The organism is Streptomyces sp. NPDC024555 (genome assembly GCF_055559335.1).
The window spans coordinates 513,841-569,545 of record NZ_JBVHKV010000001.1 but is presented as its reverse complement, the minus strand read 5'-3'; the positions used below and the strand labels follow the sequence as shown (position 1 = coordinate 569,545).

General features: G+C 72.2%; 53 protein-coding genes and 1 tRNA gene (2 of these 54 running past the window's edge). 31 read left to right on the top strand and 23 right to left on the bottom strand.

Translation table 11 applies throughout. The features are described 5' to 3' along the window. The 8 genes from ACZ4FH_RS02350 to ACZ4FH_RS02315 all read right to left on the bottom strand — a co-directional run. Positions 1 to 310: the beginning of a hypothetical protein gene (locus tag ACZ4FH_RS02350; protein ID WP_467301681.1), read on the bottom strand. The gene continues 1,328 nt to the left of window position 1, outside the view; 310 of the gene's 1,638 nt are visible here — the first part of the coding sequence; the start codon lies at positions 308 to 310; its stop codon lies off the left edge, out of view. A 404-nt stretch (positions 311 to 714) separates the two neighbouring features. Beyond that, entirely contained in the window at positions 715 to 1,728 is a 1,014-nt protein-coding gene (locus ACZ4FH_RS02345) for a hypothetical protein (RefSeq protein ID WP_467301680.1), read from the bottom strand. Between the two features lie 930 nt (positions 1,729 to 2,658). Further along, on the bottom strand, positions 2,659 to 3,408 hold the full coding sequence (locus ACZ4FH_RS02340; protein ID WP_467301679.1) for a type I-E CRISPR-associated protein Cas6/Cse3/CasE: 750 nt from the start codon (positions 3,406 to 3,408) through the stop codon (positions 2,659 to 2,661). Then, positions 3,405 to 4,334: a type I-E CRISPR-associated protein Cas5/CasD gene (gene cas5e, locus ACZ4FH_RS02335; protein WP_467301678.1), complete on the bottom strand. Its 930-nt coding sequence runs from the start codon at positions 4,332 to 4,334 to the stop codon at positions 3,405 to 3,407. The genes ACZ4FH_RS02340 and cas5e overlap by 4 nt, the downstream gene beginning before the upstream one ends. Continuing rightward, entirely contained in the window at positions 4,331 to 5,713 is a 1,383-nt protein-coding gene (locus ACZ4FH_RS02330) for a type I-E CRISPR-associated protein Cas7/Cse4/CasC (protein ID WP_467301677.1), read from the bottom strand. Before ACZ4FH_RS02330 ends, cas5e begins: the two co-directional genes overlap by 4 nt. Then, the gene (gene casB / locus ACZ4FH_RS02325; RefSeq protein WP_467301676.1) at positions 5,710 to 6,294 is read right to left on the bottom strand and encodes a type I-E CRISPR-associated protein Cse2/CasB; all 585 of its coding nucleotides are present in this window, start codon (positions 6,292 to 6,294) and stop codon (positions 5,710 to 5,712) included. The genes ACZ4FH_RS02330 and casB overlap by 4 nt, the downstream gene beginning before the upstream one ends. Further along, positions 6,287 to 7,897: a type I-E CRISPR-associated protein Cse1/CasA gene (locus tag ACZ4FH_RS02320; protein ID WP_467301737.1), complete on the bottom strand. Its 1,611-nt coding sequence runs from the start codon at positions 7,895 to 7,897 to the stop codon at positions 6,287 to 6,289. Before ACZ4FH_RS02320 ends, casB begins: the two co-directional genes overlap by 8 nt. A gap of 270 nt (positions 7,898 to 8,167) precedes the next feature. Then, on the bottom strand, positions 8,168 to 8,305 hold the full coding sequence (locus ACZ4FH_RS02315) for a hypothetical protein (RefSeq protein ID WP_467301675.1): 138 nt from the start codon (positions 8,303 to 8,305) through the stop codon (positions 8,168 to 8,170). A 215-nt stretch (positions 8,306 to 8,520) separates the two neighbouring features. Between ACZ4FH_RS02315 and ACZ4FH_RS02310 the strand changes: the two genes are divergently transcribed. The 6 genes from ACZ4FH_RS02310 (at position 8,521) to ACZ4FH_RS02285 (ending at position 17,301) form a co-directional block, all read left to right on the top strand. Further along, positions 8,521 to 12,405, top strand: a complete 3,885-nt coding sequence (locus ACZ4FH_RS02310; RefSeq protein ID WP_467301674.1) for a helix-turn-helix domain-containing protein — start codon at positions 8,521 to 8,523, stop codon at positions 12,403 to 12,405. Positions 12,406 to 12,681: 276 nt separating this feature from the next. Beyond that, positions 12,682 to 14,712: a TerD family protein gene (locus ACZ4FH_RS02305; protein WP_467301673.1), complete on the top strand. Its 2,031-nt coding sequence runs from the start codon at positions 12,682 to 12,684 to the stop codon at positions 14,710 to 14,712. 152 nt (positions 14,713 to 14,864) lie between these two features. Then, positions 14,865 to 15,278 carry a YciI family protein gene (locus tag ACZ4FH_RS02300; protein WP_467301672.1) on the top strand — a complete coding sequence of 138 codons (414 nt, stop codon included), beginning with the start codon at positions 14,865 to 14,867 and terminating at the stop codon, positions 15,276 to 15,278. Positions 15,279 to 15,401: 123 nt separating this feature from the next. Continuing rightward, positions 15,402 to 16,022, top strand: coding sequence for an HhH-GPD-type base excision DNA repair protein (locus ACZ4FH_RS02295; RefSeq protein WP_467301671.1), 621 nt, complete (start codon positions 15,402 to 15,404; stop codon positions 16,020 to 16,022). A 242-nt stretch (positions 16,023 to 16,264) separates the two neighbouring features. Then, positions 16,265 to 16,561 carry a type II toxin-antitoxin system VapB family antitoxin gene (locus tag ACZ4FH_RS02290; protein WP_383631910.1) on the top strand — a complete coding sequence of 99 codons (297 nt, stop codon included), beginning with the start codon at positions 16,265 to 16,267 and terminating at the stop codon, positions 16,559 to 16,561. Positions 16,562 to 16,704: 143 nt separating this feature from the next. After that, positions 16,705 to 17,301, top strand: a complete 597-nt coding sequence (locus ACZ4FH_RS02285; protein ID WP_467301736.1) for a LytR C-terminal domain-containing protein — start codon at positions 16,705 to 16,707, stop codon at positions 17,299 to 17,301. Between the two features lie 74 nt (positions 17,302 to 17,375). Here the strand turns inward: ACZ4FH_RS02285 and upp are convergent, their stop codons facing one another. Continuing rightward, positions 17,376 to 18,011 carry a uracil phosphoribosyltransferase gene (gene upp / locus ACZ4FH_RS02280; protein ID WP_467301670.1) on the bottom strand — a complete coding sequence of 212 codons (636 nt, stop codon included), beginning with the start codon at positions 18,009 to 18,011 and terminating at the stop codon, positions 17,376 to 17,378. Between the two features lie 103 nt (positions 18,012 to 18,114). Here upp and ACZ4FH_RS02275 point away from each other — a divergent pair, with 103 nt between their 5' ends. The 9 genes from ACZ4FH_RS02275 (at position 18,115) to ACZ4FH_RS02235 (ending at position 23,894) form a co-directional block, all read left to right on the top strand. Beyond that, positions 18,115 to 18,387: a hypothetical protein gene (locus tag ACZ4FH_RS02275; RefSeq protein ID WP_467301669.1), complete on the top strand. Its 273-nt coding sequence runs from the start codon at positions 18,115 to 18,117 to the stop codon at positions 18,385 to 18,387. 257 nt (positions 18,388 to 18,644) lie between these two features. After that, positions 18,645 to 19,190 carry a tRNA adenosine deaminase-associated protein gene (locus tag ACZ4FH_RS02270; protein WP_467301668.1) on the top strand — a complete coding sequence of 182 codons (546 nt, stop codon included), beginning with the start codon at positions 18,645 to 18,647 and terminating at the stop codon, positions 19,188 to 19,190. 47 nt (positions 19,191 to 19,237) lie between these two features. Beyond that, positions 19,238 to 19,741 (top strand): tRNA adenosine(34) deaminase TadA, encoded by a 504-nt coding sequence (tadA, locus tag ACZ4FH_RS02265; protein ID WP_467301667.1) that lies wholly within the window; start codon positions 19,238 to 19,240, stop codon positions 19,739 to 19,741. 100 nt (positions 19,742 to 19,841) lie between these two features. Then, positions 19,842 to 19,929, top strand: a tRNA-Ser gene (locus tag ACZ4FH_RS02260). 403 nt (positions 19,930 to 20,332) lie between these two features. Then, complete coding sequence (locus ACZ4FH_RS02255; RefSeq protein ID WP_383631896.1) at positions 20,333 to 20,497, top strand: hypothetical protein; 165 nt, start codon at positions 20,333 to 20,335, stop codon at positions 20,495 to 20,497. 10 nt (positions 20,498 to 20,507) lie between these two features. After that, entirely contained in the window at positions 20,508 to 20,801 is a 294-nt protein-coding gene (locus ACZ4FH_RS02250; RefSeq protein ID WP_383631893.1) for a Dabb family protein, read from the top strand. Positions 20,802 to 20,992: 191 nt separating this feature from the next. After that, complete coding sequence (locus ACZ4FH_RS02245) at positions 20,993 to 21,841, top strand: RNA polymerase sigma factor SigF (protein ID WP_383631890.1); 849 nt, start codon at positions 20,993 to 20,995, stop codon at positions 21,839 to 21,841. A gap of 234 nt (positions 21,842 to 22,075) precedes the next feature. After that, positions 22,076 to 22,942, top strand: a complete 867-nt coding sequence (locus tag ACZ4FH_RS02240; RefSeq protein ID WP_467301666.1) for an RNA polymerase sigma factor SigF — start codon at positions 22,076 to 22,078, stop codon at positions 22,940 to 22,942. Between the two features lie 637 nt (positions 22,943 to 23,579). Then, a complete protein-coding gene (locus tag ACZ4FH_RS02235; RefSeq protein WP_467301665.1) occupies positions 23,580 to 23,894 on the top strand; it encodes a hypothetical protein in 315 nt (104 codons plus the stop codon). 25 nt (positions 23,895 to 23,919) lie between these two features. Here the strand turns inward: ACZ4FH_RS02235 and ACZ4FH_RS02230 are convergent, their stop codons facing one another. Next, positions 23,920 to 24,135 (bottom strand): hypothetical protein, encoded by a 216-nt coding sequence (locus tag ACZ4FH_RS02230; protein WP_383631882.1) that lies wholly within the window; start codon positions 24,133 to 24,135, stop codon positions 23,920 to 23,922. Positions 24,136 to 24,439: 304 nt separating this feature from the next. Here ACZ4FH_RS02230 and ACZ4FH_RS02225 point away from each other — a divergent pair, with 304 nt between their 5' ends. The 5 genes from ACZ4FH_RS02225 (at position 24,440) to ACZ4FH_RS02205 (ending at position 30,149) form a co-directional block, all read left to right on the top strand. Beyond that, positions 24,440 to 24,958, top strand: a complete 519-nt coding sequence (locus tag ACZ4FH_RS02225; protein WP_383631879.1) for a MarR family winged helix-turn-helix transcriptional regulator — start codon at positions 24,440 to 24,442, stop codon at positions 24,956 to 24,958. Positions 24,959 to 25,059: 101 nt separating this feature from the next. Beyond that, positions 25,060 to 27,489 carry an MFS transporter gene (locus ACZ4FH_RS02220; RefSeq protein ID WP_467301664.1) on the top strand — a complete coding sequence of 810 codons (2,430 nt, stop codon included), beginning with the start codon at positions 25,060 to 25,062 and terminating at the stop codon, positions 27,487 to 27,489. 317 nt (positions 27,490 to 27,806) lie between these two features. Further along, entirely contained in the window at positions 27,807 to 28,625 is an 819-nt protein-coding gene (locus tag ACZ4FH_RS02215) for a YceI family protein (protein ID WP_467301663.1), read from the top strand. An 88-nt stretch (positions 28,626 to 28,713) separates the two neighbouring features. Then, a complete protein-coding gene (locus ACZ4FH_RS02210) occupies positions 28,714 to 29,184 on the top strand; it encodes a PPOX class F420-dependent oxidoreductase (protein WP_467301662.1) in 471 nt (156 codons plus the stop codon). A gap of 5 nt (positions 29,185 to 29,189) precedes the next feature. Beyond that, positions 29,190 to 30,149, top strand: coding sequence for an NAD(P)-dependent oxidoreductase (locus ACZ4FH_RS02205; protein ID WP_467301661.1), 960 nt, complete (start codon positions 29,190 to 29,192; stop codon positions 30,147 to 30,149). A 22-nt stretch (positions 30,150 to 30,171) separates the two neighbouring features. On the opposite strand, the gene ACZ4FH_RS02200 is transcribed toward ACZ4FH_RS02205, so the two are convergent. Then, on the bottom strand, positions 30,172 to 30,936 hold the full coding sequence (locus tag ACZ4FH_RS02200) for a TetR/AcrR family transcriptional regulator (protein WP_467301660.1): 765 nt from the start codon (positions 30,934 to 30,936) through the stop codon (positions 30,172 to 30,174). A 223-nt stretch (positions 30,937 to 31,159) separates the two neighbouring features. On the opposite strand from ACZ4FH_RS02200, the gene ACZ4FH_RS02195 reads away from it, so the two are divergent. Beyond that, on the top strand, positions 31,160 to 32,023 hold the full coding sequence (locus ACZ4FH_RS02195) for an endonuclease/exonuclease/phosphatase family protein (protein ID WP_467301659.1): 864 nt from the start codon (positions 31,160 to 31,162) through the stop codon (positions 32,021 to 32,023). Between the two features lie 19 nt (positions 32,024 to 32,042). On the opposite strand, the gene ACZ4FH_RS02190 is transcribed toward ACZ4FH_RS02195, so the two are convergent. Then, positions 32,043 to 34,220, bottom strand: a complete 2,178-nt coding sequence (locus ACZ4FH_RS02190; RefSeq protein WP_467301658.1) for an ArnT family glycosyltransferase — start codon at positions 34,218 to 34,220, stop codon at positions 32,043 to 32,045. After that, positions 34,217 to 35,611, bottom strand: coding sequence for a bifunctional glycosyltransferase family 2/GtrA family protein (locus ACZ4FH_RS02185; RefSeq protein ID WP_467301657.1), 1,395 nt, complete (start codon positions 35,609 to 35,611; stop codon positions 34,217 to 34,219). Before ACZ4FH_RS02185 ends, ACZ4FH_RS02190 begins: the two co-directional genes overlap by 4 nt. A 237-nt stretch (positions 35,612 to 35,848) precedes the next feature. Between ACZ4FH_RS02185 and ACZ4FH_RS02180 the strand changes: the two genes are divergently transcribed. The 3 genes from ACZ4FH_RS02180 to ACZ4FH_RS02170 all read left to right on the top strand — a co-directional run bounded on the left by ACZ4FH_RS02180 (position 35,849) and on the right by ACZ4FH_RS02170 (position 37,766). Then, positions 35,849 to 36,379 (top strand): hypothetical protein, encoded by a 531-nt coding sequence (locus ACZ4FH_RS02180; protein WP_467301656.1) that lies wholly within the window; start codon positions 35,849 to 35,851, stop codon positions 36,377 to 36,379. A 146-nt stretch (positions 36,380 to 36,525) separates the two neighbouring features. Beyond that, positions 36,526 to 37,104, top strand: a complete 579-nt coding sequence (locus ACZ4FH_RS02175; protein ID WP_467301655.1) for a SigE family RNA polymerase sigma factor — start codon at positions 36,526 to 36,528, stop codon at positions 37,102 to 37,104. Continuing rightward, positions 37,101 to 37,766, top strand: a complete 666-nt coding sequence (locus tag ACZ4FH_RS02170; RefSeq protein WP_467301654.1) for a hypothetical protein — start codon at positions 37,101 to 37,103, stop codon at positions 37,764 to 37,766. Before ACZ4FH_RS02175 ends, ACZ4FH_RS02170 begins: the two co-directional genes overlap by 4 nt. An 82-nt stretch (positions 37,767 to 37,848) precedes the next feature. Here ACZ4FH_RS02170 and ACZ4FH_RS02165 read toward each other — a convergent pair whose 3' ends face one another. The 4 genes from ACZ4FH_RS02165 to ACZ4FH_RS02150 all read right to left on the bottom strand — a co-directional run bounded on the left by ACZ4FH_RS02165 (position 37,849) and on the right by ACZ4FH_RS02150 (position 39,635). Continuing rightward, complete coding sequence (locus ACZ4FH_RS02165) at positions 37,849 to 38,463, bottom strand: hypothetical protein (protein WP_467301653.1); 615 nt, start codon at positions 38,461 to 38,463, stop codon at positions 37,849 to 37,851. 101 nt (positions 38,464 to 38,564) lie between these two features. Then, positions 38,565 to 38,996, bottom strand: a complete 432-nt coding sequence (locus ACZ4FH_RS02160; RefSeq protein ID WP_467301652.1) for a DUF4240 domain-containing protein — start codon at positions 38,994 to 38,996, stop codon at positions 38,565 to 38,567. Between the two features lie 46 nt (positions 38,997 to 39,042). After that, complete coding sequence (locus ACZ4FH_RS02155; protein WP_467301651.1) at positions 39,043 to 39,399, bottom strand: DUF7848 domain-containing protein; 357 nt, start codon at positions 39,397 to 39,399, stop codon at positions 39,043 to 39,045. Beyond that, complete coding sequence (locus ACZ4FH_RS02150; protein ID WP_467301650.1) at positions 39,396 to 39,635, bottom strand: hypothetical protein; 240 nt, start codon at positions 39,633 to 39,635, stop codon at positions 39,396 to 39,398. The genes ACZ4FH_RS02155 and ACZ4FH_RS02150 overlap by 4 nt, the downstream gene beginning before the upstream one ends. A gap of 131 nt (positions 39,636 to 39,766) precedes the next feature. Between ACZ4FH_RS02150 and ACZ4FH_RS02145 the strand changes: the two genes are divergently transcribed. The 3 genes from ACZ4FH_RS02145 (at position 39,767) to ACZ4FH_RS02135 (ending at position 41,375) form a co-directional block, all read left to right on the top strand. Next, positions 39,767 to 40,618 (top strand): helix-turn-helix domain-containing protein, encoded by an 852-nt coding sequence (locus tag ACZ4FH_RS02145; protein WP_467301649.1) that lies wholly within the window; start codon positions 39,767 to 39,769, stop codon positions 40,616 to 40,618. Then, entirely contained in the window at positions 40,602 to 40,820 is a 219-nt protein-coding gene (locus tag ACZ4FH_RS02140) for a DUF397 domain-containing protein (protein WP_467301648.1), read from the top strand. Before ACZ4FH_RS02145 ends, ACZ4FH_RS02140 begins: the two co-directional genes overlap by 17 nt. A 117-nt stretch (positions 40,821 to 40,937) precedes the next feature. Continuing rightward, entirely contained in the window at positions 40,938 to 41,375 is a 438-nt protein-coding gene (locus ACZ4FH_RS02135; RefSeq protein ID WP_467301647.1) for an NUDIX hydrolase, read from the top strand. 57 nt (positions 41,376 to 41,432) lie between these two features. On the opposite strand, the gene ACZ4FH_RS02130 is transcribed toward ACZ4FH_RS02135, so the two are convergent. The 6 genes from ACZ4FH_RS02130 to ACZ4FH_RS02105 form a co-directional block, all read right to left on the bottom strand. Next, positions 41,433 to 43,037, bottom strand: a complete 1,605-nt coding sequence (locus ACZ4FH_RS02130; RefSeq protein WP_467301735.1) for a HAMP domain-containing sensor histidine kinase — start codon at positions 43,035 to 43,037, stop codon at positions 41,433 to 41,435. 13 nt (positions 43,038 to 43,050) lie between these two features. Then, positions 43,051 to 43,791, bottom strand: a complete 741-nt coding sequence (locus ACZ4FH_RS02125) for a response regulator transcription factor (protein ID WP_467301646.1) — start codon at positions 43,789 to 43,791, stop codon at positions 43,051 to 43,053. Positions 43,792 to 43,882: 91 nt separating this feature from the next. Further along, positions 43,883 to 44,758, bottom strand: a complete 876-nt coding sequence (locus ACZ4FH_RS02120; RefSeq protein ID WP_467301645.1) for an amidohydrolase family protein — start codon at positions 44,756 to 44,758, stop codon at positions 43,883 to 43,885. Positions 44,759 to 44,794: 36 nt separating this feature from the next. Beyond that, complete coding sequence (locus tag ACZ4FH_RS02115; RefSeq protein WP_467301644.1) at positions 44,795 to 45,673, bottom strand: DUF2797 domain-containing protein; 879 nt, start codon at positions 45,671 to 45,673, stop codon at positions 44,795 to 44,797. A 132-nt stretch (positions 45,674 to 45,805) separates the two neighbouring features. Further along, positions 45,806 to 46,750: an AIR synthase-related protein gene (locus tag ACZ4FH_RS02110; RefSeq protein WP_467301643.1), complete on the bottom strand. Its 945-nt coding sequence runs from the start codon at positions 46,748 to 46,750 to the stop codon at positions 45,806 to 45,808. 41 nt (positions 46,751 to 46,791) lie between these two features. Beyond that, a complete protein-coding gene (locus tag ACZ4FH_RS02105) occupies positions 46,792 to 48,393 on the bottom strand; it encodes an MFS transporter (RefSeq protein ID WP_467301642.1) in 1,602 nt (533 codons plus the stop codon). Positions 48,394 to 48,699: 306 nt separating this feature from the next. Here ACZ4FH_RS02105 and ACZ4FH_RS02100 point away from each other — a divergent pair, with 306 nt between their 5' ends. The 4 genes in view from ACZ4FH_RS02100 to ACZ4FH_RS02085 are tightly spaced (at most 35 nt apart) and all read left to right on the top strand, a layout consistent with a single transcriptional unit that may run on beyond the window. Beyond that, positions 48,700 to 49,734 carry an AfsA-related hotdog domain-containing protein gene (locus ACZ4FH_RS02100; RefSeq protein WP_467301641.1) on the top strand — a complete coding sequence of 345 codons (1,035 nt, stop codon included), beginning with the start codon at positions 48,700 to 48,702 and terminating at the stop codon, positions 49,732 to 49,734. Positions 49,735 to 49,747: 13 nt separating this feature from the next. Further along, on the top strand, positions 49,748 to 52,183 hold the full coding sequence (locus ACZ4FH_RS02095; RefSeq protein ID WP_467301734.1) for an AfsR/SARP family transcriptional regulator: 2,436 nt from the start codon (positions 49,748 to 49,750) through the stop codon (positions 52,181 to 52,183). Between the two features lie 35 nt (positions 52,184 to 52,218). Continuing rightward, positions 52,219 to 54,546 (top strand): ATP-binding protein, encoded by a 2,328-nt coding sequence (locus ACZ4FH_RS02090; RefSeq protein WP_467301640.1) that lies wholly within the window; start codon positions 52,219 to 52,221, stop codon positions 54,544 to 54,546. Beyond that, positions 54,537 to 55,705 carry the 5' portion of an AMP-binding protein gene (locus ACZ4FH_RS02085; RefSeq protein WP_467301639.1) on the top strand. The gene runs 526 nt beyond the window's last position, so only the first 1,169 of its 1,695 coding nucleotides appear in the window; its start codon is at positions 54,537 to 54,539; its stop codon lies off the right edge, out of view. The genes ACZ4FH_RS02090 and ACZ4FH_RS02085 overlap by 10 nt, the downstream gene beginning before the upstream one ends.

Sequence of the window (55,705 nt, the reverse complement as noted above, 5' to 3'; positions counted from 1 at the left end):
CGTTGGCGAACTCGAACTCATTCCGAAATTTCGCAGGCCAAACCGTTCCTAGAAAGAGAAGATCCAGTGGGTCCATCTCCTGGTGCCAGTCCGGGGCAGACCCCTCCTGCTGGGCATATCCCAACCCCCCGTACCCGAACGCATAGGCACCAGCCAGGCTGAGTTTCCCCGGCGCATTCAAGCGCAACAGCCTCTCTAGAGCCGCTTCGCCGAGTGCGTGCGGTTCACCACCATGTGCGCTTTCGATCGAGGGGGCCGACGCCCCACTCCGTACTCGCTGATTCTGCTTCTTCCTCGAAGCCTTTCCCATTCTCTCCTCCTGCACCCAAGGGTGACGCATCGCGCCAGGCTCAACACGTCATTTCCTGGAAACCCTGGTCAACGAGCTGCGATTGCTTGATCGCAGCGGACCCGGCGGAGCAGCAGGGGCTGACTCCGCCACGAGGCAGGCACGGCAGCGGTACGAGTCCGCCCCAGGCAAGGAGTCGGCGCGGCGGTTGCAGTTCTGGCCGCATTCATCGCTCTACCACACCGCACTGAAGGCTTGGAAAGCAACTGGTTTGGGGGAAGCGCCTAGGTTTGACGGCGAACAAACCTGGCCAGGCCATGGGAAGCGAGGCCAACACACATCTTCGACATCACCGCCGTTTACCGATCCTGATCAAAATTCGGCGAGAGAGTTTCGAACGCCTCGCAGAGCTTTATCCCCAATAGCTATTCTCCCGCCTCGACATGACCTCTACCACCATTTGCGTGAAACGCTCCATTCTCCACATCGTCGGGGTGTAGAACCAGATCAGGAATGTTAAGCATCTGCATAAGGGACGAGACTGCCACCACCCTCTGCCCTCCCACCCACATCACACGAAATGGACTGGCGTCGTTCCGAGACCTCCGAGAAGCCTGCGCCTCTGATAGCCCTACGACTTTCACGGCCTTCTTGTATGCGAGGCGCTGTGGAAGCAATTCCGAAAAGCGGTAATAGATATTCTTGCCGTCAACCCATGAACGACCCACTTGAGCAGGCGTGATGACCGGGGATTTAGCTAGACGCTGCCCACCCTCTCGGATCTTTTTGTGGAATTCCTTCACATGACCCATGGCATTCATCCGATACAGCAGCGCTCCGACTCGCTCGCCGCGGATCCTTTCATTAGCATCCGGATTCAGCATCGAGCCCGATTCGATGATTGACGACGCACGTACTACGCCTCCGCCACCCTGGGAAACTTCTGGATTCCAATAGCCTACATCTTCGACACATCTCTCTTCAGATGAAGACTCCACCAGAGCGCGGGCGCAGTTAAAAGCATGCTTCATCATGCCATCAAGCAACTTGTTCGAGGTTTCACCCGCCGGCGCCTCACTCCATCTCTTAAGCAGACCTTCCACCATCGCCGATTTAACATCGGAAATTTCATAATGCCACGTCCTGGCGAGGTCCCGGGCCCAGCCGTCAAGATTGCTCGCAACCAAATCCAGAGCAATCAGAAGCCACTTCTCCCGCTCTTTTTCGTCGCCCTCTTTTGCCAGAGTGACAATCGACTCCCACGTGCGCATACTTGATTTTGTTCTCCCGCGACCCAGACGAACCCGATCGCGAAGTTCCCGATACGTCAGATGCCTTTTTACCGTACACATTTCGACATTACCGATGTGTGCACAGACGGGCCCTTCACCAAAGTTGCGCAGGGACTGTTCAGCGATGGCAGCAAAAATATTGGACATCAATATCCTCTCGCAACCAATCGAGTCCCGAGAAGATTACTATGAGATCTTCCGATACTCATTTCGATCGTACGGGTTAGCCCGATCGAATGAATTTAGTTTGAATGCTGCGTATATGGGCACCTCTCAGCGCCGAGGCTTCGTACACGGCTATTTCTTGATTGAGGAGGGCCAGTTCCCGTGCTGGCCCTTTACGGACACTGGCCCCTCAGGTTGTGGTCGTCGGTGGCTCTTCGTGTGGCTAGGCATGGCGAACCGTGGCGATTGGTCGAGCTCGGGCTGTCTGCTTCGGCGTGCGCTGTAAGTTGCCAGGGGTTCGGCTGTGTCTCGCCCTGGCGCCCCGCTCGCCTTGGGTCGGGGTCCGGCGCGGTCGGTGTTCCGATCTCGTCGGGAGTGATCAAGAGACAGGAGCCGGAACGATGGGGCGACCGAAGGGGAGGACGCGGTGCCGACGCCGACGGAGGAACTGGGTCGAGTTGGCGGTCGTGGCCCTCGGTGCGGTCACTGCCATCACGGGGTGTGTCGAGCGGTTCGTGCACTGAATCGCTGATGTGGCCCCGGCCGGTGTGGACGGGCTTGAGTGAGCCCGGCCGCGTAGCAGTCGGCCGGGCTCACTCGGTCCCGCGCGCGAGGCCTGGCTCCGGTGGACGCCGGAGTCGGGCCTTCGTGGCTCGCGCGGAAGTCTCGAAGCAACCTGCTGGCGATGTTACAGCCGACCCATCCGCCCCCGTGGCCCACCAGCCACGTTTCTGCAGGTCAGATGGGTGGCGCGACAGCATGGCACGGCATGGCGGAGGCCAGCGGATCCAGCGGGACCACGGAAGTTTCCGCAGGTGGGCGCGGGTGTGCGGGTGGCGGGAAAGTGCGGCGTGGGGTAGCGAAGGGTGGCGAAGGGTACGCCCGCTCTGTGCGGCCGGGTGCCGGGACAGTTCAGCGCACGAGAATCAGGCCACAGCTGTAGGCCCGCGCATGACCGACACCCTGATGGAGAGCGGCGACGAAGGCTTGGGGATCAGTCACCGTGAACGTGCCCTTGATCTCGGCACGAGCGATGCGCAGGCCCTTGTGCGGGGCCGGGCTGGAGACATTCGGCAGCATGCGCAGGGCAAGCGTCTCGTGGTCGGCATCGGCACCGAGACGTACCACGCCGGTGGTCGAGAGCGTGGGTTCACCGAGGGGTTGGAGACGGTCGGTGAACCACTTCTTGACGTACTCGGGCCGAGTGTGGGGTACGCGGGCTCCTCGGGTCTTGGGGGGTGAGCCGGGCACCGGCGGAAGGTTCCGCATCGGGTTGACGACGGTGCGGAACGCGACGCGGTCGCCCACGCGGAACGTACGGTCCACGGTCAAAGTCTCGGGCCGTTCCGCCCATGCCTTCCAAGGCACCCCGCTCCAGTCGGACGGAACGGAGGACTGGACGACCACGCTGAGGCACGCCTTCCTGAGGTCGACCGCCCAGGTGGACAGGATGCCCATCTGGGCTCGCGGGTCGGGACTGCCGTCGTCCACCCAGCCGGGGAATCCGCGCATCACGGTGCGGTGCATGTCCTGAGCGTCGATGAGTGATCTGGCGACGAAGGGGTGCCGGGCGTCGAAGGCCAGCAGGCTCTGCGTGGCAACGAACCGGGCTGCGCCGTCCGGACCGGAGGGCGCGTGCGAAGAGGCTGCTGTCGGATTCACAGGATGATGTCCCATCCACGGGCATTCGGGCTGATGGTGATACGCCGACGGGTTTCCCAGCGAAGGCTGTGAACAGCGCCGTCCGCGTCGAACCGCACCGGTTGGTCCTGCACGGAAGCTGTTCGGGGCAGCGTCCGCGCGTACGCCGTACCGTCCCCGTGTGAGGTGCGCGGGCTCTCGAACCAGGCCCACCGCCGTACGCCCCCCGTCAGCGCGGAGGTCCGGCTCTCTCCCTCAACAAAGGCGTCCGGAAGCAGGGCATACTCCTCGAACGCTTCCTGCAGACTCCCCGGGACGACTCCCAGGGCGAGGTCACCCGAAGGCGGACACGCCTTGCGTCCGAGCCAGAGGAGGCGTCTGGGGTGTTCCAGGGCGTAGCCGATCCGCTCCAGGAGAGCGGAGTCCGGAGATTCCAGGCCGACGAGGAAAGCCGCGTCGGAAAGGTACCAGCGCTCGGTGACGAGGGCGTGCCTGCGGATTTCCTTGGAGACAAGGGATCCGGACACCGGGTCGGTGGCCACGTACTTAGGCGAGCCGTACCAAGCGGCCAGCTCTGTCCGGCCGAAGGAACCCGGCTCTGTGGCATCCTCCCTGTCCGGCCCGGTCGCCCTGGTGGCCCTCTGATGGTCGGTGAGGAGGTCCCTCGGACGCAGGGGGTAGGTCCCTCCGCCCACGGTGTGGTAGTCCCTGAGAGGAGTGCCGGGGCGGTCGGCCCGCACGCCGAAGAGCACGTCTGCGAGCTCCCCGAGCGGTTCGTCACGGTCGAGTCCGAGAGCTGCGGCGCAGAGACCGATCACACCCGACTTCGTCGGTCGGCTGTGGGTGTCCCGATGGGCGAACCGACCGTTGAGACCCCAGGACTGCAGGGGCCCCGCCAGTCTCATGAGTAGAACGTGGTGGTCGGAGGCCACGGGGTGGCCGGTCACCCGGTGAGCTCCTCGGCCCGAACCACCATCGACACCGATTCCGGCAGGTCCAGTTCGGCGAGGAGCGCGTCGATCTCCGGATCGTAGGTGAGTACCCTCGCCGCACCCAGGTCCTCGCGACGCTCGCTGACGAACGTGTGGTGTCGCAGCAGCCTGCGTACGGCGGCCGGCCCTGCAGGCCCCTCACCGCCGACCGGCAGTGGCCCCTCATCCACCGGGCGCTGAAACGCGGAGGCATAGTTGTACGGGCGCTCACCATCGAAGGCCAGAACGAGCCCCGGCAGTGAACCGGTGGACGCGGTGGAATTCTTCTTCGCCTCCGGGAACGCCTCGACAAAGGAGTTCACGAACTCCTTCTCCGCGTCCGCCGCGATCTGCTCCGCCTCGTCCGACGCCATCCCCGCCGCCCGCAGATTGGTGCGCAATTGCACACGGTCGAGGACGGCGTGCCGGTAGAACGTGCCGGAGATCAGGGACTGGTAGCCGGTCATGCCGGCTCCCGCGTCGTCGGCACGGTCGAGGAAATCGAGCGCGTTGCGTTTGCGGTCGAGCTTCGCGTCGTCTGCCGCGGCGTAGAAGTCCTCGATCTGTTCGGACTCGTGAACGGTGAAGGCGTGGCCGGTCTGAACGGCCCCGTCGACGTTGGGGGAATCGGGGATCTCGGCGAGAAAGCGACCGTACAGGGCGATGTCCACGGCGTCCCGGGGCGCCAGCGCCAGCAGCACGGCATCGCGCGTGGCCCGGGGCAGCGGAGGCGGGGGAACAGCTCGGGCGGCAGGGGTGTCCGCCCCACTCCTCGACTCCGCGTCGGCGTCGGCGGGCGTCGGCCCTGACTTCTTCCGGGCTGCGGCACGGGCCTTCTTCTGCGCCTCGACACGGGCCCGCTCCCGGGCCTGGGCGTCCAGGTACTGGTCCCGCCACTCCTCGACCTCTACCGCCTGTCCGGCGATGTGCTCCGCGATCCTGGAGGCCGCGTCGGAAGGCGCGAACACGAGCACCTTCGTCAAGTTGGCCACGGTCTTCTTCTGCACATCACCGAACTTGAGGCCGCACGCCTCCATGACCGCCCGCGTCGTGGCCAGGGCCCGCTCGGCCTCCCAGCCATATGCCGATTCGAGTTCGCTGCCGGCCAGCAGCGCCCATTCCCTGGTGCGTACGCCCATGCTCCGTCCACCCAGGGCTCCGCGACCGGTGTTGGCCCGGTTCCGGGCGTGGACCCGCTCGGCCCGCCTGCGGGCCTGGCTGGTGATCATGTGGCGCTCCACCCCGCCGAAGACGAGGGTCTTGGGCTGGCCGTTCTCGTCCCGGACGGGGAGGACGGCCGCCAGGGTCTCGATGAGATGGAGGGAGAGGAACTGCTTCCCTGAAGGCTCGGTCACGAGGGGATGTCCTTCCGCGTTTCTGTCACGTTCGCTGCTTTCCAGCCGTGCGTCGGTGGCGTGTGGAACTCGACCGACCAGCGATAGGCGACGCGGGCCGTGCGGTCGTTCCACGTGATGAGATCCTCGGTCAGATCGGTCCAGGACGGTGGGGCCTGCTCACAGGACCGCAGCCGGACGACCGCGTGCTGAAGATGTCGCCAGGGGATGCGTCGGCTGGCGACCACCCGGTCAAGCAGTCGTTGCGCACCCGGATTGTCCGGCCCGCGCCCCGTACCGTCCCCGATCCGACGCGCGGCCGCACCGAGGCTGCCCTTCCCGTACGAAGGAATGGAGCGTCCCTGGTGGTAGACCGCGAACAGAAAGGCGACCTGTTCGAAGAGGTCACGGTGCCCGTCCCCGCCGTGCCAGCCGGCACGGATATGGGCGCCGGTACGGATCCTCGCCCGGCGCAGCTCGGCCAGGGCCCCGTACTCACGGTTGCGCACCAGGCCGACCAGCCAATCGGTGAGCGCTTCGCCGTCGTGCGTGAACCCGTTCGGTTCCTGGTCCGTCCAGGACGGACCCTCGTCGTCATTCATCCGAGATCTCTCCTCGCAGTTCGGCAGGCGCGCGGCTGCCGGTGACGGCCTTCTCGAAGAAGGCCACGGCGGCCGCACGCGCCTGGTGGTTGAGGTCGGAGGGCGGCAGGGTGTCGAGACGTTGCAGCATCTGTATCTGAGCGGTCGAGGCCAGCTCCGCCGCGTACGCGATCAACGGATCCGATACCGGGTCATCGGCTTCGGGTCCGGCCATGACGACCTCGTCGAGCAGTTCGTAGAAGGGCTCCTCCGCTGACGGCCAGAAGGCCCACCTGGCGTCCAGCCTGGCCACCTGGCCCGCTTCGTCCGCCGCGCGCATGGCCGGAAATGCCTTCTCGGCGGCCAGCGTGGCTGCCGTCTTCAGCGCCCACGCCAGATACTCGGCGATCTCGGAACCCCGGCGGGACGCCTTGTAGAGGTGCCGCGCCATGAGCGGCGCGTAGGGATAGGCGCCATGTGTCCACGCGACCGGCAGGGACTTGTTCGCGAGCAGCCCCACGGCCCACAGCTGATACGGGGCGCCCGGCCCCTCCCTCTGGTGCCGAAGCATGCCCAGCCGCGCGTAGAGCCCGCGCTCGGCGTCCTTGACCGCCCCGTAAAGGGCGTGCGCGTCCTGCCAGAGCGCCCGGCTGGGCGACGGCCACAGAGGCTTCAGGCTGCCGCTGGTACCGCTGAACACCGCGTCCTGCAGGTGGATCTCGGGATCGAGCGCCAGGAGCTCACCCGCCCCAATGAGGACCCGGTCGACGGTGATCTCCCCCTGTGGACCACATGCCTGCCGCAGCAGCACGGAACGCCCCAGAGAGCTGTGGAGGTCGGCGGGCCCCTCCGGCACACGCGGCTGGGTCGCACTGCGGAACGTACGTCGTTCCACGCCTCCCGCCATGGTCCAGGACGTGTTGAAGGTACCTTTCGGGCCCCCGGCGGGGTAGAGGTTCAGACGCAGCGTCTCGCCGAGCGTGCCACCCAGCGCGACGACGCGGATCCTGCCGGTGAGCCTGCCGCCGGCCAGGTTGGTCACCTTGGGTCCCAGCCTCGTTCCCGACATCCGGGCCCGCCCGTACGGCCCGTAGACATGCTGTGTGAGCAGTGCCCGGAACGCATCGGCCGCCGGAAGAGGATTGCCCAGTTCCAGGTGGTGGTGGTCGAAGTGCTGGCTGTAGTCACCGGCGTGCTCGATGACCAGTTGGGCCGTGCCGGTGCCGCTCTCGTCGAAGTCGGGCCCGAGATCGCTGTTCTGGCCCAGCGGCGTACACGGATGGAACAGGTCCCAGGCATCGTCCGGCTGGTGTGCCAGCCAGTCGGCGACGGGCGCGAGGGCGTGTCCGTGAACGATCCAGTCGCGCCAGTCGTCGTCCGAGGACGGACAGGTCCCGGAGGCGAAGCAGAGAGCCAGCAGGTACTCGATGAGCGCCACGCCCTCCCCCGGCGATGTCCAGTCGATCGCCGCCAGTTCATCGGCCTGTGCGAACAGTGCACACAGGGAGTGGCATGCGGAGTATCCACCGGCCGTCACCGTCGGGACGCATGGCTGAAACCGGGGGTCCCAGCGCAGTGGGCGGGGTTGGGGCGCGGAAGAGGAAGGCGATAAGTGTGCGGACATTCTCTCCGTCATCAATCAGGCTTCCGTTATACGTGTGGGTGGTTGGACGGAAGGTGCGCTCTCCGGGTTGCAACCCCCGCCTTCGCGGGGCGGCTCGGGCCACGCCCTTGAGCCGGTCATCGGGCTATTCCCGCACCACGCGGGTACCTCCGGTCCCACGACTCCGAGCCCTGGTGACCTCATGCACAACGATCAATCACGAGCCGAGTCAGGGACAAGCCCTTGAGTACGTCATGTTGGAGCAGAAGCCGCGCACTGGAGGGCGCGCCGTCACCGGGCACGCCGGCGCATGAGGATGCCGAGGGTCGCGCGGGCGTCCTTGCGCCGCTCCGGAGCGGCCGCCAGGACGGAGACCAGCGCGACCACGAGCAGGACCATCGAGTAGAGGAGTCCGGCTCCGGCGCTCACAAGCACGGTGTAATGGAACAGTTGGGGAATCACGGGTACGGCCATCCTTCTGTCGGAGCCGGGTAGCGGCTGCTTCGGCGATGGCTCCACAGTCGAGGAAGGCCACGGTGTGCGGCGAACAACGTGGCGGGTCGCGACGCCATTTGCCCAGGTGGGAACCGCGATATCGACACGGGGCACAACGAGTTCCCGACCGTTCCGGAGGAGGGGGCGTCATGTCCGAGACAGAGAGTACGAACCAGCACCGGCTGGCGGTGCGGCTGAAGGGCTTGCGGCAGGCTTCAGGGCTGTCCACGAGGGAACTGGAGCGCCGCCTTGGGATCAGCCACTCCACGTTCCGGAGGTGGTGTGAGGGGCATCCGCCGAAGCACGGCGCCGAGGACGGCTTCTGGGCTCTGGTGCGTCTACTGCGGACCACTGCCGGCACGACGTCACCGAGCGAGGCCGAGCTGGCGGTCCTCCTGACCGGGGCCCGGACGGAGGCGCGGCAAAGCCGGGGCAAGCGATCTACCAGGGCGTGGCAGACGATGGAGGTGCCCAGCCGTCTCATCCAAGTGCACGAGCAGGCCCCGCAACCCGGATCGTACGGAGCGCAGAACCGGGCCGGGGAGCGCGCGGCCATGAACGCGTTCGTCGCCGACAGGAGCCGGGAGGCGCCTCGCTACCTGTGCTGGCAGGCAGACGGGCCGGTGGGGAAGACCGCTCTGCTCGCGGACTACGTGCGGCGACGGCCGCCGAGGGACGTCGACGTCCTCACCTACTTCGTCACGGCTGACCCTGGCGATCCACCCGACGGCCGGGAACGGTTCGAGAAGGAGCTGAACCGTCAGATCTGCGCGTTCCTGGGAGCGGAACCAGCTGACAGCCCGGTTCCTGTACGTGAGTGGAAGCACCGGTTCGCGCGGGCTGCCGAGAAGAGCGCGGCCCATGGGCGGATGCTGCTGCTCGTGGTGGACGGACTCGACGACGACCCGGCCTGGTCCTCCGCCAGGGGCGGCGGCATGTCGGCGTGCGGAAGCATCGCGGCGCTCCTCCCCGCCCCGCCACCGCCCGCGATGCGGGTCATCGTGTCCGTCCGGCGGCGAACCCGGTTACCCGACGATCTGCCGACGCGGCACCCGCTGCGACACAGGGCTCAGACACGGACGCTCCTCCCCGTCCCCGGAGTCCCCCCGCTGCGAGTACCTCCGCCGGACCTCACCTCTCTGGGACGCACCGTCGCCGGTCTGCTCGCCACGTCGCACGGCGGGCTGCGCGCCGCGGACCTGGCGCAGCTGACGAGTCTGCCCGAAGAGCACATCGAACGCCTGGTGAACGGTCCGGCAGGACGGGCGCTCGCCCTGGACGATCCGGTGCTCGGGACGTACGCCCTGGCCGAGCCCGACCTCGTCCGCGCGGTTCGCGAGAGCGCGGGGAAGGACAGTCTCGGCCGGCACACCCGCGCACTCGACGCCTGGGTGCTGCGGTGGCGCGAGGCGGGGTGGCCGCCGGACACACCGCCCCACCCCTTGGCGCTCCGACTGGGCGTGCTCACGGACGCCGCCCAACGCGTCGACTACATCCTCGACATGGCCCGACTGCGCCGGCTCACGCATGGCTCCGGTCCCGCTGCGGCGATCTCCCAACTCGACGCGCTGGACGAGGAGATTGCGCACGAGCAGCGATTCACGGCCGACGGTCTGGCCGCGCTGGTGCCGCGCGCCGCCGCGCGGCACCAGCTGCGAGAGAAACTCAGGGAAGTACCCGACGGAGCGCCGCCCCTCCTCGCGCGGCTGGGTGACGCGGCACGCGCACGCGGGCTCGCGCGTTCCGCTCCGACGCCGTCCACGTGCGCCGTCCACCTGGCGGAGATCGCGGTCGAATCGGCGTACGCCGGGCGGGAGGACGTGGACACCCTCGTCGCCGAGGCCGTCGGGCAGCTGGCATGCGACCGCACGGACCCGTTGCCGGACGCCCCGGCCGCTTCCTCCTCTGCGTACGCACGGATCCTGGGCGCCGCACGCGTACTGGCGGGACTCCAGCGGCCGACCGCCGCACGGTCGCTCGCCCGCGCGGTCGTCCAGCACCCCGCCGTCGGCATCGACTCACTCATCGGGGCGACGGAGCTGCTCGACGTAGTGCATGACGTCGACGTCATCGATGTGCTGCGCGACCGTGCCGAGACACTCAGCGCCGGAGGCACTCTCGGCCGGACGGCCGCAATCGAGCTCTTGGAAGTCTTGGCGCGGTCTTCGCCCGCGGCCCGCAGCTACGCAGGTGACCGCATCGAGGAGATCTGCCAGGAAGTAGGTCCGTCGGACGGGCTGGGGGCGGTCGACGTGCTGGCCAGCGGCGCGTCCGCCCTCGCCGGGCTTCCCGCCAGGCGGCACCGCGCGGCGACTCGCCTGCTGGGGAGGGCGGCGGCCCGGATGGCGCAGTTCGTCGCCGATGGCGCAGCCGGCATGTCCGCTTCCTCGACCGAAGAGGACCGAGCGCGTTTACGGAGGGAAGTGGCCGGATCTCTCAGCCGTCTGGCGCGGGCCGTGATCGACACCAGAACCGTAAGTGGGGATCTCACCGCCTTCGCGCTTCTCCTCGATTCCATGCCGGAGCAGTTGCTGACCGGATTCCTCGACGACTCCACCCGCGACCGCGCGGATTGCCTGCTTGCCACAGCAGTGAAGCGCTTTGAGCGCGAGCAGGCGGAAGCGGGCGCCGCCGCCAGAAACGACCTGAACGCGCAACGCAGGGAGATGGACCGTCGCAACGCCGAGGCCAGGAAGAAGATGAGGCGGAAGGGGAACCGGCTCGCCGTCCGGACAGAGAGCGGCACCGCGCCGGAGCCCGTGCGGAACGCCGCACATCCGAAGGCTCCGCGTCGCACCACCGGACTGCCCGTAGCGGCTGACGGTCCGCGCGATACAGACCCCCGCCCTCTGATTCTGTTGCGGGAGGCGGAGGATCTGTTCCACACCGGTGACCATCTGCGCAGCCGCGATGTACTGGAGGAAGCTCTCAGGGCCGCGCCCGATTCCTCGGTGAGCTCCCGTCTCCGGCAGTCCCCGGGATCCGGTCGCTGGACCACTGATCTGTGCCAGGCCCTGGGTGAGATGGGCGAGTTCACCGCAGGGGCGGATCTCGCCACAGACCGGCCCTGCCCGCTGGACCGTGCACGGCATCTCGCGGCTCTGTCCCTCGGTTGCTCGCTCGCCGGTCATGACGCGCCCGGTCTGCGATACGGCGACGAGGCACGACGTCTCGTGCCGGAGTCCGGCGAACCGGACCTGGCCAACCTCGTGGCCCAGGCGCTGGCCCACGCCGGCGACGGGCAGACCGCCGCCGCCCTGGTGTCGGGAACCTCCGCCGCGCGGAGGAGGCAGGCATCGGCCGCTGTCGCCACCGGTCTCGTCCGCCACGACCCCGCGGGGGCCGCGCGCCTCGTCGCACCGATCGTGGCGGCCCTGTCCCGGGGGATCGGTACTCCGGGCCGGCCGTCGGCCCTTCCCGTACTGCCCGAACTGGCCGCGCTGCTCCTCTCCTTCCCCGACGTGCACACCCCGGATCCACGACTGCGGGACGCGCTGGTCAAGGCCGTGGAGCAGTCCGTCGGCGCAGCGTCACCGGAAAAGGCGTCGACGATGGCCGTGCTGGCGGTTCTGATACGGCTCGGATGCCTCCCGGACGAGGTGTCCGATCGTGCGACCGCCAGGACGGACCATTGGCGCGGCACTCTGCGCCCCGGGCCGCACTCCTGCCCGGAAGTGGCACTGCTCGCCGCCGTGGAAGGCGACACCGCCGCATCGCTCCGTACAGCTGAGGCCCTTCGCACCCCGGACGAACGCTCGCTCGCGCTCGCCGCCATCGCCACCCATCTCAGCGGAGCCCCAGTCGTGCTGAACCCCGTCCCTGCCTCGGCCGACCGGGTCGTCCGCGTCTGCCTGGCTCTGGCGGATACAACGGTGCGAGTCGACCCCACCGCGCGGAAGGCCGCTCGCAGAACCGTGCATCGACTGGCGCATTCGGAGGCGTGGTTCCGCACGGTGCCGCTGCTCCCACGGCTCGCTCCTGGTGCAGTGGGCCGTCTGGCCACGATTGTGCGTGAGTCCGCCCGGCCCGTCTGAAAGGCCGTTGTCCGGGTCGTGTTCACGGGAGGGTGGACACCCACCGCTTCTCCCGGTCGCGCCCTCGGTGAAACGCTTCCGTTGCCCACAGCAAGGCAACCCGAGCCCAGTAGTGCGCCACCCGGAGCGGCCGGAGTTCACGATTCCTTCACGTGGAGTTCACTCGGCCGCTACCGTGCTTCTCGTGTGCAGCGGGTGGCGCTGTGTCACGGAGCAGGATGCTGCCGCTGCCAGGGTGTGCCCGGACGCGGCCGCGCGTCCGGGGTGGGGGATCGCATGCGGGAGATGACCAAGGGTGCCAACGTCGGGCTGGCGGAGCTCAGTGACGAGGCCGGGGCGGTCGTCGCGAGTCTGAGCTGGAGCAGTTCGGCGGGGGACGGGGACGCCGATGTGTCGGTGCTGTTGCTCGACGCGGACGGGAAGGTCCGCTCGGACGCCGACTTCTTCTTCTACAACCATCCGGCGGCTGCCGACGGCAGTGTGCAGCTACTGGGCAAGACGCCCACGGCCAGTGGCAGCGAGGACCGGATCAGCCTCGATCTGACCGCCGTTCCGGACGACGTCGACCGCCTCGTCGTCGCCGCCAGCCGCTACGGCGGGGCGCACTTCGGGGAGTTGGACGATCTCCGTATGACCGTTGCCGACCGCACCGGGGAGCTTCTGCTCGGGTTCTCCATCCCCGAGGCCGGGGAGGAGAGCGCGTTCCTGTTCGGTGAGCTGTACCGGCGGGGCGCCGAGTGGAAGTACCGGGCGATCGGGCAGGGGTACGCGACCGGGCTGGCCGGTCTCGCCACCGACTTCGGGATCGATGTGGATGACGAAGGGGAGGGCGGGGAGGAAGGAGAGGGAGACGGAGGGGGAGATCGTGTTGTCGGTGTTGTGCCGTCGCCTCGGGTGGAGCCGTCGCCTTCCGCGCCCGAGCCCGTCGCCGTCGAGTCGTCCGCCCAGCCCCTCGCCGTCGAGTCCCCCGCCGCCGCTTCCGTGCCCGCCGCCCCGCCCAAGCGGGCGCGAGGGCCCCGTACGGCGAAGAAGAAGGTGACGCTTCCGGCCGTGGTCAGGAAGTCGCTGGCGGAGAACGACTCCTGGCACGATGCGCGGCTCTTCCCCGCGCCGTCGCTCAAGAGCGACAAGGAGCGCGAGGTGCGGGCCACTTCGGTGCTGCTGTCGGTCATGGCGCAGGTGCCGGAGTTCGGGCGGCGGCTGACCGCCGGGTTCGGGGCGCCGGCCGGGCGGATGCAGACGTTTACGGAGGTGTCGCTCCCCCACGGGGAGACGCCGAAGCGGCCCGACGGCGTCATCCGGGTCGAGCGGGCGGGGAAGCTCTGGACCGCGCTGGTCGAGACGAAGACCAACGGGAACGCCCTCCGTTCCGAGCAGGTGCAGAACTACATGGACATCGCGGCGCGGCGCGGGTACGAAGCCGTGATCACCCTGTCCAACGACGTCGCCCTCGAAGGCAGCCCACTCGTGGACGTCAAGATCGACGGCCGGCGCAAGCACAAGGTCGCGTTGCGGCACCTGTCGTGGGCCGAGGTGACCCACCAGGCGCACATGCTGATCCGGCACGAGGGCGTCGGCAACGCCGCCCACGCGTGGCTGCTCCAGGAGTTGCTGCACTACCTCCAGCACGAGAACTCCGGCTGCCACGGGTTCCAGAACATGGGGCCCTCCTGGGTGCCCGTCCGCAACGGCATCGACGCCGAGACCCTCTGCCAGGGCGACGAGCGCGCGGTCGAGGTGGTCGAGAACTGGGAGCGGCTGATCCGCCAGGTCTGTCTGCGGCTCGGCGGCGAACTGGGCGAGAAGGCGCTCCCCGTCCAGCGGGCCCGGCGCGGCACCACCGCCCAGTCGCGGCGGGCCGCGCTCGCCGACCGGCTCTGCGAGGAGGGGCGGCTCACCGCCGAGCTGCGGGTCGACGGTTCGCCGGGCATCACCCATGTCGTCGCCGACCTGCGGACCGGGAAGCTGCGCACCTCCATGGAGATCCTCCCGCCGGAGGGGGCCTACCCCCTCGTCACGGCCAAGCGGCTGCTCCGCCAGCTGGCCGAGGCACCCGCCGATCTGCACGTCGAGACCCTCCTCGAAGAGCACAGCGGTCCCCGGGGCACCCTGGAGAAGCTCCGGCCCGAACCGGGCGACCTGCTCCCCCGGGACGGCAGCCGCATCACCGGCTTCCGGCTCTCCCTCTTCAAGGGCATGGGCTCCTCGCGCGGCAACGCCGAATCGGGGTTCATCCGCAGCGTCGACGACGCCGTCGGGCGCTTCCACTCCCATGTCGTGGCCCATCTGCCGCAGAGCGGCCGCTGACCGCCCGCCGTTCGCGGACCCCGCTCCCCCGTTCCGGGCGTTCTTACGGGCTCTCGTCGCTTCCCCCGGCGCGGTGCCGGGCGCCGTCGCGCCGCTCCGGCGTCCCCTGTGAGAGCCGCCCGCGCCGGGCGGCCGGAACGAAGGAGCGGAACGTGAAGTACCTGGTGATGGTGCAGGGCTCGCAGGCGGACTACGAGACGATGCGCGGGAATCCGCAGGCCGGCCCGGTGGCCTGGAGCGAGGAGGACGTTCGGGCGATGTTCGACTTCATGGGCGCGCTCAACGACGAACTCACGCGGAGTGGTGAGCTGGTGGACGCCCAGGGGCTCGTCGAGCCCGCGAAGGCCCGGTTCGTCACGGCGGGCGCGGACGGGCGGCCGGTGGTCACCGACGATCCGTACGACAAGGACGAGGTGGTCGTCGCCGGGTACTGGGTGCTCGACTGCGCGAGCCTGGAGCGGGTCACCGAGATCGCGGCGCGCGTCACCCAGTGCCCCGAGCCCGCCGGCACACCCGCGCGGGCCGTCGTCATCCGGCCCATCGGCGACGGCGGAGGCGATGTGTGACGCGTACGGACGAGGCCGGGGTCCGCCGAGGCCGGCCGCCCGTGACGGGCAAACGGCTGCAAACCACCGCATCAGCGGTGATTTCACTGGCCGCGGCACCCCGGGCTCGCAATCATCTGGTCCATGACCGACAGCAAGCAGGGCCCAGACATCACGCTCCGGATCGCCCAGGAGCCGGAGGCGGACGAACTCCTCGCACGCAGTCCGCTGGCCGCCCTCGTGGGCATGCTGCTGGACCAGCAGGTGCCGATGGAGTGGGCGTTCGCCGGGCCGCACGCGCTGGCGCAGCGGATGGGCGGGGACGATCTGGACGCGCACGAGATCGCGGCGTACGACCCCGAGGCGTTCATCGAGCTGTTCACCGCCAAACCCGCCCTGCACCGCTATCCCGGCTCGATGGCCAAGCGGGTACAGCAGCTGTGCCAGTACCTCGTGGCGCAGTACGACGGTGTGGCCGAGGCGGTGTGGACGGGTGCCGGCAGCGGGGCCGACCTGCGCAAGCGGCTCAACGCCCTGCCCGGTTTCGGCACCCAGAAGGCACAGATCTTCCTGGCGCTGCTGGGCAAGCAGTTCGGTGTACGGCCGCCCGGCTGGCGGGAAGCGGCCGGAGCGTACGGGGAGGAGGGCTCGCACCGCTCCGTCGCCGACATCACCGGACCCGAGTCCCTGGCCGAGGTCCGGGCCTTCAAGCAGGAGGCCAAACGGGCCGCGAAGGCGACCAAGGCCGCCGCGAAGACGCGATGAGCGTTCCTCCCGGGTCCGCCCGCCGCCCTCGGGCTCCCCGGACCCGGGGGGGGAGGCGGCGGGCCGGGACGGACCGGGCCGGGGCGGGAAGGGACGGGACGGGCCGAGGTGGGTGACGCGCGGGGCCCGGGGGTGCCAATTCCGGAATCAGTGCATATGCGACCTCTGTACGGCATCCCGGACAGGCGCGCAGTCGCCGTCCATGGCTGCGCCCGGGGGCTCCCGGCCGGTAGGCTTTCCGTGTGATCTTCAAGCGCATCGGAAATGGGAAGCCTTATCCCGACCACGGCCGGGAAAGCACCCGGCAGTGGGCGGATGTCGCGCCGCGCCCGGTCCGCCTCGACCAGCTCGTGACCACCAAGGGCCAGCTGGACCTCGAAACGCTGCTCGCCGAGGACTCGACGTTCTACGGCGACCTCTTCGCGCACGTCGTGAAGTGGCGGGGCGATCTGTATCTGGAGGACGGGCTGCACCGGGCGGTCCGCGCCGCGCTCCAGCAGCGCCAGGTGCTCCACGCCCGCGTGCTCGAACTCGGCTGAGACCCCACGCCGGTGTGTTCGACCCGCACCGGGTTCGTTCGGGTGCTTTCGCACTCGGACGGGTGCGAGCGGTCCATCATTAAATAGGCATCATCACCGGGTCGCACTACGCTGCGCCCATGAGCATGCTCACTCCCCCCGGCATGGGCGGAAAGTACCGCATCACGGGTGACAAGTACCCCCGCATGCGGCGCCCCCGCCGCCGCAGCAGGCTGATCGTCGCGGCCACCGCCTCCGTGCTCGCCCTCGGGCTGGTCGGCTGGGGCTCGCTGCAGCTCATCGACGTCTTCACGGGCGGCGACAAGCAGGCCAGCGCCGCAGACCGCACGACCGACTGCCCCTCGCCCAAGCCGTCCGCGCCCGCGAAGGTCCTCCCGAAGCCCGCGAAGATCACGGTGAACGTCTACAACGCGACGCCGCGCAGCGGGCTGGCCAAGTCGGCGGCCGACGAGCTGAAGAAACGCGGCTTCGCCATCGGCAAGGTCGGCAACGCCACCGACGCCTACGACAAGAAGGTCCCCGGGCCCGGCATCCTGCTGGGCGCGCCGGCCGCCGCCAACGGCACGTTCCCGGTGCTCGGCACGCAGCTGCCGGGGGCGCAGACCAAGACCGACGCCCGGAAGACGGCGGACGTCGACCTGATCATCGGGACGACGTTCAAGGCGTTCAGCACGCCCCAGGCGGCGGCCTCCGCCCTGACCGCCCTGACGAAGCCCGCCCCGGCGCCGTCCGGCTGCTGACACAAGCCCACGGGCCCTCCCGCGCGCCGGAAGGCTGCGCGGGAGGGCCCGTGCGGGTCTGTCGCGGCCGGGTCCTAGTCGACCGTGCCGTACATCCGGTCGCCCGCGTCGCCGAGGCCGGGCACGATGTAGCCGTTCTCGTTCAGCCGCTCGTCGACCGAGGCCGTGACCACGGTGACCGGCGTCCCGGCCAGCTCCCGCTCCATCACCTCGACGCCCTCGGGCGCCGCGAGGAGCACGACCGCCGTGACGTCGTCCGCGCCGCGCCGGATCAGCTCCTGGATCGCCGCGACGAGCGTGCCGCCGGTGGCGAGCATCGGGTCCAGGACGTAGACCTGCCGGCCCGAGAGGTCCTCGGGCATACGGGTCGCGTACGTGGACGCCTTGAGCGTCTCCTCGTCGCGGATCATGCCCAGGAAGCCCACCTCGGCGGTCGGCAGCAGCCGCACCATGCCGTCGAGCATGCCGAGGCCGGCCCGCAGGATCGGGACGACCAGCGGGCGGGGGTACGACAGCTTCACTCCGGTGGTGGCCGTCACCGGGGTCTCGATGTCGACCTGCTCGGTGCGCACATCGCGGGTCGCCTCGTACGCGAGCAGGGTCACCAGCTCGTCGGCGAGGCGCCGGAAGGTCGGGGAATCGGTGCGCTTGTCGCGCAGGGTGGTGAGTTTGTGCGCGACCAGCGGGTGGTCGACGACGTGGATCCGCATGACACCAACAGTAACCGCGCCTCCCGTACCCGTGCGCTGGCATCAACCGCACGTTCGGGGGGAAGGTGGGGGCATACGGACCCAGCCTGGGGGTGATGTGCGGATGCCGGACGGGGCGAGGCGGAAACGGGACGGGCGCGGGACGCCCGACGCGCCCGGTCCGCACGAGGTCCGGGACGCGCCGCGGGCGCGGGACCCGCAGGACCCGCAGGGCTCCGGGGACGCGCCCGAGAGCGACGCGCAGCGCCGTCGGCGGCGCGCCCAGTTCCTCCGCGAACTCCACGAGGCCAAGGCGCTCCGCGACCGGGTCCAGCCGCGCCGGGTCAAGGCCGCCAGAATGCGTCAGGCCATGCGGATGAGGACCTTTCGCTGGTAGCCGCGGTGATCGGCCGGAAACGGCCTGGTGAGGGCCCTGGGGAGAACTGGTGGCCGACGCAACGGCGGAACTGCTCTCGCGAGGCCGAGGTTTCTGCCACGATTCCGATGGGCGGGACGCAGGGCAGCCGGACCACCGACTGCCCTCCCGTCGGACCGACACACCTAGGGCCCTTCGTCCGGAGCGGGCCGGATCGCAGCTCCGGCGGACCCGGCGCGATCCGGACGAGCGACCCTGAGACCAGTGGGAGAGTCACGGTGTACTTCGCCGCACTGCTCGCGCGCACCGAAGACGGGTGGGAAGCGAGCGACACGGAGCTCGACGATGTGGAGACCCTGTCCGATCTGACGGATCTGGCCCGTGATGCCTCGGTGGACGAGGACACGGTGCTCGTCTTCATCGAGCAGGAGGACGCCTGGTTCGGCGTCGTCCGGGTGGACGGTGAGGAGGACCCCCGTATCTACATCTCGGACGCGTCCGCCGCCGCCCGCTCCTCGTACGGGGAGATCCTGCTCACCGATGAACTGCTCGGCCGCGAACCCGGGGCCGAGGACTCGATTGCCGCCCTCGAAGAGCTCGTCGGACTCGACGGTACGGAGGACGGCGAACCCGACACCCCCGACAACGACACCACCGACGACGGACCGGACGACGACGCCGTGCCGACGGGTCCGCTCGGCGACACCGGGATCCTGGCGGACCTCGGTCTCGCGGAGGCGGACCTGCTGACGCTGCGGACGGACGCGCTGACGGAGATCGCGGACGCGCTGGGAGCCGCCGAGGTCCTGGAGACCGTCCGCTAGGGCCTGTCCGGCCGTAACAGCCCCTGGTCAGGCGTTAGGGTCCGCGGGTGACCGATGCTTCCCGCCCGCGCCCGCCGGACCCGGCCGTCCACGATCCCGTACGGGACCCGTGGCGGGCGGCCATGCGCCGTGCCCTGGACGAGGCCGACCGTGCGGCGGCGGCCGGCGACGTGCCGGTCGGCGCCCTCGTCCTGGGCCCGGACGGCAGCGTGCTCGCCACGGGCCACAACGAACGCGAGGCGACGGGCGACCCCACCGCCCACGCCGAGGTACTGGCGCTGCGCCGGGCCGCCGCCGCGCTCGGCGCGTGGCGGCTGTCCGGCTGCACCCTGGTCGTGACCCTGGAGCCCTGCACCATGTGCGCGGGAGCCCTGGTGCAGGCCCGGGTGGACCGCGTCGTCTACGGCGCCCGGGACGAGAAGGCCGGAGCGGCCGGCTCGCTCTGGGACCTCGTACGCGACCGCCGGCTCAACCACCGCCCCGAGGTGATCCACGGCGTCCTGGAGGCCGACTGCGCCGCCCTGCTGACCTCCTTCTTCCGCCACCGCTGACCTGCGTTCCCCGGGCGCCGGGGGTGCTCCGGCGGCCGTGCGGGGGCCGTGCCGGGAATCGGATTTCGGCGGACGGCCGAGATGGTCTAAGCTCTCTCTCGGTAGCGTGTCCGAGCGGCCGAAGGAGCTCGCCTCGAAAGCGAGTGTGGGGAAACTCACCGAGGGTTCAAATCCCTCCGCTACCGCCAGCAAGACGAAGGGCCCGGTCCATCAGGACCGGGCCCTTCGTGCTGTTCCGTACGGGAACCTTCCCGCGGCGATCAGGTCGGGGGAAGCGGCATCGGGGGGACAAGCCGCTTCCCCCGATGAGAACAGGTCCGCCGACGCCCGTCGCGATCAGGGGGGAAGGCCGCGACGTGCGCCCCACAGTGGGGCCTGCTCCGCGCCCTGCGGATTCCTGCCAGGTCCGCCGGGCTCGCTGTCCATCCTGGCGCGCGGAGCCGGGCGCGGGAGGCGGCGAAGGGCCCCGATCCGGGGGCCGATGGTCCCTAAAGACCGGGTGAGTGATCGAAACAACCCCGGTGGATCCGGTCAGGTGTACGGATAGACTCCGCCCGACTGCACAGGGGATCGAAGGGGAGTCAGGGGCTGATGGTGGAAGTCAAGAAGATAGCCCTCTACGCGATCGTCGTCTTCGTGCTCTACACGATCATCAACTCCCCCGAACGGGCCGCGGACCTGGTCCAGGTAGGGTTCGAAGGCGTTTCCAACGCCGCTCAGGGCGTCGGCGACTTCATGTCCGAGCTGGTGAAGTAGGAGAGTCCGCATGATCCGCCACCTGGTGCTGTTCAAGCTGAACGACGGCGTCGAGCGGGACGAGCCGCGGGTCGTGGCGGCGGCGCGGGCCTTCGCGGAGCTGGGTGACCAGGTGCCGGGGCTGGAGTTCTGGGAGTGCGCCTGGAACATCACCGACCGGCCGATCGCGTACGACTTCGCCATCAACTCCGCCGTCGCGGACGAGGCCGCGCTCAAGAGCTACCTGGAGCACCCGGCCCACCAGGCCGCGGCCGGTCAGTGGCGGGAGTTCGCCACCTGGGTGATCGCCGACTACCCGTTCTGACGCCATCGGCCCTGCGAGCCCCCCACCACAGCGGTGAGGGGCTTTTCTTTGTGTTTAAACCGTTGTGCGGTCAACACGGCGCTATGGGGTGCTTGCACATAGTGGGCCTGTCTTGTGATGCTATGACCGCTTTTGACGGATGAGTTGACCGATGTTGACCGCTGAGTCGACCGCAGAGGGGTGGCGTCACCGTGCCGGCCAGTACAGCGCCTCAAGTGCCTCCCCAGAGCGCCCAGCCCGCCCCCGGGACCGAGGGCGGCACCACGCCCGCGCGCAGCCGGGGGGCCGACACCCGGGCCCTCACCCAGGTCCTGTTCGGCCGGCTCCAGGGGCTGGAGCCGGGAAGCGCGGAGCACGGACGGGTGCGGGCGGCGCTGATCGAGGCGAACCTGCCGCTGGTGCGGTACGCGGCCGCGCGGTTCCGCAGCCGCAACGAGCCGATGGAGGACGTCGTCCAGGTCGGCACCATCGGCCTGATCAACGCCATCGACCGCTTCGACCCGGGACGCGGCGTCCAGTTCCCCACGTTCGCGATGCCCACCGTCGTCGGCGAGATCAAGCGCTACTTCCGCGACAACGTGCGCACCGTCCACGTACCGCGCCGGCTGCACGAGCTGTGGGTCCAGGTCACCGGCGCCACCGAGGACCTGACGACCGCTCACGGGCGCTCCCCCACCACGGCCGAGATCGCCGAGCGGCTGAAGATCTCCGAGGACGAGGTCCTCGCGTGCATCGAGGCCGGGCGCTCGTACCACGCGACCTCCCTCGAAGCCGCCCAGGAGGGCGACGGGCTGCCCGGACTCCTCGACCGGCTCGGCTACGAGGACCCCGCCCTCGCGGGCGTCGAGCACCGCGATCTGGTCCGCCATCTCCTCGTACAGCTGCCCGAACGCGAGCAGCGGATCCTGTTGCTGCGCTACTACAGCAATCTGACGCAGTCCCAGATCAGTGCCGAACTCGGAGTCTCCCAGATGCATGTGTCAAGACTCCTGGCCCGAAGTTTTGCCCGACTTCGATCCGCAAACAGGATCGAGGCATAACCAGAACGGGTAGACCGTTCCTGGAGCCGGAAGGCGGCCCGAAATGCCGCACACCCCTTGTTAACTGCGCAGACTCCCCCTTGACTTGTCGACATGTCACTACAGCGTGTTGCCGACATGTGACATTCTGCGGGAACCGCGTTTGCCGCAGCCTCCCCTCCGGTATTCAGGTGGAGGCAGCGTTCCTCCGATGGTCGCGGCCACCGCGACCGTCCGCGACCTCAAGGGGGTGGCATGTCCGCAGAACAGGGCAGCTCGAAGGTGCTCACGCTCACCAAGAGCGCACCCGCACCCGTTGCGCTCACCAGCTCGTCGGAAGCCATCGACACCCGTACGCTGTCCCGCTCGCTGTTCCTGCGGCTGGCCACGCTGGGGCCCGCCCCGGGGCCGGACGGCGTGGACAGCCCGGAGCGCGCCTATGTGCGGGACACGCTCATCGAGCTCAACCTGCCCCTGGTGCGCTACGCCGCCGCCCGGTTCCGCAGCCGCAACGAGCCGATGGAGGACATCGTCCAGGTCGGCACCATCGGCCTGATCAAGGCGATCGACCGGTTCGACTGCGAACGCGGCGTGGAGTTCCCGACGTTCGCGATGCCCACCGTCGTCGGCGAGATCAAGCGGTTCTTCCGCGACACCTCCTGGTCGGTGCGGGTGCCGCGCCGGCTCCAGGAGCTGCGGCTCGCCCTCACCAAGACCAGCGACGAGCTGTCCCAGAAGCTCGACCGCTCGCCGACCGTCCCGGAGCTGGCCAAGGCGCTCGGCGTCTCCGAGGAGGACGTCGTCGACGGCCTCGCCGTCGGCAACGCCTACACCGCCTCCTCGCTCGACTCGCCCTCCCCCGAGGACGACGGCGGCGAGGGCTCGCTCGCGGACCGGCTGGGATACGAGGACACGGCGCTGGAGGGCGTCGAGTACCGCGAGTCCCTGAAGCCGCTGCTCGCCAAACTCCCGGCCCGGGAGCGGCAGATCATCATGCTCCGCTTCTTCGCCAACATGACCCAGTCGCAGATCGGCGAGGAGGTCGGCATCTCCCAGATGCACGTCTCGCGCCTGCTCACCCGCACGCTCGCCCAGCTCAGGGAAGGTCTGATCGCCGACTGACCCCCGTCCGCACATCCTCCCGTCCGCCCGCGAGGGGCGGCGGGGGGTTCCTCATTGACGGTCCGTCAGACAGACTGTTCTGATGCGACGTCAGATATTGGGTCCTTCCGGCCGCCGGGGCACCGCGCTCGTCGCCTCGGCGGCCGTGCTGTGCCTGGGCGGCGTCCTGACGGGCTGCGGCGACGGGAAGGGCGGCGGCGGCTACACGGCGGTCGGCGCGGCCGGAGCGGGCGGCGGAGGGCCGTCCCCGGGCGCGGGGGCGCCCTCGGGCGAGGTCACGCTGATCCCGCTGGACGGGAAGCGCGCGGGCGGTGGCCGTCCGGGTGCCTCGCCGGACGGCGGAGGTCCGGGACCCTCGGGGAGCGCCGACGGGTCGGGGGGCGCGGGGGACGGCACGCGCGCTTCAGGGGGCGCGGGCGGGCCCGGAGCGGGTTCCGCACGGTCCGGCGGGTCCGGAGGCGCCGCGTCCGGGTCCGGGGGCGGCACGGGGCCCGGTGCGGGCGCGGGTCCGGGCGGCGGCGCGGGGGCCGGCGGTGGTGACGGGTCCGGAGGGGCCGCGAGCGGCGGCGGGGGCGGTGGTTCCGGCGGGACCGGGGCCGGCGGTGATTCCGGTGGGGCCGGAGGTCCCTCGCCGTCCGTGCCGGGGCCTGCCGCGCTGGAGGTCGGGGAGCCGGTGCGGGCCGCCGCGGACGTGCGCTGGTGCGAGAAGGTCACCGTCGGGTTCCGCAACACCGGCGGTACGGAGGTCCGCTCGGGCACCGTCACCTTCGCCACGCACATCATCGGCGGGCTGGGCATCGACTGGGCGACCCGGGAATCGACAGCGCCGCTCCCCGCACCGATCGGCGCGGGGGCGACGCGGAAGGAGACGTACACCGTCTGCGTGGACGCCTGGCGGGTGCCCCTGGGCATGCGGATCGAGACCCGGGACGTGACCGCCGACTGGAAGTGACGGGGGAAGGGCGGCGACCGGACGGTCAGCCGAGCGCGAGCCAGGCGACGGCGCCGAGCACGACGATCACACCGATGACGGCGGCGATCAGCCCGGTCCGCGAACCGGACGCCGGGGCGGCGGCGGTCTGCTGCCGGCGCTGCGGCTCGCCCTCGTCGACGAAGGCGCGGAACATCTGGGTGCTGCCCGCCGGGTCGTAGTTGCCCTCGGGGCCCTGCGGGGCGTGGGGATTGTGTGCCATGGGCCAGGACCCTAGCGAACTCGGCGGTACGACCCAACCCCCGGGGCCACGCGGGAGAGAGAAGGGGAGTACCTTCTTCCGGCTCTCGCCCCGGCCCCCGGGGCGCCCCGGCCGCCGTCACCCGAGTGGCGCACGCCACATCCGCCTCTCCCGTACGGCACACGCTGGGCGTTTGACCGACGCCCTACGGAGCCTTTTGCGTTCCTTTACTTCTGCAAGCCCCTTTTCGTTTGCCTGCAGCAACCAACGGCTTCTATGGTTGCCCTAAGCAACAAGATGGTCGTGACGAGAAGCCGGAGGTCCCGTGGCCGCGCGAGGTGGGTACGAGGAACTGGCCCGGCAGCTCAGCGCCATCGGGGCCGTGAAACGCGGGCTCGGACGCATCCTTCCGGCGGAGTGCCCCGGAGGGTCCGCGGCCGTCCTGGCCCTGCTGAACCAGCACGGTGAGATGCGGATCAGCAGACTGGCCGAACTGCTCGACGTCGACATGTCGGTGACCAGCCGGCACGTCGCCCATGTCGCGGAACGCGGCTGGATCGAGCGGTCCCCGGACCCCGCGGACAAGCGCTCCCGGATACTGCGGCTGACCCCCGCGGGCCTGGGCGTGCTCGCCGACCTGAACGCGCGGACCACCGAGATGTTCGCCCACCACCTCCAGGACTGGTCCGACGAAGAGGTCGGACAGCTCAACACGCTGCTGGCCCGGCTGCGCGACAGCTTCTCCTGTCGCGGCTCCGGCGGGTGCGCCCCCGGACGGCACAGCGGCGACTGCCGCCACCGGCAGACGGACAGCGACGGCTCGTACACCCGTACACCCGTGTAACAGAAGCAAAGACAAGGAACTCAATGGCTACGACCACACCAAGCGGTGTGCGGGGCGGCCACGCCAAGCACGGAGGACACGGATCCTCCGACGGCGCGCCGATGACACACCGGCAGATCATGGAAGCGCTCGCCGGGCTCATGCTCGGCATGTTCGTCGCGATCCTGTCGTCGACCGTCGTCTCCAACGCCCTTCCGGAGATCATCTCCGACCTGGGCGGCGGACAGAGCGCGTACACCTGGGTCGTCACGGCCTCGCTGCTGGCCATGACGGCGACCACCCCGCTGTGGGGCAAGCTCGCCGACCTGTTCAGCAAGAAGCTGCTGGTCCAGATATCCCTGGTCATCTACGTCGCGGGCTCGGTCGTCGCCGGTATGTCGACCAGCAGCGGCATGCTGATCACCTGCCGGGTGATCCAGGGCATCGGCGTCGGCGGTCTCTCCGCCCTCGCCCAGATCGTGATGGCCGCGATGATCGCCCCGCGCGAGCGCGGCCGCTACAGCGGCTACATCGGCGCGGTCTTCGCCGTCGCCACCGTCGGCGGCCCGCTGCTCGGCGGTGTCATCACCGACACCAGCTGGCTCGGCTGGCGCTGGTGCTTCTACGTCGGCGTGCCCTTCGCGGTCATCGCCCTGATCGTGCTGCAGAAGACCCTGAAGCTCCCCGTCGTGAAGCGGGACGTCAAGGTCGACTGGACCGGTGCCTTCTTCATCAGCGCCGCCGTCTCCCTGCTGCTCCTCTGGGTCACCTTCGCCGGTGACAAGTACGACTGGCTGTCCTGGCAGACCGGCGCGATGCTGGTCGGTTCGCTGGTCCTCGCGCTGCTGTTCGTCTTCACCGAGTCCCGGGCCAGCGAGCCGATCATCCCGCTGCGGCTCTTCCGCAACCGGACGATCACCCTCGCCTCGCTCGCCTCGCTGTTCGTCGGCATCGCGATGTTCGCCGGAACCGTCTTCTTCAGCCAGTACTTCCAGCTGGCGCGCGGCAAGTCGCCGACGATGTCCGGTGTGATGACGATCCCGATGATCGCCGGTCTGTTCCTCTCCTCGACCATCTCGGGCCAGATCATCACCAAGACGGGCCGCTGGAAGGCCTGGCTGGTCAGCGGTGGCTTCCTGGTCACGGCCGGTCTCGGGCTGCTCGGCACGATCCGCTACGACACGACGTACTGGCACATCGCGGTCTTCATGTTCGTGATGGGTCTCGGCATCGGCATGATGATGCAGAACCTGGTGCTCGCCACGCAGAACCAGGTGGACCCCTCGGACCTCGGCTCCGCCAGCTCCGTCGTCACCTTCTTCCGTTCGCTCGGTGGTGCCATCGGGGTCTCGGCCCTGGGCGCCGTCATGGCGAACCGCGTCACCCACTACGTCAAGGAAGGGCTCGCCGACCTCGGCCCGCAGGGCGCGGCCCTCGGCCACGGCGGCACCGGCGGCGGGGGCATCCCCGACCTGGACAAGCTGCCCGCCCCCTTCCGTACGGTCATGGAGGCCGCGTACGGCCACGGCGTCGGCGACGTCTTCCTGTACGCCGCCCCGGCCGCGCTGGTCGCCTTCCTGATCACGCTCTTCATCAAGGAGGTCGCGCTCAAGACGAACGCGGTCAGCGAGGTCCCGGCCGAGACCAAGGCCGAGGTCACCGCCCCCGTCGAGGCCGCGGTCCTGGCCGAGGTCCCGTCCGGTGCGGCCGCCACGGTCGCCGAGGGCGCCGCGGGCGTCACCGCCGTCGACACCCTGGAGGAGACCGCCGCGGCGGCCACCGCCGCGGGCACCGCGGTCCGCGGTGTGGTGCGCGGGGCCGAGGGGGCGCCCGTCGCCCAGGCCGCCGTCACCCTGATCTCGCTGGGCGGCCGGCAGCTGGGCATCTCGGTCGCGCAGGCCGACGGCTCGTACGCGGTCGACGCCCCGGGCGCCGGCAGCTACGTCCTGATCGCCTCCGCCGACGGCTTCCAGCCGCAGGCCTCCACCGTGGTCGTCGCGGACGAGCCGCTCGCGTTCGACATCCTGCTGGCCGGCACCAGTGGCCTGGCCGGGACCGTGCGGTCCGCCGACGGCGACACCCCGGTCGAGGACGCCATGGTCGTCGTGACCGATGTGCGCGGCGACGTCCTGGCCACCGGCAAGTCCGGCGAGAGCGGCGAGTTCGCCTTCGGCGAGCTGGTCCCGGGCACGGTGACCGTCGCGGTCAACGCGGCCGGATTCCGCCCGCTGGCCCTGCCGGTCGAGGTCGGCGGCCAGGGGATCACCCGGGTCGACGCCTCGCTCCAGGCCGGTGCGCTGGTCCAGGGCGTGGTGCGGGCCGGGGCGGACCACCGTCCGCTCCCCGACGCCCGGGTCACGCTGGTCGACGCGGCCGGCAACGTGATCGCCACCTCGACGACCGGGGAGGACGGGGCGTACGCCTTCACCGACCTGGACGCGGGCGAGTACTCGGTCGTCGCGACCGGCTACCCGCCGGTGGCCGACTCCCTGACCGTGGCCGGCGAGGGAGTCGACGGCCACGACATCGAGCTCGCCCACCCGGGCGAGTGACCCGTCCGGGCAGCGGCCCGGACACGCAGGACCCCTGGCGGGACGGCGCTTCGAGCGGAGAGGCTGTCCCGGCCGGCGGAGAAATGGGCCCCGGCGGTGGGGACGGCAGGCAGGGGACGGCCTGCCGTCCCCGCCCCGGGGCCCGACTCATGGAGTGCCCCCGCGGTGAACCGGCGGGCGACTCATGGAGTGCTCCCTCCGGGGAACCGATGAGGGGGTGACTCGTGGAGTGTTCCTCCGGGGATCGGGCGGGGGCGACTCATGGGGTGCTTCTCCCGGTCGACGGGCGGGGCACGAGCAAGGAGAGAGAGAACGGGATGGGACTTCGCGCACAGGTACGCACCCGGGACGGCTGGGCGGTCCAGCACGCCGTCGTGACGGTCACCGACATGACCGGGACGCAGGTGCTGCGGGCCGCGGCGGACGAGGACGGGGCGGTGCGCGCCGACACCCCGCTGCCGGCCGGCGCGTACACCGTGATCGTCACCGCGGTCGGGTACGCGCCCGCCGCCTCCACGGCCCTCGTCACGGCGAGCGGCACCGTGGAGACCGGCACGGTCGTGCTGGCCCGGCAGGGCGGCGTGGAGCTGCCGCCACCGGGCGCCTGGTCGCTGGATCCCGCGCACTGCACGGTGGGCGCGGTCGCCCAGCACCTGGGGATCTCCAGCGTGCGCGGCCGGTTCACCGACTTCAGCGGCCGGATCGAGATCACCGAGGACATCCAGCACTCCCGGGTGGAGGCCGTCATCGACGCGGCCAGCATCGACACCGGCAACGGCATGCGCGACAAGCACCTGCGTTCGCCGGACTTCCTCGACACCGAGCGGTTCCCGCAGATCACCTACCGCTCGTCCGGGCTCACCCCGGCGGGCCCGGACCGCTGGACCGTGCACGGCACGCTGTCGCTGCACGGCGTGGAGCGCCCCGTCGACCTGGACCTCAGCTACCTCGGCACCGGCCCCGACCCGTGGGGCGGGGTCCGCGCGGCGTTCGGCGCGACGGCGGAGCTGCGCCGCGAGGACTTCGCGATGAACTACAACCAGGTGGTCCAGGCGGGCATTTCGGCGATCGGCACCACGCTGCGGGTCGAGCTGGACATCCAGGCCGTGCAGGGGGAGACCCTGCCGGCCGCCTGAGCGGACGGCGCGGGGCCGGGGGCGGGGGCGCCGGGGGCACGGAGCCGCCACCGCCGTTCCGGCCCGCCCCGGACGTAGGGTCGGTCGCATGGCATCCAACATCGCGACCAACACCGCCGTGGGACTCGACGAGTTGCTGGCCTTCGTACGGCCCCGGCACCGGGCGATCCTGCTGACCACCCGGTCCGACGGCCGTCCCCAGGGCTCCCCGCTCACCTGCGGCGTCGACGACTCCGGCCGCATCGTCGTCTCCACGTACCCGGAGCGGGCCAAGACCCGCAACGCCAAGCGGGACGAGCGGGTCAGCGTGATCGTCCTGTCCGACGAGTGGAACGGGCCCTGGGTCCAGATCGACGGCACGGCCGAGGTGATCGACTCCCCCGACTCCGTCGAACCCCTCGTGGAGTACTTCCGGAACATCTCGGGCGAGCACCCGGACTGGGACGAGTACCGGGCGGCGATGGTCAAGCAGGGCAAGTCGATCATCCGGATCACCCCGGAGCGCTGGAGCCCCGTCGCCACCGGCGGCTTCCCCGCCCGTCTGGCCCCGGGCAGCTGACCGCCGTGCCCGTTCCGCTCCCCCGCCCCGCCCTGTCCGTGCCCCTCCCCGGCCCCGGTGTGCTGGACCGCGCCCGGCTGCTGGCCGGTCCCGAGGTCGGTCCCGGGGCCGCCGCCGCCCTGGAGCGCGCCGCCGGACGCCCGGTGGAGCGCGGCGGTGCGCCGGACGGCGGTCCGTACGTGTACGTGGGGGCCACGCTGCCCGAGGCGCTGCGCGGGGACGGGCTGGTCTGGTTCCACAGCGTCAACGCCGGTACGGACGCGCTGCTGGACGCCGGTCCGTGGCCGCCGGGCGCGCTGCTGACCCGGACGGTGGGGCTGATGGGCGAGCGGATCGCCCAGTACGTGCTGGCCTGGGTGCTGGCCGAGTGCCAGTCCGTCACGGAGTTCGCCGCGCAGCACGCGCGGGCCGAATGGCGCCGCATCCCCTCCGAACCGGCCTTCGGGCGCACCGCCGTCGTCCACGGCACCGGCCGCATCGGCTCGGCCGTCGCCGCGCTGCTGCGCGCCTGCGGCATCCGCACGGTGGGCGTGGTCCGCACCCCGCGCGCGGTGCCGCCCGGCTTCGACGCCACCGTCGCACCGGACGAACCGGTGGACGCCCGCTGGGTGGTGGCCGCGCTGCCGCTGACGGCGGGGACGGACGGGTACTTCGGGGCGGACCGGTTCGCGGCGATGGGCGGGGCGACCTTCGTCAACGTGGGGCGCGGTGCGACCGTGGACCTGGAGGCGCTGGCGGCGGCGCTGGACGCGGGCACGGTGGGGCGCGCGGTCCTCGACGTCCTGCCGGACGAGCCCGCGCCGCCGGACCACCTCTGCTGGCGGCTGCCCCGTACGGTCGTCACCTCGCACTCCGCGGGCATCACGGCCGACGAGGACGTGATCACGGACTTCACGGCCTGTCTGCGGGAGCTGCGCGCGGGGCGGGTCCCGGCGCTGGCGGTGGAGCCGGGGCGGGGGTACTGATCCCGGGGCCGTGCGGCGGTCGCTACGCGTACCGGGCGCGCATCGCGTCGATGCCCGCGATCAGCAGGTCGAGGGCGAAGGAGAAGTCGCGTTCGTACATCTCCTCCACGGTGTCGCCGCCGCGGGCGGCGATGAGGTCCCGGACGCCGTCGACGGCCGGGCCGAGCTGCGGCTGGTCCTGGACGGCGGCCATCGCCCGCCGGAACCAGGCGTCCTTGCTGAGCCCGGCCTCGGCGCTGCGCTGCCCGAACCGGCCCTCGACCGTGCCGAATCCGTACACGAACTGGAAGACGGCCGAGAGCGCCCCGGCCTGCCGCTCCCGGGGCAGTCCGGTGGCGCCGATGGCGTCCTGGACGGCGTGGGACATGCGGGTGGCGTGCGGGCCGCAGTTGAGGAAGGTGCCGGCGAGCGGGGAGACCCAGACGTGCCGGACGAGGAGCCCCCGGTAGGCCCGTGCCAGGGCGCGCAGCCGGGGCTCCCAGGGGGCTTCCGGGGGCGGGGCGGCGATCTCGCCGTAGACCCGGTCGAGGGCCAGTTCCAGCAGGTCGTCCTTGGTGTCCACGTACCAGTAAAGGGACATCGCCGTGACGTCCAGCCGGGCGGCGAGCCGGCGCATGGAGAGCTTCGCCAGGCCCTCGGCGTCCAGCAGCCGGACCGTGGCCTCGGTGATCCTGTCCCGGTCGAGCCCGGCGGGGCGGTCGGACCTGCGGGTGCGCGGGGGCGGCCGGTGGGTCAGCCACACACTGGTACGGGCGGGGTCCTTCGCGCGGTCGGCCGCGGACACCATGGCGCACTCCTCGTCTCACCGGCGGAACGCACCGGCGACACGCCTCCGCCGCAACAAGCGGAGCAGTCTGGTCCGGTACGTCCCCGATGCTATGCCGCTGCCGGTGCCGTGACCGGCCTGTGCCGATTCTCCTGTACACCACACGGTCATGTCGCGGCGATGTCCGGCGCGGCCGTGCGCGGTACGGTGCGGCGATCGCTGTTCCGACAAGGACTGGAGTGGTATGTCACTGCGTCGTCGTACGGTGGAAGTCCTGCTTGCCGCGGGCCTGTTGGGGGCCGCACTCGCACCGCCCGCGAGCGCCGCCGGGCACGGCCCGGGGCAGTCGGTGCCGCTGCGCGTGGCCACGTACAACATCCATGCCGGGGCCGGCATGGACAACGTCTTCGATCTGGACCGGCAGGTGGCCGCGCTCCGCGCGCTCGACGCGGATGTCATCGGGCTCCAGGAGGTCGACGTCCACTGGGGCGACCGCAGCCAGAACCGCGATCTGGCGGCGGAGCTGGCCGAACGGCTGGGCATGCACGTGTCGTTCGCCCCCATCTACAGCTTCGATCCGGTGGCGGAGGGCGGTCCGCGGCGCGAGTTCGGCGTCGCGGTGCTGTCCCGGTACCGGATCGTGAGCGCCGAGAACCACGATCTGACCCGGCTCTCCACGCAGGACCCGAACCCGGTCCCGGCGCCCGCGCCCGGCTTCGGCGAAGTGGTGCTCCGGGTGCGCGGGCTGCCCGTCCACGTCTACGCGACGCATCTCGACTACCGGGGCGACCCGTCGGTCCGCACCGCCCAGGTCGCCGACACCCGCCGGATCATGGCCGAGGACCGGGCGCGGACGCGGGGGCCGGTGCGGCAGATCCTGCTCGGCGACTTCAACGCCGCGCCCGCCGCGCCGGAACTGGCCCCGCTCTGGCAGGAGCTGACCGACGTCGAGCCGGGCGCGCCCACCTTCCCGGCGCAGAGCCCGGTGCAGCGCATCGACTACGTGGCGGTGTCCACGGGCACCGTGCGGGCGCGCGACGCGGCGGTGCCCGAGACGCTCGCCTCGGACCACCGCCCCGTCGTCGCGGACCTGGAGCTGCGGCGCTGAGTCCGGCCTGCTCCGGCGCTCAGCCGCTCTTGGGCCGGGTCAGGTCGTAGAACGTGGCGCTGCCGGCGGTGACCTCGGTGAAGTTCTCCTCCACCCAGGAGGAGATCTCCGACGAGCTGCCGCTGCCGCCCATGCCTCCTCCTCCGCCGCCCATGCCGCCGGAGACGAAGTAGTGGATGCGGCCGTCCTCGACGTACTTCTTGAACTGGGAGAGCGTCGGGGACGGGTCGCTGCCGTTGAAGCCGCCGATCGCCATCACGGGGTCGCCGGTGGCGAGCTGGTAACTGGCCGCGTTCTGCGAGCCGATGGCCGCGGCGGCCCAGGTGTAGTCGTCCGCGTTCTTCTCCAGCAGCTTCTTGGCCTCGGAGCCGACGGACGCGCCGTTGAGCAGGCCGCCCATGCCGCCTCCGCCGCCCATGCCTCCGCCGCCGAAGCCCTCGCCGCCGGCCATGCCGGGCGGACGGCCGGTCTGGCCCTGGCCCTGGCCCTGATTCTGGCCCTGGCCTTGGTTCTGGCCTTGGCCCTGGTTCTGGCCCTGGTTCTGGCCCGGCGGGTTGCCGGTGGGGGGCTGGCCCATGCCGCCGCCCTGCTGGGTGCCCTGGCCGCCCGGGGGCCGCATGCCGCCTCGGCCACCGCCGCCGCCGGGGCCGCCGCCGGGACCGCCCATGCCCCCGCCGGAGGGGCCGGCGGTGACGATGGAGCCCTGGTGGCCCGTGTTCAGGGTGCTCAGGCTGTACGCCGTCGGGGCGGCGAGCGCGGCGGCGAGGCCGACGCCGACGGTGAGGAGCGCGAGCCGGCGCCCGAGGTGGGACACGAAGAGCAGGCCCAGCGCGGCGAGGAGTCCGGCCGCGAGGACGGCCGGCCGCAGCCAGGTCAGGTAGTCGGAGGTGCGGCCGAGGAGCACGTACGCCCAGCAGGCCGTGACGACCGAGGTCACGGCGAGGGTCGCACCGGCCCACCAGCGGGCGCGTTCCTCCCAGAGGACGGTGGAGCCCATGCCGATGAGCGCGGCCAGGTACGGGGCCAGGGCCACCGTGTAGTACTGGTGGAAGATGCCCGCCATGAAGCTGAAGACGAGGGCCGTCATCAGCAGCGAGCCGCCCCAGGCGAGGAACGCCGCCCGTGCGGTGTCCGTGCGCCGGGCCCGCCAGGTCAGCCAGACGCCCGCGACGAGCAGGATCAGCGCGGCGGGCAGCAGCCAGGAGATCTGGCCGCCGATCTCGGAGTTGAACATCCGGGTGAGGCCGGTCTCGCCCCACTGCCCGCCGGAGCCGCCGCCCGGACCGCCCCCGCCGCCGACACTGCCGGTCTCGTCGCCGTTGATCCGGCCGAGCCCGTTGTAGCCGAAGGTCAGCTCCAGGAACGAGTTGTTCTGCGAACCGCCGATGTACGGGCGGGAGGAGGCGGGCCACAGTTCGACGATCGCCACCCACCAGCCGCCCGCGACGAGCACGGCGAGCGCGGACAGGCCGAGCTGCCCGAACCTCTTGCGTACGGGGACCGGTGCGAACACCGCGTACAGCACGGCCAGCGGCGGCAGGATCAGGAACGCCTGGAGGGTCTTGGACAGGAAGGCCAGACCGACCGCCGCACCCGCCCAGACCAGCCACTTCGTGCGGCCGTGCTCCATCGCGCGCAGCACGCAGTAGACCGTGACGGTCATCAGCAGCGCGAGGAGCGCGTCGGGGTTGTTGAAGCGGAACATCAGCGCGGCGACGGGTGTCAGCGCGAAGACCGCCATCGTGATCAGCCCGGCGGCGGCGCTGAACCGGCGGCGCACCGCCGCGTACAGCACCCCGGCCGTCGCCGTGCCCATGAGCACCTGCGGGGCCAGGATCGCCCAGGAGCTGAGCCCGAACACCCGCACCGACAGGGCCATCGGCCAGAGCGTGGCCGGGGGCTTGTCGACGGTGATGGCGTTCGCCGCGTCGAGCGAGCCGAAGAAGAACGCCTTCCAGCTGCGGCTGCCCGCCTGCACGGCGGCGGAGTAGAAGGAGTTGGCGTAGCCGGACGCGCTGAGGTTCCAGAAGTACGCCAGCGTGATGGCCAGCAGCAGGACGAGGAAGGCCGGGCGCACCCAGGGGGCGTCCTCCTCCCTGCCGCGCCAGACGCGGCGGGGCAGGGGCTGTCCGGCCCGTGCGTGCCCCGGGGGCGTGTCCGGCCGGGCCGGCGCGTAGGCGGGGTCGAGCGTGGTCATCGGGCGTTCCTCGGGTCGGGTGCGGTTTCGGTGGAGGGGGGTGCGGGAACGGTGGCGGGGTTTGTCATGGGGTGTGCGGGGTTTGCCTGTTCGCGGTCCGGGAAGGCCGGTGCGGGACCGGCGGCGTGCGCGGGGTTTCCTCGGTCGCGGTCCGGGAAGACCCAGGCGCGGAAGAGCAGGAAGCGCAGCACGGTCGCGGCGAGGTTGGCCGCGATGAGCACCGCCAGTTCGGTGGAGTGCGCGGGGGAGGCGGAGGCCGCTCCCAGGGCCGCCAGGGAACCGGCGGTGAGGGCCAGGCCGATGGCGAAGACCACGAGGCCCTGCGCCTGGTGGCGGACGGCGCCGCCCCGGCCGCGTACGCCGAAGGTGAGCCTCCGGTTGGCGGCGGTGTTGGCGACGGCGGAGACGAGGAGCGCGCCGCCGTTGGCGAGCTGGGGGCCGGCGCCGAGCCGGAAGAGGGAGTACAGGGCGAGGTAGAAGAGGGTCGACAGGGCGCCGACGACGCAGAAGCCGACCAGTTGGCGGGCCAGCCCGCCGGGGACGCCCCCGATCGCGCGGTCGCGCGGATCGTCGCCGAAGGGCCGGGCGAGCCGGTCCAGCGGGAGCGAGCCGACGGCGAGCGCCCGCCCCACCCGCCATACGCCCTTCAGGTCGTCGGTGGCGGTCCGCACGAGGTGGACGGTGGATTCGGGGTCGTCGACCCAGTCGACGGGCACCTCGTGGATGCGCAGCCCGGCCCGTTCGGCCAGCACCAGCATCTCCGTGTCGAAGAACCACCCGGTGTCCTCGACCATCGGCAGCAGCCGCTGTGCGACGTCCCGCCGGATGGCCTTGAACCCGCACTGCGCGTCGCTGAACCGGGCGGCCAGCGACGACCGCAGGATGATGTTGTACGCCCGCGAGATGAACTCCCGCTTCGGCCCGCGCACCACGCGCGAACTGCGCGCCAGCCGGGAGCCGATCGCCAGGTCCGAGTGGCCGGAGATCAGCGGGGCGACGAGCGGGAGGAGCGCGTTGAGGTCGGTGGACAGGTCCACGTCCATGTACGCGAGGACCGGGGCCTCCGACTGCGACCACACCGTCCGCAGCGCCCGGCCCCGCCCCTTCTCCTCCAGCCGCCACGACCGCACCCCGGGCAGCGACCGCGCCAGCCGCTGCGCCACCTCGGGCGTCCGGTCCGTACTGGCGTTGTCCGCGACCGTGATCCGGAAGGCGTACGGGAAGGTCCGCGCCAGATGGTCGTGGAGCCGCAGCACACACGGTTCGAGGTCCTTCTCCTCGTTGTAGACGGGTACCACCACATCGAGCACGGGTGCACCCGCGGCACCACCCGCCCCGGCCAGGAGGTGGTCCCGGGCCGGCAAGGTGCTCCAAGGACTTTCGGTTCGCATGCCATCGACCGTCGCCAACGGCGCTGTCACGGGTGTGTGGCGTGGCTGTGGTGCGGCTGTGAGTGGTCCCGCGCCCGCCGAAGCATGTGTGACGAGCGCCACACGCACCGATGGCTCCCGGGGAGCAGCTTTCCGTGGCGCGGGGGCCGTCTGGGGGGTGGACAGGACGCAAGGGTCTGTCTGCTCCGGCCCCGAGGGGCCGGACGCCGGTGCTGTTCGACCCACAGGAGTTCATCGATGACATCCCTCGACTCGCGCCGCCGGAAGCGCGGTTGGCCGGCCGGTGCCGTGTGCGCGGCCGTCCTCGCGACGGGTGCGGGCGTGGCGGTCGCCTCGTCCGTGAGCGCGGCGCCGCTCGCGGCCACTCCCGCCGTCGTCTCCCACCCGGCGGCCGCCCCCACCGGTTCCGTGCGGGTGGTGACGCCGGGCGAGCGGATCTCCGTCGCCGGCCGCACGCTGTGGCTCACGCCGAAGGGCCTGAACGTCTCCGCGCCGTCCTCGGCCACGCCGAGCGGCCTGAACGTCGCGGAGGTGCTGCCCGGGAAGGTGGCCACGCTGAGCCAGGGCGACGCCTCCGGTGCTCTCTGGGCCGGGATCTACCGGGGTCCGGTGACGTCGACGACCAAGGTCGCCCTCACGTTCGGGACCCGCACGCTCCAGGCCAAGGTGGTCACGCCGGCCGGAAAGCCCGGCTGGGGTGCGTACTACGTCTTCGACGCGAAGGGCGCGGCGGGCGCGAAGCCGTCGATCAGCGTCCGCAGCCGGTGACCGTTGCCGCCGCCGCCCCGGGGGAGCGGCGGCGGCAGCCACCGCTCCTCTTCCCGCCGTCCGACTTCTTCCCCGCCGAGGTTCACCGTGACAGACACCGAGGGCACACCGCAGGCCGCCCGGACGCCGGACCTCGGCGCGGCCGGATGAGCCGGAGCCGCGCCCAGGACGACGAGTTCCAGCGCTTCATGACGGCCCGGTGGCCCAGCCTGCTGCGTACGGCGTACCTGCTGACGGGCAGCCACCACGATGCCGAGGACCTGGCGCAGAACGCGTTCGCGCGCGCGTACGTGAAGTGGGACCGGGTCCGGCACAGCGACGACATGGCCGCGTACGTACGGCAGATCATGGTCCACGCCCACGCCGACCGGTTCCGCCGGCGGGCGGTGCGCGAGTGGTTCACCGCCCGTCTGCCGGAGACCCCGGTGGCCGACCAGACCGCCCGTGTCGACAGCCGCGACGCGATCGTCGACGCGCTGGGCCGGCTGCCGGTCCGGCAGCGGTCCGCGGTGGTGCTCTGCTACTTCGAGGACATGAGCCATGCCCAGGTCGCCGCGGCCCTGGGCGTCCGGACCAGCACCGTCCGCAGCCAGATCACCCGGGCCCTGGCGAGACTCCGGGAGGACGGCGTGCTGACCTCCCTGGCCCGGCGCCCCGCGCCGCCCCCGCCCACGCTCCGCCGCCCCGTCCCGCACCCCGTCCCGCAGAAGGGAGCCGTCCGATGAACCACGACGACGACCTCGCCACCGCGCTCAAGCGGGCGGCCGCCGGCCTCCCCGTGGGCCCCGCCCCCGTGGACACGGCCGTCCACCTGGGCCGGGCCCTCCGCCGACGCCGCCGGGCCGCCCTCTCCACGGCCCTGGCCACCGCCGTACTCGTCCCCGCGACCGCCCTGGCCGCCCTCTCCCTCAACCCGTCCGGCTCCGGCACCCCCATGCGCCCCGCCGCCTCCGCGCCGGTGTCCGCGGCCGTACGCGTGGTCGCTCCGGAGCAGAAGATCGCACCGGGCCGGGAACACACGATGTGGCTGACGGACCGTGGCCTGTTCCTGACGGCCCCGAGGTCCCCGGCCTCCCCCGCGAAGCCGACCCTGGCCGTCGCCGACGTCCCCGAGGGGGACATCGGCTGCGTCGCGCGCACGGACCCCACGGGCGCCCTCCACACCTGCGTCTACCGGGGCTCCGCCGAAGGCGCCACATTCACCGTGACCGTCGCCGGCCGAACCCTGGACACCCGGACCGTCACGCTGGCCGGCCGGCCCGGCTGGGCCGCCTTCTACGCCGAGAGCCCCCGGCCCGAACCCCAGAGCCCGCCCGACCTCGTCATCACCGCCCGCGCCGCCGACGGCACGGTCCTCGCGTCGCTGACCAAGGCGGCGGGGAGCTGAACCCGTACCCGTTGCCCGCCTGCCGGGCCATGATCACCGGAGCGTGTTCGAGGCCCGGTACCCAGCGTTCAGGACCCAGCCCTCAGTGCCCGCCACGCGGCTCGAAGCAGCCCGATTCAATGAATCGCCCGTTGACGCTGACCTGGTAGTTCGTCGACTGCACGAAGGCGGTCACACAGGCGTCACGACCGACGTAGAGGGCGACGCCGGCACCAGGGTTGCTGCTGGACCCGTTGGCCCGCACGTCCAGCCTTCCAGGCCCCTCGCCGCTGCCCGCTTCTCCGCTGCCTGCCTCTCCGCTGTCCGCTTCTCCACCGTCCGGTCTCTTCTCGCGGTATCCGAGCTTCAGGAGTTCCACGCGGACGCTCTCGGCATCCCACTTCCCGGCCTTCCAGAGCCGCTTGAGAACGGGCTCGATACGGGCGGCCTCCGCGTGGGCGGCCTTCTCGGAGGCGGGGGTCATCTCCTTGGGGATCTTGAAGCCGTTGTTCTCCCGGTAGTGCGGGGCTCCGCCGTGTGCGTCGGGCTCCACGTTCCCCCGCGCGGGGCCGGAGGGTGCGGGAGACAGGCCGCCGCGGCTCGGACCGGCGTCGGACACCGACGTCCCCCCGGCGTGCTGCTGACCGCACGCGGTCAGCAGCAGGGCGGCGCCCAGGAAGAGGCCGGTGGCAACGCTGCGGAGTCTGGATATGCGCATGGAAGGAGCCTGCCCCAATGTCCGTGCGAACGGCACCCGCTCTCCGCAACGCGGAGCGGAACAGACCCCGTGGACAGCGGACCGGAATCCCCCGCGAGCGCCTACGCGGACGCCCACCCCGCCGTATTCGCGTGGGACTCGTAGCTGTAGCGGGTGCCCCGGTCCCATTCCTCGCCCGTGAGGACCCGGTACGCCTCGTCCGGCACGTAGAGCAGGGCCTCCGCCCAGACGAACTCCTCGGCATACGGGCCGAACCGCTCCGGATCCCCGAGCACGCGCTCGAACTCCTCCTGGCCGGCCGCCACGACCGCCGCCCTGGTGTAGAGGAACTGGTCGTCCGACAGCCCCTCACCGAACTCCCTCCGGTCCAGCCTGTACAGGGCCCAGGAGAGCTGCTCGGCAAAGCCGACGACATCGGCCACCGGCCCCTTCCCCAGGCGGGCCGTCAGCACGGCCGCGAGCTCGTCGCCGTCGGGGTCGGGGGCGGCGGGACGGCATGCCTCGATGAGCTGCCAGAAGTCGCGTTCGTTCATACGGGAAGCATGGCGGACGGGTCTGACAAACCGGGGCGCCGTACTGTCAGAGATAGAGCTGCCGTCCGCAGTCCCCGCAGTACGTCATGCCGCCACGCGCCTCGGTACGGCGGTGCTCGCACAACCCCGTCGCCACCATGCCGCTGTGGCCCTTGCTCGCCACCAACCCCTCCGGGGGCCGCATCACCGCATAGTCGCCGAAGTTCCTGCGGAACCGCCTGTGGCCCGTCTCCTGCGCGTGCCGGCGCTGCCACTCCTCCACAGGCTGGGGACAGTTGTACGTGGCCGAGTCCGCCCCGCACTCCGCCTCGGCGCCGGACACGCACCGCGCCGCGTACTCCGGCTCGGCCAGCGGGTCCTGCTCGACCGTGAACGGCACGTACCGGAAGGTGCGGCTGCTCACCGTGGCGCCTCCTGCCCCGAACGCACGGCGGCGGCGAGCGCACGGGCGGTCTCCACGTTGCAGCGGCCGAGGTCGACCAGTGGGACCGGAACGGAACCGGCGCAGGACGCGATGTCGAGCCCGAGGGAGGGAAGCTTCACGCCTGCGGCGGTGAGCGCGTCACGGAGTTCGTCGCGGACGCGCTCCGCGTTCCTGAGCGTGTTGTCTGCCGTCTGCGGTGTGCGTGCCGTATCCATGCCAGCTCCGAACCTTGATGTTCCACGAGTACTTGTGTCCCGGTGTCACCACCATGTCCAAATGAACGACTCAGGTACACGGAACGTGCGTAACCAAATACCCTTAGTGGACAGACTCGTGAGAGGCGGCCATGGCCATGGAGTTGGAGCCGGAAGGGGATGCCATGCCAGCTTCACCTGCGGGAATGCTGGCAGCCCGTGCGGCTCGCGCACGGGCCAGGCAGGGCCTCTCCTTGCGCGCACTCGCTGAGAAGCTCGGCTATCCGCACACGTACTTGAGCCGGGTCGAACGTGGGGAGCAGCTCCCGTCCGAGGCCCTGGCCAAGGTGCTCGATGACTTCTACGGAACGGACGGATTATTCACCGACCTACTCCTAGTTGCCGTTGCGGCTGAAGTCCCCGTGTGGGGGCGCAAGGTGCTTGAGGAGGAGAAGCGAGCAGCGCGTATCCAGACCTTCAACAGCAGTGTCATCCCCGGGTTGTTGCAGGTCGAGTCCTACACGTCCGCTCTCTTCACCGAGTCCATGCCCGGCAAGGACTCGGAACAGGTTGCCCTTCAAGTGGCGACGCGATCGCACCGTCGAGCTGTGCTGGATTCCGCCACACCCCCGATGTACTGGGCCATCATGGACGAAGCTGCTCTGCGTCGGCCGGTGGGCGGTCCCTCGGTCATGGCCGAGCAGGTCAGACACGTCCTTGAGGTGATCGAGAGCAACAGCGCGGTCAGGGTCCAGGTACTGCCCTTCTCCTGCGGGGTGCATCCTTTGATGGGCGGTAGCTTGAGCCTGCTCACCCTTCGGGACGGCGTGACCTTCGCCTACGTCGAGTCGTTCGCGTCCGGCACGTCTGTGGATGCCCCCGCCGATGTGCTGGAGTTGACGACGCTCCTGGACATTGCCCGGTCGAAGGCGCTCGACAGCCGGGACAGCTTGTCCATGCTGCACAAGTACCTGAAAGAGTATGAAGATGACGTTGACTCCTGAGGGGAACACGCAGCCCCCAGTCTGGGTGAAGAGCAGTTACAGCAATGGACAGGGAGGCGAGTGCATCGAGTGGGCGCCGGCACACGCCGCAGCCACCGGTGAGTTCCTGGTACGGGACAGCAAGACCCCCGATGCGCCGTTCCTACTCCTCTCCCGGCAGGGGTTCGCAGGGCTCGTGGAGTACGCCAAGTACCGCGGGTGACACACACCCCGATCCACCCAAGTGACCGGCCCCCGCCACACGGCGGGGGCCGTCCGTCTTCCTGTGGCGGCTGGCTGCTCCACCGATACCCACCAACAAGCAAGGAGAGCCAACGAAATGATCGAACGAGTCCGTGCCGTCCTCGTCACCCCCGACCGGACGATGCTGGTCATCCGCCGCACCAGGCCCGGCATCCCCGTGTACTGGGTCCTGCCCGGCGGGGGCGTCGAACCCAGCGACGAGTCACGCGAGGCCGCCCTCCACCGGGAGATCCATGAGGAGATCGCGGGGAAGGCCGACATCATCCGTCTGCTGCACACGATGGAGTCCGACGACGAGCGTCAGCTCTTCTACCTCGCCCGCATTGCGACGTGGTCCTTCGATGACCGCACCGGCCCCGAGTTCAGCGCCGAAGGCCGTGGTGAGTACGCGCTGGAGGAGGTTCCGCTGACCATGGGCGGGCTGGACGGCATCGACCTCAAGCCCGAGGAGATCGCGCATGTCCTACGGGGAGCGGTCAGGGCCGGAAACCTGGGAGCCGCGGTATCACCCTGAGCCGCCGCCGCTCGGCCTGCGCAGGTCCGGGGTGTGCCGGCCGGTCCGGTGCTCCCGTCATGCGGTGGTACGGGCGAGCACACCCGTATGACCGACCGCGCCCCTGTCTTCGCCCTCCGCAGGCAGATGCACCGCGAACACCGTCTCCCCCGGCACCGACCGCACCTCCGCCACACCGCCGTGGGCCGTGGTGACGGCCTGGACGATGGCGAGGCCGAGGCCGGTGGAGCCGGCGTGGCGGGAGCGGGAGGCGTCGCCTCGGGCGAAGCGTTCGAAGACGTGGGGGAGGAGGGCGGGCGGGATGCCGGGGCCGTCGTCCTGGATCTCCAGGGTGACCCAGGGGTGGCCGGGTTCCGCGCGGAGGCGGGCGGTGACGGTGGTGCCGGGCGGGGTGTGGGTGCGGGCGTTGGCCAGGAGGTTGACGAGGACCTGTTGGATGCGGGGCGGGTCGGCGAGGACGGTGGCGGGGGCCTCGGGGAGTTCGAGGCGCCAGTGGTGGCCGGGGTCCGGACCGTGGTCGAGGGCCGGAGCCCGACCGTCCGCCGGAGCCCGACCGTCCGCCGGAACCCCGCCACGTTCCGCCACGCGGGCGTCGCTCACGGCGTCGACGAGGAGCGGGGCGAGGTCGGTGCTCTCGTAGGAGAGGGGGCGGCCCGCGTCGAGGCGGGCGAGGAGGAGAAGGTCTTCGACCATGCCGGACATGCGCTGGGCCTCGGACTCGATGCGGCCGAGGGCGTGGCGGGTGTCGGGGCCGGGCTTCTCGCGGCCGCGGCGGGTGAGTTCGGCGTAGCCGCGGATGGAGGCGAGGGGGGTGCGCAGCTCGTGGCTGGCGTCGGCGACGAACTGGCGGACGCGCATCTCGCTCTTCTGGCGCGCGTCGAGGGCCGAACCGACGTGGCCCAGCATCCGGTTGAGAGCGGCGCCGACCTGGCCGACCTCGGTTCGGGGGTCGGCCTCGGCCTGGGGGACGCGTTCGAGGGGGGCGACCTCGCCGCTGTGCAGGGGGAGTTCGGAGACGCGGGTCGCGGTGGCGGCGACGCGGCGCAGCGGGCGCAGGGCGACGCCGACGATGGCGGCGCCCGCGAGGCCGGCGGCGATCAGGCCGGCGGCGGTGACGCAGACCTCGACGAGGATGAGGGTGGTGATGGCGCCGTCCACCTCGGTGGTCGGGATGCCGACGAGGACGGTCGTGCCGTTGCCCCAGGGGGCGGCCGTCTGCACCCGGTAGCCGCCCAGGCCGGGCAGGTCGACGTCGTGCGCCTTGCCGTCGGCGGGGACACCGGCCGACTCCAGCGCCTCCGTCTGGGCGGCCGTCAGCGGTTCGGTGTTCTTGGAGGCGTCGAAACCGCCGTCCTTGGCGACCTGCGAGGAGGTGACCTCGCCGTTCACGGTGAGCGCGCCGAAGGTCTTGAGGGGCTGGCCGCCCATCCCGATGAACCCCAGCGGGTCCGGGTTCTTGTCCTTCGGCCCGCCGGGGACGGGTCCGCCCGGCATCCGGTCGGCCCGTACGGCGATGTCCCGCAGCTGGCCGTCCAGCTTCCCGTACATGTACGTGTGGAACGCGATCGCGGTGACCGTGCCGATCACCGCCGCGACGACCGCGATCAGCGACACGGCGGAGACGACCAGCCGGGTCCGCAGCGTCCACGGGCCCCTGCCCAGCCGTTTCACGCCGTTACTCCCCGGGTTTGATGAGGTAGCCGGCGCCGCGCCGGGTGTGGATCATCGGGGAGCGGCCGGCGTCGATCTTCTTGCGCAGGTACGAGATGTACAGCTCGACCACGTTGGCCTGGCCGCCGAAGTCGTAGTTCCACACCCGGTCCAGGATCTGCGCCTTGCTGAGCACCCGGCGCGGGTTGCGCATGAGGAAGCGCAGCAGTTCGAACTCGGTGGCCGTCAGATGGATGTTCGCCCCGCCCCGGCTCACCTCGTGGCTGTCCTCGTCGAGCATCAGGTCCCCGACGACGAGCGTCGACTCACTGCGCACCGCGGCCGTTCCCGAGCGCCGGATCAGGCCGCGCAGCCGTGCCACGACCTCCTCCAGGCTGAACGGCTTGGTGACGTAGTCGTCGCCCCCGGCGGTGAGCCCGGCGATGCGGTCCTCCACGGAGTCCCGCGCGGTCAGGAACAGCACCGGGACGTCGGCCAGCTCGCGGCGCAGCCGCCCCAGGACGGCCAGGCCGTCCATGTCGGGCAGCATGACGTCCAGGATCACCGCGTCCGGCCGGAACTCCCGGGCCGTCCGCACCGCCCCGGCGCCGTCCCCCGCGCTGCGCACCTCCCATCCCTCGTAGCGCAGCGCCATCGACAGCAGCTCCGCCAGCGGGGCCTCGTCGTCCACGACCAGGACCCGGACGGGGGTCCGGTCCGGCCTGAGCAGTTCGGTACGCCCCTGGGGCGAGGTCGTCGTCGTCATGTCCGCAACCCTGTGAGACGCCCCTGAGAGAGTTCTTTTCCGTTTCTGTGAATTGCCTGAGAAAGCGGGCGCGGGGCCGCGCGCCCCGCCCTCACACCCCGAACAGCGCCGCCGCGTTGTCGTGGCAGACCGCGCGCAGCCAGGCGTCGCCCAGGCCGAGGCGTTCCAGGGCGTGGAGCTGGTGGGCGTACGGATACGGAATGTTCGGGAAGTCCGTGCCGAGGAGGATGCGGTCGCCCAGATCCGCGAGGCGGCCGTGCTCGGTCCCGGGGAACGGGGTGAAGGCCTCCGTGAAGTCGGTGAAGGCCATCGTGGTGTCGAGGCGGACCTCGGGATAGGTCTCGGCGAGGGTGAGGAACTCCCCGTACTCGGGCATGCCCATGTGCGCCACGACCAGCGGCAGCCGGGGGTGGCGGGCCAGCACACGGGCGACGGGGTCCGGACCGGTGTGCTTGCCGGGGGCGGGGCCCGAGCCGCAGTGCGTCACGACCGGGATGCCCGCCTCCGCGAGCAGCCCCCAGACCGGGTCGAGCAGCGGATCGTTCGGGTCGTACGCGCCGACCTGGAGGTGCGCCTTGAAGACCCGGGCCCCGGCCTCCACGGCCTCCCGGACGTACCGCCCGGCCTCCGGTTCGGGGAAGAACGTCGCGGTGTGCAGGCAGTCCGGGGTGCGGGCCGCGAAGTCCGCCGCCCAGCCGTTCAGCCAGGCGGCCATGGACGGCTTGTGCGGGTAGAGCATCGAGGTGAAGCGGCGCACCCCGAACGCGCGCAGCAGGGCGAGGCGTTCGTCCTCCTCGTGCCGGTAGGTGATCGGCCACTCCATGCCGGTCAGCGGACCGGCCGCGTCGAAGTACGCCCAGACCTTGCGCAGCACCCGCTCCGGCATGAAGTGCGTGTGGACGTCGATGAGACCGGGCAGCCCGAGCCCCTGCCAGAACCGCACCACGTCGTCGTGCTCGTCACCCATGCCGCCCGCCCCTTCCTCGATCGTCCTCCGACGATCTCAGAACAGGCCGTCCTGCGCGGCGCCGCCCCCCACCGGGGCCGTCGGGACCGCCACCCCCGCGTCCGGGCCGGCCGCCGTCAGCGCCCAGCCGGTCATCAGGCGGGTGTCGACGATCACCACGCCGTCCGCCGTCGCCAGATGGAGATCCGGTCCGGCCGCGGCCACCAGCCGGCCGGCCACCGCTCCCCCGTCCACCAGGGCGGTGACCGCCCGCACCGGGCCGGTCGCGCCGCCGATGCGGAAGATCCCCGTGTGGTCGACCGGACCGAACGGCAGCCGCTCCAGCGCCTCCGGCCAGCCCGCCCCCTCCAGCGCCGCCGCCCGGTCGTAGTGCCCGGCCAGCTCCGCCGCGCGGGCCGGGGCACCGGGCAGCTCGCCGCGCAGGACTCGCTTGCGGGTGTACGGGACGCGGTCCGGCACACCGAGTGCGGCGCGCAGCACCTCCTCGGCGCGGCGGGCCGCCATCAGGGGGCCGCGGCCCAGCCAGGTGAAGACGACGGCGCCCTGCTCCCGCAGCCGGGCCGCGCCGCGCGCCTCCGCCGTGATGCCGGCCTTCACCACGCCGGGCCCGAACCACGCCAGATACACCCGGTACGTGCGCGGATCGTCCGGGATCGTGTCGGCGGCCACCGAGTGCGCCCGGTCGAGCCGCCCGCACTCGGGACAGCGGGCCCCGGTGCCGCGCCCGGGAACAGGGGCCGCGACCGGGCAGGGGTTGCCGCGCGCCCCGACGCAGGTGCGCGGGCCGGTGGCGCGGAAGCCGAGCCCCGCCCCGTACGCCAGGACGCTTTCCCGGGTGTCCGCGCCCCTGCGCCAGCCGAGGACGGGGCCCCCGTCGTCCTCCGGCCACCGCAGTCCGGTGCACCGCCATTCCATGTGCGCGCTCCCGTGCCGTGCCCGCCTGTGCCCTCCCAACGTACGGGCGGCCACTGACACACGGCGACCGTGCCCGGCGCCGCGGTCCTCGGAAGGGTGGACGGGCGGGAGGAGGGTCGTCCGGGGGACGCGTCAGTGGAGGCGTTCGGGCAGGGGGCCCGCGCTGGGGGTGCGCAGGGGGGTGCCGTCCGGGCCGACGACGTCGACCGCGCCCGCCGGATGGGCCGTGACCTCGCCGACCACGGCGGCGTACCCCCCGCGCGGGCGGGCGCGGAGCCCGGCGAGGACCCGTTCGGTGCGGTCCGCAGGCACGAACAGACAGAGACAGCCCGCGCAGGCCGCGTCCAGCGCGGCGAGCCCCCGGGTGGCCAGGGCCACGCGGGCCTCGTACCGGACGGGCAGCGCGGACTCGTCCACGCGCAGGGTCAGCCGCCGGGCGGACGCGGTCTGCCGCAGCGCCTCGGCGAGCCCGCCGGAGGTGACGGGGACGGCGTGGCGCAGGTCCGCGCGGAAGGTGCGCAGCAGTCCGCCGAGCGGGGCGCAGTCGCTCTCCACCTGGTGCTCGTAGCCGAGTCCGTCGCGCAGGGAGAGCAGATGGGCGGCGTGGTCGCCGAGCGGGGCGGTCACCACGATCCGGTCGCCGGGGCGGATCCGGTCCGGCCCGAGCGGCGGCCCGGAACGCTCCCCCCACGCGGTGGCCGTCACATAGACCCGGTCCGCCTCCCCCGCCCGGACGACCTGGGTGTCGACGGCGGTCACCGCGACCCCGGCCTCGGCGGCGGCCTCCCGGACCGATGCGGTGAGCCGGTGGACCAGGTCGAGGGGGAGCCCGGCCTCCAGCACGATGCCGAGGGCCAGATGGCGGGGGTCGGCGCCGGTGGCGGCCAGGTCGTTGACGGCTCCGCACACCGCGAGGCGCCCGATGTCCCCGTTGCCGAAGAACGGCGGATCGACGACGTAGGTCCCGGCCCGGACGACTAAGGAGGGCTCCCGGGGCGTGAGGGCCGTCGCGATCAGTTCACGCACCTCAGGGCCGAACCCGACCTGGGCCGTGTCCCAGTCCCGCGTGTACGTCACTCCAGCCACCCCCCGATGCCCGCACGTCCGGATCGTGCTCATCATCCAGCGGGGTCGCGGCCCCGGATACCCGTGTCCGTGTCCGGGCCACCGATCAGGGGTCGGTAGGGGCGGTCGTACGCCCGGAGCAGCAGCGCGGCCCCGACGGCGGCCAGCGCGGGCAGCGCGCCGAAGCCCGCCAGGATGCCGGCGCGGGCGGTCGCCGACTGCGCGGCGGCGTCGCCGGTGCCGGAGGAGACATAGCCGGTGAGCTGGAGGACCAGTCCGTAGAGGAAGGGTCCCGCCGCCACGCCCAGGCCCTCGACGGTCGTGAACACCCCGGACAGGACGCCGCCTTCGCGGCGCCCGGTGCGGCCCGTCTCGCGGGCGATGCAGTCCGGCAGCATCGCGTACAGGAAGAGCAGCTGGCCCGCGTGGCCGGTGCCGGCCAGGGCCATCGTCACCAGGACCGCGCCCTCGGGCAGGACCGGCGAGGCCAGGAAGAGCAGGCAGCCGGCCGTGAACAGCGCGGTGGCCAGGGTGTATCCGCGCGGGCCGCGCAGCCGGGACCACAGCGGCACGGTCAGCAGGTTCGGTGCGACGAACGCCGCCACGAGGGCCCCGACCCCCGAGGAGTCGTGCAGCACGTGGTCGGCGAAGTAGGGGGCGCCCGCCAGCAGCACCCCGGTGGCGACCGACTGGAGCACCAGACAGCGCAGCAGCGCCATGAACGGCGGGTCGGCCCGCGCCGCCTCGAACTGCGCCCGCAGGGACGGCTGGGCGGCGGCCTCCGGCGTACGGAGCGTGCCGGACGCACCGCCCGGCGTCCCGGCCTCCGGCGTCCCGGCTCCCGGCGTCCCGGCTTCCGTCGTTCCCGATCCTGCCGTCCCGGCCCCCGTCGTTCCCGATCCCGTCGTTCCCGATCCTGCCGTCCCGGCCCCCGTCGTTCCCGATCCCGTCGATCCCGATCCTGCCGTCCCCGCTCCCGCCCCCGTCGTCCCCGCGAACACCCACAGCGCGCCCAGCGCCACCACCGCCGCGCCGAACAGGCCCGCCCAGCGGTGGCCGGGCAGTCCGCCGCCGCCCGCGTCGACCAGGGCGGGGGCGACCGCCCCGGTGACCAGGGCGGCGATCCCGATGACGGCGACCCGGCCCGCCACCAGCCGCATCCGGTCCGCCTCGTCGTCGGCGAGTTCGGCGGGCATCGCCACGTACGGCACCTGGAAGAACGCGAACGCGGTCGCCGTCAGCAGATAACCGGCGGCCGCGCACCAGGCACCGGCGGAGCCGGGCGCCGGGCCCGCGAAGGTCAGCGCGAAACCGAGCGCCGTGAGGAGCCCGCCCCACAGGACGTACGGGCGGCGCGCGCCCCAGCGGCTCCGGGTCCGGTCGCTGGCCCGGCCCACGAAGGGGTTGAGGACCGCGTCCCACGCCTTGGGCAGGAACACGACGGTGCCCGCCAGCGCCGCGCCGACGCCGAGCGTGTCGGTGAGGTACGGGAGCAGCAGCAGACCCGGGAGCGTGGTGAACGTGCCGGAGACGAGCGAGCCGGACGCGTAGCCGAACCGGGTCCGGCGGGTGAGCGCGCCGGCGCGTGCGGGGGTCCCGGCGCGCGGCGGAAGGGGCGCGGCCGGCCGGCCGCCTGCGGTTCCGGTGACGGTCATCGGGTGCCTCCCTGCGGAAAGCCCCGCCGAGGACGCGGGGGATGTGTCCCTCGGCGGGGCTGTCGGGAACAGCTTCGGTGACCCACCATGGACGCGGCTTAAGGGCCTGTACGGAGCACCGGGCCCCGCGGGGGGCCCACGGCGCGCGGCCCCGGCCCGGGACGCCGCGCCCATGGTCCGTCAGGTCCGGCGGCCGGGGAGCCGCGCTGCGCCGACACCTTCCTGCCATGCACCTTGTGGCCAGCGGCGGCGGGTGGCTGGCGCTCCGGCTCCCGCCCCACCATGAGCCTGGAGAAGGGGAGGGACATGACCGTCGACAACCGTACGAGCTCGGCTCCCGCCATCCACGGACGCGCGACCGCGGCCCCGGGGCCCGGGAGCGGTGCCCAGCACCTGATCCACCGCCCGGCCGCGCGGTCGTACCACGGCCTGGACGCGCCGAGCCCCGGTCCCGAGCACTTCACGCTCGTCGGCGAGACGCCCGTCGCCCACCCGCTCCTCAACGACGGCCCCGGCCGGTTCCACGACCTCCAGATCGCCACCGGCAGCGTCCGGGAGGTCGGCGAACTCGTCGGCCACCGCTACTTCGGCGTGCCCGACGACCGCCCCGGCCTCTTCTACCGCTTCGACCTCGACCTCACCGACCTCTCCGCCTGGCGCACCCGCCCCGGCGCGGACCGGGGCGCCGTCATGGAGACGCAGATCAGGGCCCGGCCCGCCAACGTGATCGCCGAGGTGCCGCGCGGGCTCGACTTCCATCTCGACGTGGTGATCGACGGGCGGCCGTGCGCCACCGGTTCGGCCGGGATGGTCTTCCTGATGCCGAAGCTGTACCGCAAGCACGTGGCGCACGCCCGGCGGGCGATGCGCGCGGTGCCGGAGCTGGGCGACGCCCCGGACGCGCCGCCGCGCCCGGCCGGCCGGGCCGAGGTGGGCCGGTCCCGCGAGGACAACGTGGTGATCAGCGAACCGGTCGACGCGGCCCGCGGCCGGATCAGCACCTGGGTGCTGTCCGAGCGGATCGGGCCCGTCTTCGACGACACCGACCCCCGGCAGGCGGGTCAGTTCTCCGGGCTGCATCTGCTGGAGGCGCTGCGCCAGAGTTCCCTGCTGACGGCGGGACGCGCCCACGGTCTGGAGGCGGAGCGCTCCACGCTGGCCGCCTGCCAGGTGCACTTCCGTGGCCAGGCCGAACGCGAACTGCCGCTGCGCTGCGTGGCGGTGGCCGGCCCGCTCGGCCGGGACGCCGAGGGCCGGCCCAGCGTGCCGGTCACCCTGACCCTGACCCAGCAGCGCTGGGCGGTCGCCGAGGCCCGCACCTGTGTCGTCCAGGACCTCTGAGGCGGTGGACACCATGCGCTTCGGCATCCTGGGCCCACTGGAGGCCGGCCCGTGCGCTCCCCGCGCCGCCAAACTGCGGGTGGTCCTCGGCACGCTCCTGGTCCGCGCGAACGAGGTCGTGTCCGTGGACGGCCTCATCGACGAACTGTGGCCCGACGCCCCGCCGCGCACCGCCCCGACGACCCTCCAGGTGTACGTCTCCCATCTGCGCAAGGCGCTCGGTGCCGCCGACCCGGACCACGGGCGGGAGCTGCTGGTGACCCGCCGCCCCGGCTACCTGGTGCGGCTCGCCCCCGGCGAACTCGACAGCACCGCCTTCCTCGACCTGTCCCGGCGCGGCCGTCTCGCCCTGCACGAAGGGGACTTCGCCGCCGCGGCCGACCTCCAGCGGCGGGCCCTCGCCCTGTGGCGCGGCCCGGTGCTCTCGGACATTCCGCACGGTCCGCTGCTGGACGCCGCCGCCGTCCGCCTCGACGAGGCGCGCACCACCGCGCTCGACGAACGGGTGCGGGCCGAACTCCGTCTCGGCATGCACCGCGAACTCATTCCGGAACTGCACGAACTGGCCGCCGCGTATCCGCTGCGCGAGGAGTTCCACGCGCATCTGATGGTGGCGCTGTACCGGTGCGGGCGGCAGGCCGAGGCCCTCTACACCTTCACCCAGCTGCGGCGGACCCTCGTCGAGGAGCTGGGCATAGAGCCGGGTCCGCGCTCCCGCCGGCTGCAACGGCTGATCCTGGAGGGCGATCCGGAGCTGGCCCGGCCCGAACCGGCGCCCGCCCGCGGCCGCGCGCCGGACGGGGACCGTGAGCTGCCCGCCGCCGATCCGGCGTTCCTCGGCCGCGCCGACGAACTCGTCGCCGTGGAACGCCTGCTGCGCGCCTCGGCCGGGGCGGGCGGCGGCGTGGTCGCGGTGACCGGGATGCCGGGCGCCGGGAAGACGGCCCTGGCGGTCGAGGCCGCGCACCGGGCCGCCGACGCCTTCCCCGGCGGACTGCGCCTGTACGTCCCGGAGGGCGGCGGACGCCCGCCGCGCCCCGCCCCGGCCGGGGGCGGCCGGGCGCTGCTGCTGGTGGACGGGGTGACCTCCCCGGCCCAGGTACGGCCCCTGCTGGCGCTCGGCCACACCCTGCTGCTCACCGCCCGCCGGGTCCCCGCCGGGCTGCCCGGACTGCGCACGGTGCTCCTCGGCCCGTGGCGCCCGGAGGAGGCCTGGCAGCTGGCCCGGCTGTTCGACGCGAACGGCGGCCGGGTGACCCCCGAGGACGCGCGGGACGTCGGCGTGCTCTGCGGACTGCTGCCGCGCGCCGTACGGGCCGCCGCCGCCCAGCTCGCGGCCCGGCCGCACTGGACGTCCGCCACCCTGCTGTCCCGGCTGCGCGCCGAGGACGGCCGGCTCGACGCGCTGTGCACCGGCGACATCGACGTACGGGCCGGGCTCCTCGCCGCGTACGAGGGCTGCGCGGCCGAGCGGCGCCGGGAGTTCCGGCTGCTGTCGCTGCTGCCGCCCGGCCCCTTCGACTCCGTACGGGCCGCCGCCGCCCTCGGGCTCACCCCCCGGCGGGCGCTCGCCTCCCTCGAAGCACTGGCCGACGAACGGCTCGTCGCCGTCGACCGGGACGCCTGGCACCTCCCGGAGCTGCTGCGGCTGCTCGCCGCCGAACGGCTGGCCGAGGAGGAGGACCCCGGCACGGTCGCACAGGCCGTCCGGCGGGTCTGTCTCGCGTACGCGGACGGCACGGCGGACCCCCGGCGCGGCGGCACCCCCGACGCGGCCGGGCTCGTCCGGCTGGTCCGCACCGCCCACGCGGCCGGACTCTGGGCCCCGGCCGTCCGGCTCACGGACCGGCTGGCCGAGGGCGTCCCGCCCGACGCGGCGGACGAGGAGGACTGCTACGCCCTGGCCCTGGACGCGGCACGGCGCCGCGCCGACCGGCCGGCCGAGGCCCGGATGCTGCGGCTCTCCGCCGAACTCGACGCCCGCTACCGGCGTTCGGACCGGGCCCGTGAACGGTTCGGCCACGCCCTGGAGCGGGCCCGGTCCGCCGGTGACCGCGAGGAGACCGGGCGGGCCCTGGTCGGTCTGGCCGAACTCCTGCTGGACGCCGGCGCGGCCGACGAGGCCGCCGCGCTGCTCGACTCCGCCCTCGCCGCGCTCGAACCGACGCGGTCCGGCCGTCCGCGCGGCCGCTACGAGGCGTCCAGGGCACGCGCCCTGGTGGCCCTCGCCCAGCACGAACCGGCCACCGCCCGGAGCCTCTTCGAGGAGTGCCTGGCCCTCGCGGACACCCTCGACGACCCCCGGCTGCGGCTCTACGCACGACGCTCGCTGCGCACCCTCGACCACCCGGACCCGGCCACCGCGTCCTGCTCCGGCGCGGTCGAGATACGCCCCGGGCTCTGGCGCATCCCGCACGGCGGCCCGGCCCCCGTGCCGTCCCTGGTGTGAGGCGGGCCGGGACAGCTCTCAGCGTAAGGAGAACCATGTCGGTGGCGCTCGGTCCGCACACGGACCTGATCGGCAGGGAACGGGAGGCCGCCGCGCTGCGCGAACGGCTGCTCACCCCCTCGGTGCGGCTGGTGACGCTCACCGGGCGGGCCGGGGTGGGCAAGACCCGGCTGGCCCGCGCGGCGGTGGACGCCCTCACCGGGTCCTTCGCCCGCGTGGTGACGCTCGACGCGGCGGCCCCGGACGACGCCGGCCCCGGCGGGCTGACCGCGCTGGTGCGCGCCCGGACGGAGGCCCGGGGCGCGGAGAGCCGGGTCCCGCAGGTCCGGGACGCGCAAGACCTGGGCGGGGAAGGCCGTGGCCCGGAAACCCCGGGCTCGGAAGCCCCGGGCTCGGAGGCCCCGGGCGTGGAAGGCCGGGTCCTGCTGCTGCTCGACGGCTGCGACCACGAGGCCCGGGGCCCGGCCGCCGAGGCCGTCGTCGCGCTGGCCGGTGATCCGGGCGTGGTGGTGCTGGCCACGGCCGTCGAACCGCTCGGTGTCTACGGGGAGCAGCTGCTGCCCCTGGACGCGCTGGCCGTTCCGTCCGACACCGACGCGGACGCGGAGGACCTGCACGAGGTGCCCGCCGTGGCGCTGTTCGTGCGCCGGGCCCGGGACGCCGACCCGTCGTTCGCGCTGACGCTGGAGAACGGCGCGGCCGTCGCGGAGATCTGCGCGCTGCTCGGCGGGCTGCCGCTGGCCCTCGAACTCGCCGCCCTGCGGCTGCGGCTGCTGCCCGCGCACCTGCTTCCGGCCCGGCTGCGCGGCCGGACGACCGTGCTGTCCGGCGGGCCGGTCAACGCCCCCGCCCGGCACCGCTCGCTGGCCGCGCTCGCCGAATGGAGCTGCCGGGGCCTGGACCCGGCCGCCGAGGCGCTGCTGGGGCGGCTCTCGGCGTACGAACCGGGCTTCGGGACGTCCGCCGCCGGGCTGGAGGACGACGAGGGGCTCGAAGTCCTGCTGGACCGGGGGCTGCTGACGGCCGTCGGGGAGGAGGCGGGCGGACTGCGGCTCGCGGTCACCGAACCCGTGCGCTCGTACGCCCGCGCCCGCACCCCGGAGGCGGAGGGCGCCGACGCCCACGCCGAGCGCTACCGCCTGCTGGTCGCCGCCGCCCTGCCGGGGCTCTCCGGCACCGGCCAGGACCGGCTGCTGCGGGAGGCCGCCGCCGAGAGCGCCAATGTGCGGGCGGCGCTGCGGCGGCTGCACGAACGGGGCGACTGCGAGGCGGCGGCGGCCATGGTGCTCGGCTGCCGGCTGCCGTGGCTGGTGCAGGGGCGGCTGCGCGAGGGCCTGGAGTGGTGCGACACCGTCGCCGAGGGGCGCGGACAGCAGCTCACCGAGGCGCTGCGGGCCCGGCTCGCCGACCTCTCCGGGGTCTTCGCCCTGGAACTGGGCGACCCGCAGGAGGCGGTGGCCCGCCACCGGCGGGCCCTGGCACTCGGCAAGAACGTCGGCGACCGCCGACAGAACGCCCTCGCCTCGCTGCACCTGGGCACCGCCCTGCTGCGCTCCGGGGACCCCGCCGCCGCACGCGGTGTGCTGGTCACCGCGCACAGCGCCCTGTCCACGATGGGGGTCACCGGCCCCACCGCCGAGGCGTCCGTCGCCCTGGCCGCCGCCCTGCACGCCGAGGGCGACCGGCGCCGCGCCCAGGGCACGCTGGAGCGGGCCGAGGAGACCTTCCGGAGGATCCGCGACGGCCGGGGGCTCGCCGCCGCGCTGCGCGCCGCGGCCGCGCTGGCCCTGGAGGGCGACGAGCCGGACCCGGCCGAACGCGCGCTGCGGGAGGCGCTGCGGCTCTACGAGGCCATCGGCGAACGCACCGAACTCCCCGGCCTTCTGGAGGAGTTCGCTCTGCTGCTGCTCCGTACGCAGCCCGAGCAGCGGCCCCGTGCGGTGCGGCTGCTCGCGGCGGCGGACGCGCTGCGCCAGCGGACCGGCGCACAGGTCCCGCAGGAGTGGCGGAGCCGGGCGGAGCGGGCCCGTACGGATCTGGGCGCCCGGCTGGACTGGCCGGACTTCGCCACCGCGTGGGCGGAGGGCGTACGGATGCCCGCGCCGACGGCGGTGGCCGAGGCGCTGTCCTCGCCCGTGCCGTCCCGGGCCCCGGTGGCCGGGGCGGCGGCCGAGGCGCAGTCGCTCACCCCGCGCCAGGCGCAGGTCGCGCTGCTGGTCGCCGAGGGGCTGACCAACCGGCACATCGCGGCCCGGCTGGACATCTCCGAATGGACCGTCGTCAACCATGTCCGCCAGGTGATGCGGCGGCTCGGCTGCACCTCACGGGTCCAGGTGGCCGGGGCGGTGGGACGATGGGGCTGACCCGGGGCACGGGGACGGCGGAGCGCCGTCTGAAGGAGCTGGCCGCGCCCGAGGAGACCGTCCGGCGGTTCCGGGCGGCCGGCTGGTGGCGGGAGACCACCTTCCTCGACGATCTGCACCGCACGGCCGCCGCCGCCCCGCAGCGGCCCGCGATCGTCGCCGAGCGGGTGCTGAGCCCGGCCGGGCGGGGCCGGATCACCGTGACGTACGCCCAACTGGCCCTCCATGTCGAACGGTTCGCCGCCGCTCTGACCTCGCTCGGGGTGGCGCCGGGCGATCCGGTCGCCTTCCAGCTGCCCAACCGCTGGGAGACGGCCGCGCTCACCCTGGCGTGCTGGCGGGCCGGGGCGGTCGCCGTGCCCGTCCTGCCGACCGTGCGCGCGCACGGCCTGCGCAGGATCCTGGACGGCACCCGCGCCCGGGTCTGTGTGGTCCCGGACGTCTGGGAGGGCTTCCCGCACGCCGAGGCGCTGGCGGACCTCGCCCCGGGGCTGCCGTGGCTGCGCCACCGGGTGGTGCTCGGGGACGCGGCGCCCACCGGGGCCGTGGACTTCGCGGCGTACTTCGCCCGCACCGCCCACGAACGGTCGCCCGCCTGGCGCGGCGGTCGCGTCCGCCCGGTCGGGGCGGACCGGCCCGCCCTGCTGATCAGCGTGATGGGGCTGCGCGACGCGTACACCTCGGTGCTGCACACCCCCGACACCCTCTACGCCAACGTCGCCGCCCAGAACCATCCGCGCGGCCCGGGACGGCGGTCCGGGGAGGTCTTCCTCAGCACCCTGCCGCTGACCTCGCTGGCCTCCCTGATCTACACCGTCTGCTGGCCGCTGGCCGTCGGCGGGACGGGGGTGTGGCAGGACGTCTGGGACCCCGCCCGCTGCCTCGACCTGATGGCCGACGCCGGGGTCGGCCAGGTCTACGCCGAACCCGCCTACTTCGCCGAACTGCTCACCACCCGGCGCCGGCACCCCCGGACGACGGACCGGCTGCGGCTGGTGCTCTCCGGCGGCCGGACCAGCACCCCGCGCCCGCTCGCCGACGAACTGCGGGAGGCCTTCGGCGTCCCGGTGCTCTCCGCCTGGGGGGCGCCCGAACTGGGCATGGGCGCCCTGGCCGGGGCCGACGGACCGGCCCGGCCGCTCAGCGGGCTGGAGATGGC

What these genes read in the sequence shown, in the direction of transcription:
- ACZ4FH_RS02345 (WP_467301680.1), bottom strand. Translation starts at nt 1,728, where the DNA reads ATGTCCAATATTTTTGCTGCCATCGCTGAACAGTCCCTGCGCAACTTT.
- casB (WP_467301676.1), bottom strand. Translation starts at nt 6,294, where the DNA reads ATGAATGACGACGAGGGTCCGTCCTGGACGGACCAGGAACCGAACGGG.
- ACZ4FH_RS02320 (WP_467301737.1), bottom strand. Translation starts at nt 7,897, where the DNA reads ATGTCCGCACACTTATCGCCTTCCTCTTCCGCGCCCCAACCCCGCCCA.
- ACZ4FH_RS02310 (WP_467301674.1), top strand. Translation starts at nt 8,521, where the DNA reads ATGTCCGAGACAGAGAGTACGAACCAGCACCGGCTGGCGGTGCGGCTG.
- ACZ4FH_RS02305 (WP_467301673.1), top strand. Translation starts at nt 12,682, where the DNA reads ATGCGGGAGATGACCAAGGGTGCCAACGTCGGGCTGGCGGAGCTCAGT.
- ACZ4FH_RS02295 (WP_467301671.1), top strand. Translation starts at nt 15,402, where the DNA reads ATGACCGACAGCAAGCAGGGCCCAGACATCACGCTCCGGATCGCCCAG.
- ACZ4FH_RS02285 (WP_467301736.1), top strand. Translation starts at nt 16,705, where the DNA reads ATGGGCGGAAAGTACCGCATCACGGGTGACAAGTACCCCCGCATGCGG.
- upp (WP_467301670.1), bottom strand. Translation starts at nt 18,011, where the DNA reads ATGCGGATCCACGTCGTCGACCACCCGCTGGTCGCGCACAAACTCACC.
- ACZ4FH_RS02275 (WP_467301669.1), top strand. Translation starts at nt 18,115, where the DNA reads ATGCCGGACGGGGCGAGGCGGAAACGGGACGGGCGCGGGACGCCCGAC.
- ACZ4FH_RS02255 (WP_383631896.1), top strand. Translation starts at nt 20,333, where the DNA reads ATGGTGGAAGTCAAGAAGATAGCCCTCTACGCGATCGTCGTCTTCGTG.
- ACZ4FH_RS02250 (WP_383631893.1), top strand. Translation starts at nt 20,508, where the DNA reads ATGATCCGCCACCTGGTGCTGTTCAAGCTGAACGACGGCGTCGAGCGG.
- ACZ4FH_RS02240 (WP_467301666.1), top strand. Translation starts at nt 22,076, where the DNA reads ATGTCCGCAGAACAGGGCAGCTCGAAGGTGCTCACGCTCACCAAGAGC.
- ACZ4FH_RS02230 (WP_383631882.1), bottom strand. Translation starts at nt 24,135, where the DNA reads ATGGCACACAATCCCCACGCCCCGCAGGGCCCCGAGGGCAACTACGAC.
- ACZ4FH_RS02220 (WP_467301664.1), top strand. Translation starts at nt 25,060, where the DNA reads ATGACACACCGGCAGATCATGGAAGCGCTCGCCGGGCTCATGCTCGGC.
- ACZ4FH_RS02215 (WP_467301663.1), top strand. Translation starts at nt 27,807, where the DNA reads ATGGGACTTCGCGCACAGGTACGCACCCGGGACGGCTGGGCGGTCCAG.
- ACZ4FH_RS02210 (WP_467301662.1), top strand. Translation starts at nt 28,714, where the DNA reads ATGGCATCCAACATCGCGACCAACACCGCCGTGGGACTCGACGAGTTG.
- ACZ4FH_RS02200 (WP_467301660.1), bottom strand. Translation starts at nt 30,936, where the DNA reads ATGGTGTCCGCGGCCGACCGCGCGAAGGACCCCGCCCGTACCAGTGTG.
- ACZ4FH_RS02195 (WP_467301659.1), top strand. Translation starts at nt 31,160, where the DNA reads ATGTCACTGCGTCGTCGTACGGTGGAAGTCCTGCTTGCCGCGGGCCTG.
- ACZ4FH_RS02190 (WP_467301658.1), bottom strand. Translation starts at nt 34,220, where the DNA reads ATGACCACGCTCGACCCCGCCTACGCGCCGGCCCGGCCGGACACGCCC.
- ACZ4FH_RS02185 (WP_467301657.1), bottom strand. Translation starts at nt 35,611, where the DNA reads ATGCGAACCGAAAGTCCTTGGAGCACCTTGCCGGCCCGGGACCACCTC.
- ACZ4FH_RS02180 (WP_467301656.1), top strand. Translation starts at nt 35,849, where the DNA reads ATGACATCCCTCGACTCGCGCCGCCGGAAGCGCGGTTGGCCGGCCGGT.
- ACZ4FH_RS02175 (WP_467301655.1), top strand. Translation starts at nt 36,526, where the DNA reads ATGAGCCGGAGCCGCGCCCAGGACGACGAGTTCCAGCGCTTCATGACG.
- ACZ4FH_RS02170 (WP_467301654.1), top strand. Translation starts at nt 37,101, where the DNA reads ATGAACCACGACGACGACCTCGCCACCGCGCTCAAGCGGGCGGCCGCC.
- ACZ4FH_RS02165 (WP_467301653.1), bottom strand. Translation starts at nt 38,463, where the DNA reads ATGCGCATATCCAGACTCCGCAGCGTTGCCACCGGCCTCTTCCTGGGC.
- ACZ4FH_RS02160 (WP_467301652.1), bottom strand. Translation starts at nt 38,996, where the DNA reads ATGAACGAACGCGACTTCTGGCAGCTCATCGAGGCATGCCGTCCCGCC.
- ACZ4FH_RS02150 (WP_467301650.1), bottom strand. Translation starts at nt 39,635, where the DNA reads ATGGATACGGCACGCACACCGCAGACGGCAGACAACACGCTCAGGAAC.
- ACZ4FH_RS02145 (WP_467301649.1), top strand. Translation starts at nt 39,767, where the DNA reads ATGGCCATGGAGTTGGAGCCGGAAGGGGATGCCATGCCAGCTTCACCT.
- ACZ4FH_RS02140 (WP_467301648.1), top strand. Translation starts at nt 40,602, where the DNA reads ATGACGTTGACTCCTGAGGGGAACACGCAGCCCCCAGTCTGGGTGAAG.
- ACZ4FH_RS02135 (WP_467301647.1), top strand. Translation starts at nt 40,938, where the DNA reads ATGATCGAACGAGTCCGTGCCGTCCTCGTCACCCCCGACCGGACGATG.
- ACZ4FH_RS02125 (WP_467301646.1), bottom strand. Translation starts at nt 43,791, where the DNA reads ATGACGACGACGACCTCGCCCCAGGGGCGTACCGAACTGCTCAGGCCG.
- ACZ4FH_RS02120 (WP_467301645.1), bottom strand. Translation starts at nt 44,758, where the DNA reads ATGGGTGACGAGCACGACGACGTGGTGCGGTTCTGGCAGGGGCTCGGG.
- ACZ4FH_RS02115 (WP_467301644.1), bottom strand. Translation starts at nt 45,673, where the DNA reads ATGGAATGGCGGTGCACCGGACTGCGGTGGCCGGAGGACGACGGGGGC.
- ACZ4FH_RS02105 (WP_467301642.1), bottom strand. Translation starts at nt 48,393, where the DNA reads ATGACCGTCACCGGAACCGCAGGCGGCCGGCCGGCCGCGCCCCTTCCG.
- ACZ4FH_RS02100 (WP_467301641.1), top strand. Translation starts at nt 48,700, where the DNA reads ATGACCGTCGACAACCGTACGAGCTCGGCTCCCGCCATCCACGGACGC.
- ACZ4FH_RS02095 (WP_467301734.1), top strand. Translation starts at nt 49,748, where the DNA reads ATGCGCTTCGGCATCCTGGGCCCACTGGAGGCCGGCCCGTGCGCTCCC.
- ACZ4FH_RS02090 (WP_467301640.1), top strand. Translation starts at nt 52,219, where the DNA reads ATGTCGGTGGCGCTCGGTCCGCACACGGACCTGATCGGCAGGGAACGG.